At 65.2% G+C, this 55,441-nt stretch carries 57 protein-coding genes and 4 pseudogenes (1 of these 61 running past the window's edge); 33 read left to right on the top strand and 28 right to left on the bottom strand.

What is annotated here, in order from left to right; genetic code table 11:
• A protein-coding gene (gene fdh / locus Q4G50_RS01385) for a formate dehydrogenase (RefSeq protein WP_303375841.1) crosses the window boundary here: on the bottom strand, positions 1-1,805 show its 5' portion. Its footprint begins 1,513 nt before the window's first position; the window shows 1,805 of its 3,318 coding nt (coding positions 1-1,805); its start codon is at positions 1,803-1,805; its stop codon lies beyond the left edge, outside the window.
• 57 nt (positions 1,806-1,862) lie between these two features.
• Between fdh and Q4G50_RS01380 the strand changes: the two genes are divergently transcribed.
• Both Q4G50_RS01380 and Q4G50_RS01375 read left to right on the top strand, forming a co-directional pair.
• The gene (locus Q4G50_RS01380) at positions 1,863-2,282 is read left to right on the top strand and encodes a rhodanese-like domain-containing protein (protein ID WP_303375840.1); all 420 of its coding nucleotides are present in this window, start codon (positions 1,863-1,865) and stop codon (positions 2,280-2,282) included.
• 33 nt (positions 2,283-2,315) lie between these two features.
• On the top strand, positions 2,316-3,281 hold the full coding sequence (locus Q4G50_RS01375; protein WP_303375839.1) for an NAD-dependent epimerase/dehydratase family protein: 966 nt from the start codon (positions 2,316-2,318) through the stop codon (positions 3,279-3,281).
• Here Q4G50_RS01375 and Q4G50_RS01370 read toward each other — a convergent pair.
• Both Q4G50_RS01370 and Q4G50_RS01365 read right to left on the bottom strand, forming a co-directional pair.
• Complete coding sequence (locus tag Q4G50_RS01370; protein ID WP_303375838.1) at positions 3,236-5,077, bottom strand: cation-translocating P-type ATPase; 1,842 nt, start codon at positions 5,075-5,077, stop codon at positions 3,236-3,238. The two genes, Q4G50_RS01375 and Q4G50_RS01370, sit on opposite strands and share 46 nt — an antisense overlap.
• Positions 5,078-5,228: 151 nt before the next feature.
• Positions 5,229-5,447 (bottom strand): heavy-metal-associated domain-containing protein, encoded by a 219-nt coding sequence (locus Q4G50_RS01365; protein ID WP_303375837.1) that lies wholly within the window; start codon positions 5,445-5,447, stop codon positions 5,229-5,231.
• 97 nt (positions 5,448-5,544) lie between these two features.
• Here Q4G50_RS01365 and Q4G50_RS01360 point away from each other — a divergent pair, with 97 nt between their 5' ends.
• The 5 genes from Q4G50_RS01360 (at position 5,545) to Q4G50_RS01340 (ending at position 12,724) form a co-directional block, all read left to right on the top strand.
• Positions 5,545-6,111: a protein-L-isoaspartate O-methyltransferase gene (locus Q4G50_RS01360; protein WP_303375836.1), complete on the top strand. Its 567-nt coding sequence runs from the start codon at positions 5,545-5,547 to the stop codon at positions 6,109-6,111.
• A 10-nt stretch (positions 6,112-6,121) separates the two neighbouring features.
• The gene (locus Q4G50_RS01355; protein ID WP_303375835.1) at positions 6,122-6,733 is read left to right on the top strand and encodes an NAD(P)-dependent oxidoreductase; all 612 of its coding nucleotides are present in this window, start codon (positions 6,122-6,124) and stop codon (positions 6,731-6,733) included.
• A 147-nt stretch (positions 6,734-6,880) separates the two neighbouring features.
• Positions 6,881-9,568, top strand: coding sequence for a DNA methyltransferase (locus tag Q4G50_RS01350; protein WP_303375834.1), 2,688 nt, complete (start codon positions 6,881-6,883; stop codon positions 9,566-9,568).
• An 8-nt stretch (positions 9,569-9,576) separates the two neighbouring features.
• Positions 9,577-11,553 carry a DEAD/DEAH box helicase gene (locus Q4G50_RS01345; protein WP_303375833.1) on the top strand — a complete coding sequence of 659 codons (1,977 nt, stop codon included), beginning with the start codon at positions 9,577-9,579 and terminating at the stop codon, positions 11,551-11,553.
• Positions 11,546-12,724 carry a GIY-YIG nuclease family protein gene (locus tag Q4G50_RS01340; protein WP_303375832.1) on the top strand — a complete coding sequence of 393 codons (1,179 nt, stop codon included), beginning with the start codon at positions 11,546-11,548 and terminating at the stop codon, positions 12,722-12,724. The genes Q4G50_RS01345 and Q4G50_RS01340 overlap by 8 nt, the downstream gene beginning before the upstream one ends.
• A 50-nt stretch (positions 12,725-12,774) precedes the next feature.
• Here the strand turns inward: Q4G50_RS01340 and Q4G50_RS01335 are convergent, their stop codons facing one another.
• Positions 12,775-13,482, bottom strand: a complete 708-nt coding sequence (locus Q4G50_RS01335) for a PIG-L deacetylase family protein (protein ID WP_303375831.1) — start codon at positions 13,480-13,482, stop codon at positions 12,775-12,777.
• A 23-nt stretch (positions 13,483-13,505) separates the two neighbouring features.
• On the opposite strand from Q4G50_RS01335, the gene arfB reads away from it, so the two are divergent.
• From arfB to Q4G50_RS01315, 4 genes and pseudogenes are all read left to right on the top strand, one after another.
• A complete protein-coding gene (arfB, locus tag Q4G50_RS01330) occupies positions 13,506-13,955 on the top strand; it encodes an alternative ribosome rescue aminoacyl-tRNA hydrolase ArfB (RefSeq protein ID WP_303375830.1) in 450 nt (149 codons plus the stop codon).
• A gap of 67 nt (positions 13,956-14,022) precedes the next feature.
• Entirely contained in the window at positions 14,023-14,382 is a 360-nt protein-coding gene (locus tag Q4G50_RS01325; RefSeq protein ID WP_303375829.1) for a hypothetical protein, read from the top strand.
• Positions 14,383-14,445: 63 nt separating this feature from the next.
• Positions 14,446-14,691: pseudogene (locus Q4G50_RS01320) on the top strand (amphi-Trp domain-containing protein); the annotation flags it as partial.
• 15 nt (positions 14,692-14,706) lie between these two features.
• Positions 14,707-15,882, top strand: coding sequence for an RtcB family protein (locus tag Q4G50_RS01315; protein ID WP_303375828.1), 1,176 nt, complete (start codon positions 14,707-14,709; stop codon positions 15,880-15,882).
• A gap of 7 nt (positions 15,883-15,889) precedes the next feature.
• Here Q4G50_RS01315 and Q4G50_RS01310 read toward each other — a convergent pair whose 3' ends face one another.
• Positions 15,890-17,020 carry a PQQ-dependent sugar dehydrogenase gene (locus Q4G50_RS01310; protein ID WP_303375827.1) on the bottom strand — a complete coding sequence of 377 codons (1,131 nt, stop codon included), beginning with the start codon at positions 17,018-17,020 and terminating at the stop codon, positions 15,890-15,892.
• A gap of 21 nt (positions 17,021-17,041) precedes the next feature.
• On the opposite strand from Q4G50_RS01310, the gene Q4G50_RS01305 reads away from it, so the two are divergent.
• Entirely contained in the window at positions 17,042-18,385 is a 1,344-nt protein-coding gene (locus Q4G50_RS01305; protein WP_303375887.1) for a DUF4185 domain-containing protein, read from the top strand.
• A gap of 204 nt (positions 18,386-18,589) precedes the next feature.
• On the opposite strand, the gene Q4G50_RS01300 is transcribed toward Q4G50_RS01305, so the two are convergent.
• Both Q4G50_RS01300 and Q4G50_RS01295 read right to left on the bottom strand, forming a co-directional pair.
• Positions 18,590-19,078, bottom strand: coding sequence for an alpha/beta fold hydrolase (locus Q4G50_RS01300; protein ID WP_303375826.1), 489 nt, complete (start codon positions 19,076-19,078; stop codon positions 18,590-18,592).
• 28 nt (positions 19,079-19,106) lie between these two features.
• On the bottom strand, positions 19,107-21,482 hold the full coding sequence (locus Q4G50_RS01295) for an ATP-dependent DNA ligase (protein ID WP_303375825.1): 2,376 nt from the start codon (positions 21,480-21,482) through the stop codon (positions 19,107-19,109).
• Between the two features lie 31 nt (positions 21,483-21,513).
• Between Q4G50_RS01295 and Q4G50_RS01290 the strand changes: the two genes are divergently transcribed.
• Positions 21,514-22,341 carry a Ku protein gene (locus Q4G50_RS01290; RefSeq protein WP_303375824.1) on the top strand — a complete coding sequence of 276 codons (828 nt, stop codon included), beginning with the start codon at positions 21,514-21,516 and terminating at the stop codon, positions 22,339-22,341.
• Between the two features lie 15 nt (positions 22,342-22,356).
• Here Q4G50_RS01290 and Q4G50_RS01285 read toward each other — a convergent pair whose 3' ends face one another.
• Both Q4G50_RS01285 and Q4G50_RS01280 read right to left on the bottom strand, forming a co-directional pair.
• Positions 22,357-23,088, bottom strand: coding sequence for an SCO1664 family protein (locus Q4G50_RS01285; RefSeq protein WP_303375823.1), 732 nt, complete (start codon positions 23,086-23,088; stop codon positions 22,357-22,359).
• Positions 23,081-23,728, bottom strand: a complete 648-nt coding sequence (locus Q4G50_RS01280; protein ID WP_303375822.1) for a histidine phosphatase family protein — start codon at positions 23,726-23,728, stop codon at positions 23,081-23,083. The genes Q4G50_RS01285 and Q4G50_RS01280 overlap by 8 nt, the downstream gene beginning before the upstream one ends.
• A gap of 74 nt (positions 23,729-23,802) precedes the next feature.
• Between Q4G50_RS01280 and Q4G50_RS01275 the strand changes: the two genes are divergently transcribed.
• Genes Q4G50_RS01275 through Q4G50_RS01265 form a run of 3 tightly spaced genes read left to right on the top strand, consistent with a single transcriptional unit; the run spans position 23,803 to position 27,820 of the window.
• A complete protein-coding gene (locus Q4G50_RS01275; protein ID WP_303375821.1) occupies positions 23,803-25,191 on the top strand; it encodes a sigma 54-interacting transcriptional regulator in 1,389 nt (462 codons plus the stop codon).
• Between the two features lie 11 nt (positions 25,192-25,202).
• Positions 25,203-27,212: a VWA domain-containing protein gene (locus Q4G50_RS01270; RefSeq protein WP_303375820.1), complete on the top strand. Its 2,010-nt coding sequence runs from the start codon at positions 25,203-25,205 to the stop codon at positions 27,210-27,212.
• A gap of 44 nt (positions 27,213-27,256) precedes the next feature.
• On the top strand, positions 27,257-27,820 hold the full coding sequence (locus tag Q4G50_RS01265) for a hypothetical protein (protein WP_303375819.1): 564 nt from the start codon (positions 27,257-27,259) through the stop codon (positions 27,818-27,820).
• Between the two features lie 164 nt (positions 27,821-27,984).
• On the opposite strand, the gene Q4G50_RS01260 is transcribed toward Q4G50_RS01265, so the two are convergent.
• A complete protein-coding gene (locus Q4G50_RS01260) occupies positions 27,985-28,593 on the bottom strand; it encodes a hypothetical protein (protein ID WP_303375818.1) in 609 nt (202 codons plus the stop codon).
• Between the two features lie 7 nt (positions 28,594-28,600).
• Entirely contained in the window at positions 28,601-28,771 is a 171-nt protein-coding gene (locus Q4G50_RS01255) for a hypothetical protein (RefSeq protein ID WP_303375817.1), read from the bottom strand.
• A gap of 52 nt (positions 28,772-28,823) precedes the next feature.
• Between Q4G50_RS01255 and Q4G50_RS01250 the strand changes: the two genes are divergently transcribed.
• From Q4G50_RS01250 to Q4G50_RS01235, 4 genes are all read left to right on the top strand, one after another.
• Positions 28,824-29,507: a type 1 glutamine amidotransferase domain-containing protein gene (locus Q4G50_RS01250; protein WP_303375816.1), complete on the top strand. Its 684-nt coding sequence runs from the start codon at positions 28,824-28,826 to the stop codon at positions 29,505-29,507.
• Entirely contained in the window at positions 29,504-30,007 is a 504-nt protein-coding gene (locus Q4G50_RS01245; protein ID WP_303375815.1) for a DnaB-like helicase N-terminal domain-containing protein, read from the top strand. The genes Q4G50_RS01250 and Q4G50_RS01245 overlap by 4 nt, the downstream gene beginning before the upstream one ends.
• 235 nt (positions 30,008-30,242) lie before the next feature.
• Positions 30,243-30,392, top strand: a complete 150-nt coding sequence (locus Q4G50_RS01240) for a hypothetical protein (protein ID WP_303375814.1) — start codon at positions 30,243-30,245, stop codon at positions 30,390-30,392.
• A complete protein-coding gene (locus tag Q4G50_RS01235) occupies positions 30,389-30,847 on the top strand; it encodes a hypothetical protein (protein ID WP_303375813.1) in 459 nt (152 codons plus the stop codon). Before Q4G50_RS01240 ends, Q4G50_RS01235 begins: the two co-directional genes overlap by 4 nt.
• Positions 30,848-30,859: 12 nt before the next feature.
• Here Q4G50_RS01235 and Q4G50_RS01230 read toward each other — a convergent pair whose 3' ends face one another.
• Both Q4G50_RS01230 and Q4G50_RS01225 read right to left on the bottom strand, forming a co-directional pair.
• Entirely contained in the window at positions 30,860-31,273 is a 414-nt protein-coding gene (locus tag Q4G50_RS01230; protein WP_303375812.1) for a type II toxin-antitoxin system VapC family toxin, read from the bottom strand.
• The gene (locus Q4G50_RS01225; RefSeq protein ID WP_303375811.1) at positions 31,273-31,524 is read right to left on the bottom strand and encodes a type II toxin-antitoxin system Phd/YefM family antitoxin; all 252 of its coding nucleotides are present in this window, start codon (positions 31,522-31,524) and stop codon (positions 31,273-31,275) included. Before Q4G50_RS01225 ends, Q4G50_RS01230 begins: the two co-directional genes overlap by 1 nt.
• Before the next feature lie 130 nt (positions 31,525-31,654).
• Between Q4G50_RS01225 and Q4G50_RS01220 the strand changes: the two genes are divergently transcribed.
• The 3 genes from Q4G50_RS01220 (at position 31,655) to Q4G50_RS01210 (ending at position 34,085) form a co-directional block, all read left to right on the top strand.
• Positions 31,655-32,701, top strand: coding sequence for a tocopherol cyclase family protein (locus Q4G50_RS01220; RefSeq protein ID WP_303375810.1), 1,047 nt, complete (start codon positions 31,655-31,657; stop codon positions 32,699-32,701).
• A gap of 479 nt (positions 32,702-33,180) precedes the next feature.
• A complete protein-coding gene (locus Q4G50_RS01215; protein WP_303375809.1) occupies positions 33,181-33,483 on the top strand; it encodes a hypothetical protein in 303 nt (100 codons plus the stop codon).
• Between the two features lie 359 nt (positions 33,484-33,842).
• Positions 33,843-34,085, top strand: coding sequence for an Arc family DNA-binding protein (locus Q4G50_RS01210; protein WP_303375808.1), 243 nt, complete (start codon positions 33,843-33,845; stop codon positions 34,083-34,085).
• 76 nt (positions 34,086-34,161) lie between these two features.
• On the opposite strand, the gene Q4G50_RS01205 is transcribed toward Q4G50_RS01210, so the two are convergent.
• Entirely contained in the window at positions 34,162-35,433 is a 1,272-nt protein-coding gene (locus Q4G50_RS01205; protein ID WP_303375807.1) for an O-acetylhomoserine aminocarboxypropyltransferase/cysteine synthase family protein, read from the bottom strand.
• Between the two features lie 175 nt (positions 35,434-35,608).
• Here Q4G50_RS01205 and Q4G50_RS01200 point away from each other — a divergent pair, with 175 nt between their 5' ends.
• On the top strand, positions 35,609-35,869 hold the full coding sequence (locus tag Q4G50_RS01200) for a hypothetical protein (protein WP_303375806.1): 261 nt from the start codon (positions 35,609-35,611) through the stop codon (positions 35,867-35,869).
• Between the two features lies 1 nt (position 35,870).
• Here the strand turns inward: Q4G50_RS01200 and Q4G50_RS01195 are convergent, their stop codons facing one another.
• Positions 35,871-37,619, bottom strand: a complete 1,749-nt coding sequence (locus Q4G50_RS01195; protein ID WP_303375805.1) for a SulP family inorganic anion transporter — start codon at positions 37,617-37,619, stop codon at positions 35,871-35,873.
• Positions 37,620-37,695: 76 nt separating this feature from the next.
• On the opposite strand from Q4G50_RS01195, the gene Q4G50_RS01190 reads away from it, so the two are divergent.
• Complete coding sequence (locus Q4G50_RS01190; RefSeq protein WP_303375804.1) at positions 37,696-38,349, top strand: DNA methyltransferase; 654 nt, start codon at positions 37,696-37,698, stop codon at positions 38,347-38,349.
• A 47-nt stretch (positions 38,350-38,396) separates the two neighbouring features.
• On the opposite strand, the gene Q4G50_RS01185 is transcribed toward Q4G50_RS01190, so the two are convergent.
• From Q4G50_RS01185 to Q4G50_RS01165, 6 genes and pseudogenes are all read right to left on the bottom strand, one after another.
• Complete coding sequence (locus tag Q4G50_RS01185) at positions 38,397-38,630, bottom strand: putative quinol monooxygenase (protein ID WP_303375886.1); 234 nt, start codon at positions 38,628-38,630, stop codon at positions 38,397-38,399.
• An 81-nt stretch (positions 38,631-38,711) separates the two neighbouring features.
• Positions 38,712-39,200: pseudogene (locus tag Q4G50_RS01180) on the bottom strand (2'-5' RNA ligase); the annotation flags it as partial.
• A 2-nt stretch (positions 39,201-39,202) separates the two neighbouring features.
• On the bottom strand, positions 39,203-39,967 hold the full coding sequence (locus Q4G50_RS14640; RefSeq protein ID WP_368660619.1) for an ATP-binding protein: 765 nt from the start codon (positions 39,965-39,967) through the stop codon (positions 39,203-39,205).
• Between the two features lie 105 nt (positions 39,968-40,072).
• A pseudogene (locus Q4G50_RS14635) lies at positions 40,073-40,450 on the bottom strand (AAA family ATPase); the annotation flags it as partial.
• A gap of 80 nt (positions 40,451-40,530) precedes the next feature.
• On the bottom strand, positions 40,531-40,971 hold the full coding sequence (locus Q4G50_RS01170; RefSeq protein WP_303375802.1) for a YtoQ family protein: 441 nt from the start codon (positions 40,969-40,971) through the stop codon (positions 40,531-40,533).
• Positions 40,972-41,043: 72 nt separating this feature from the next.
• Positions 41,044-41,130 (bottom strand): annotated as a pseudogene (locus tag Q4G50_RS01165) (transcriptional regulator); the annotation flags it as partial.
• Positions 41,131-41,421: 291 nt separating this feature from the next.
• Here Q4G50_RS01165 and Q4G50_RS01160 point away from each other — a divergent pair.
• Together Q4G50_RS01160 and Q4G50_RS01155 are read left to right on the top strand one after the other, a co-directional pair.
• Positions 41,422-41,649 (top strand): hypothetical protein, encoded by a 228-nt coding sequence (locus Q4G50_RS01160; RefSeq protein ID WP_303375801.1) that lies wholly within the window; start codon positions 41,422-41,424, stop codon positions 41,647-41,649.
• A gap of 5 nt (positions 41,650-41,654) precedes the next feature.
• Positions 41,655-41,924: a hypothetical protein gene (locus tag Q4G50_RS01155; RefSeq protein WP_303375800.1), complete on the top strand. Its 270-nt coding sequence runs from the start codon at positions 41,655-41,657 to the stop codon at positions 41,922-41,924.
• Positions 41,925-42,376: 452 nt separating this feature from the next.
• Here the strand turns inward: Q4G50_RS01155 and Q4G50_RS01150 are convergent, their stop codons facing one another.
• The 7 genes from Q4G50_RS01150 to ychF all read right to left on the bottom strand — a co-directional run bounded on the left by Q4G50_RS01150 (position 42,377) and on the right by ychF (position 48,487).
• Entirely contained in the window at positions 42,377-42,847 is a 471-nt protein-coding gene (locus tag Q4G50_RS01150; protein ID WP_303375799.1) for a response regulator, read from the bottom strand.
• A 3-nt stretch (positions 42,848-42,850) separates the two neighbouring features.
• Entirely contained in the window at positions 42,851-44,773 is a 1,923-nt protein-coding gene (locus Q4G50_RS01145; RefSeq protein WP_303375798.1) for an ATP-binding protein, read from the bottom strand.
• The gene (locus Q4G50_RS01140) at positions 44,774-46,321 is read right to left on the bottom strand and encodes a DASS family sodium-coupled anion symporter (protein ID WP_303375797.1); all 1,548 of its coding nucleotides are present in this window, start codon (positions 46,319-46,321) and stop codon (positions 44,774-44,776) included. It abuts the gene before it with no gap.
• Positions 46,322-46,430: 109 nt separating this feature from the next.
• Complete coding sequence (locus tag Q4G50_RS01135) at positions 46,431-46,733, bottom strand: hypothetical protein (protein WP_303375796.1); 303 nt, start codon at positions 46,731-46,733, stop codon at positions 46,431-46,433.
• Between the two features lie 77 nt (positions 46,734-46,810).
• Entirely contained in the window at positions 46,811-47,068 is a 258-nt protein-coding gene (locus Q4G50_RS01130) for a type II toxin-antitoxin system RelE/ParE family toxin (protein ID WP_303375795.1), read from the bottom strand.
• Between the two features lie 9 nt (positions 47,069-47,077).
• On the bottom strand, positions 47,078-47,323 hold the full coding sequence (locus tag Q4G50_RS01125) for a type II toxin-antitoxin system Phd/YefM family antitoxin (RefSeq protein WP_303375794.1): 246 nt from the start codon (positions 47,321-47,323) through the stop codon (positions 47,078-47,080).
• A gap of 78 nt (positions 47,324-47,401) precedes the next feature.
• On the bottom strand, positions 47,402-48,487 hold the full coding sequence (ychF, locus tag Q4G50_RS01120) for a redox-regulated ATPase YchF (protein WP_303375793.1): 1,086 nt from the start codon (positions 48,485-48,487) through the stop codon (positions 47,402-47,404).
• 184 nt (positions 48,488-48,671) lie between these two features.
• Between ychF and Q4G50_RS01115 the strand changes: the two genes are divergently transcribed.
• The 6 genes from Q4G50_RS01115 (at position 48,672) to Q4G50_RS01090 (ending at position 55,254) form a co-directional block, all read left to right on the top strand.
• Positions 48,672-50,345 (top strand): sodium-dependent transporter, encoded by a 1,674-nt coding sequence (locus Q4G50_RS01115; protein WP_303375792.1) that lies wholly within the window; start codon positions 48,672-48,674, stop codon positions 50,343-50,345.
• Positions 50,342-50,509: a methionine/alanine import NSS transporter subunit MetS gene (metS, locus tag Q4G50_RS01110; RefSeq protein ID WP_303375791.1), complete on the top strand. Its 168-nt coding sequence runs from the start codon at positions 50,342-50,344 to the stop codon at positions 50,507-50,509. Before Q4G50_RS01115 ends, metS begins: the two co-directional genes overlap by 4 nt.
• A gap of 114 nt (positions 50,510-50,623) precedes the next feature.
• Positions 50,624-51,991 carry an AI-2E family transporter gene (locus tag Q4G50_RS01105; protein ID WP_303375885.1) on the top strand — a complete coding sequence of 456 codons (1,368 nt, stop codon included), beginning with the start codon at positions 50,624-50,626 and terminating at the stop codon, positions 51,989-51,991.
• A gap of 36 nt (positions 51,992-52,027) precedes the next feature.
• Positions 52,028-53,092: a DNA recombination protein RmuC gene (locus Q4G50_RS01100; RefSeq protein ID WP_303375790.1), complete on the top strand. Its 1,065-nt coding sequence runs from the start codon at positions 52,028-52,030 to the stop codon at positions 53,090-53,092.
• Positions 53,093-53,103: 11 nt separating this feature from the next.
• Positions 53,104-53,823: a DUF6542 domain-containing protein gene (locus tag Q4G50_RS01095; protein WP_303375789.1), complete on the top strand. Its 720-nt coding sequence runs from the start codon at positions 53,104-53,106 to the stop codon at positions 53,821-53,823.
• 87 nt (positions 53,824-53,910) lie between these two features.
• Complete coding sequence (locus tag Q4G50_RS01090) at positions 53,911-55,254, top strand: hypothetical protein (protein ID WP_303375788.1); 1,344 nt, start codon at positions 53,911-53,913, stop codon at positions 55,252-55,254.
• Positions 55,255-55,441 lie beyond the last annotated feature (187 nt).

Here is a 55,441-nt window from a genome sequence, read left to right as displayed (position 1 = left end):
TTGAGGTGCGAGAGGCCGAGACGCTGCAGGCGGCCGTGCGACTGGGCGACGGCCGGGTTCTGGCCGAAGACCAGGTAGCCCTCCACCTCGTCGCGGAGCATGGCCTGCAGGGTGTGGTACGTCGAATGCGCGCCGGTGAGCTTGGGGATCCAGTTGAAGCCCCAGTCATTGTCCTCCGTGGCGTGCTCGCCGAAGTAGGCCTTGAGCAGGCTGACGGCGTAGGCGTCACCCTTCTGCCAGAAACCGGCCTGGTTCGGGTTGCTCACCGTCCACAGGTAGTCGTCGAAGGACTGCTCCTCGACGGTCGGCATCGGCAGGTAGCCCGGCAGCAGGTTGAACAGCGTCGGGATGTCGGTGCAGCCCTGGATGGATGCGTGACCGCGCAGGGCCATGATTCCGCCGCCGGGGCGACCCATGTTGCCCAGCAGCAGCTGGAGGATCGCGGAGGTGCGGATGAATTGCGCGCCCAGGGTGTGCTGGGTCCACCCCAACGCGTAGGCGAAACAGGTCGTGCGCTCGCGGCCGGAGTTCTGCGTGATCGCCTCGGCGAGGTAGTGGAAGTCCTCGACGGAGATGCCGCAGGTCTCCTCCACCATCTCCGGGGTGTATCGGGAGTAGTGGCGACGCAGGATCTGGAACACGGTGTTCGGGTCCTGGAGTGTCTCGTCCTTCTTGAACCGCCACGTGTCCAGCGGCTGCCCACCGGAACCGGTCGACTGCGCCCAGGCGGCGCGCTGGTGCTCCTCCTCCTGTTGGTCACTCTCCCCCTGCGGGTTGCGGTGGGAGCCGTCGGCACGCTGGTAGGCCCAGGTGTCGTTGTCGTACTGCCCGGTCTCCGGGTCGAAACCGGAGAACAGTCCGTCGAGGTCCTCGGTGTCCTGGAAGTCCTCGTGGATGAGCGTCGAGGCGTTCGTGTAGTGCAGGACATAGTCCTTGAACCACAGATCGTTCTCGATGACATAGCTGATGAGCGCACCGAGCAGCACCACGTCACTGCCGGCACGGATGCCGATGTGACGGTCCGCCACAGCGGAGGTACGGGTGTAGCGCGGATCGACGTGGATGAGCTTGGCTCCACGCTTCTTCGCCTCCATCACCCACTGGAATCCCACCGGGTGAGCCTCAGCCATGTTTGACCCCTGGATGACGATGCAGTCCGCATTCGCCATATCCTGCAGCGGCTGGGTCGCGCCGCCGCGGCCGAACGAGGTTCCTAGACTAGGAACCGTGGCGGAGTGTCATATGCGCGCCTGGTTCTCGAGCTGAATCGCGCCGGCGGCGGTGAACAGCTTCTTGATGAGGTAGTTCTCCTCATTGTCCAGCGTCGCGCCACCAAGCCCGGCGATACCCATCGTGCGGTTGACGGGGCGCCCCTGGGGGTCGGTGTCCTGCCAGCCGTTGCGGCGGGCCTCGAGGAAGCGGTCGGCGATCATGTCCATCGCCTCATCCGGGTCGAGCTTCTGCCACTCCTTCGCCTTCGGGGCGCGGTAGAGCACCTCGGTGACGCGGGTGGAGGAGTTCACCAGCTGCTCGGAGGCGGATCCCTTCGGGCACAGTCGGCCGCGGGAGATCGGCGAATCCGGGTCGCCCTCGATCTGGATGACCTTCTCGTCCTTGACGTAGACGAGCTGGCCACAGCCGACGGCGCAGTAGGGGCAGACGCTCTTGACCACACGGTCTGCCTCTGCGACACGGGGCTGGAGCTCAGCGCTCTTCCGCGACTGCACGTTGCGGTCCCGACCGAAGGGGTCACCGTCCCGCAGCTGCCGGATGACCGGCCAATTCAGGGGGCTGATTCTGGACATGTCACCACTTTAGCAAGTGACGCACGCGACACAACGTGCTGCCATAGAATTGTCTGCATGTATCCCCCTGGGTTGCCTGTCACCGGCTCCATGTCCCTGCTTGCGCACGCCCGCGCCGGCCTCGACCGGCTCTCCCCCGCACAGGCCCTTGCCGAGCAGCGCTCCGGCGCCCTGCTTATCGACGTCCGGACGGACACCCACCGCGCCTGCGCTGCGGGCGTGCCCGGCGCCATCGCCGTGGACCTCACGGTCCTGCCCTGGCGGCTCGACCCCGGGTTCAGCCACCGCATCCCCGAAGCCACGGGCTTCGATCAGCGCATCATCCTTTTCTGCCGGCACGGCTACTCCTCCTCCCTGGCGGCCTGGAACCTGCGGCAGATGGGACTGCACCGGGCGACTGACATCGACGGCGGCTTCGAGGCCTGGGAGGCGGCTGGCCTGCCCCTGCACCACGGGGAGGTCGACGTCCGACACTGAGAACACTTTCCCCGGCACGCGTACTGTGGAGGTATGGGCACTCCACTGCATGTCACGGTCACGGGGGCCGGGGGTTTCCTCGGCACCCATGTCGTCAATCAACTACGGGCCCGGGGCGACCGGGTGACTGCGTTGGCGGACCCGACGGTCTGCGATGTGTGCGACTCCGCGCAGGTGGCGAAGGCGATCGGGCCCTGCGACGTCATCGTCCACTGCGCGGCGGTGGTCACTATCGACGACATCGTTCGCCCAGAGGTGCACGCCGTCAACGTGGGCGGGACGGCAAACATCATCGACGCCGCGCGCCGGCTGGGCGCCCGTCTGGTCTACATCTCTTCCGTCCACGCACTCACCGAGGCCCCGACCGGGGTGGTCATGCGCGAAGCGGACAGCTTCGACCCCGACACCGTGGTGGGCGGGTATGCGAAGACGAAGGCGGAGGCTGCCGCGCTGGTGCTGGCGGCCGACGATCTCAAGCGCGTCATCATCCACCCCTCCGGCCTGCTGGGGCCGGGAGATCCAGGGTCGACCAACCTCACCAACCTCGTACGCCGGCTCATGAGCGGTGAGCTCGGCGTGGTGGTCGACGGCGGTTACGACATGGTCGACGTGCGCGACGTCGCGGCGGCGATCGTCACGGCCTGCCGCACCGGGGACGGCTGCTACCTCACCACCGGTGACTACGTCACACTCCGGCAGATCGGCAGGATTGTCACGGAGTTGGTCGGCCGGCGCCGCCCGACGATCCTGCCGACGTGGATCGCCCGGGCCGGTGCCATCCCGGCGGAGTGGATCGGGAAGGTTTTCGGACGCCCTCCCCTGTTCACCCGCTACTCCCTGTACACGCTCGGTTCCGGCAACCGTTTCGACAGCACGCGGGCGCGGCGGGAACTGTTGTTCCGGCCGCGCCCGGTGCGGGAGAGCCTGACCGACATGGTCGCTGACCTGCAGGATCAGACCCGCACCCCATCCCGCGGTGCCACCCGCACCGCCGGGTGATCATCCTTGAGCGTCGGCCGCAGCAGCAGCATCGCGATGGCGATGACCAGCAGCACAGAGGCCTCATGGACAAGCATGCCGATCGCCATGGTCACCCCGCCGACCAGCACGCCGGCGAGCAGCACCGCCACGGTCACCAGGGCGATGGCGATGTTGATCCGCATGGTCCGCACAGTGCGACGGGCCAGGCCGAGGGCGTAGGGCAGGCGGGGCAGGCGGTCGGCCATGAGCGCGATGTCGGCGGTCTCGATGGCGGCCGGCGATCCGGCGGCGCCCATCGCCACGCCGATATCTGCCTGCGCGAGGGCGGGAGTGTCGTTGACGCCGTCGCCGACCATGGCGACCACCCGCCCCGCACCCTGCAGTGCACGGACGATGTCGAGTTTGTCCTCCGGCATGAGTTCCGCCCGGACCTCATCGACACCGAGCTGGGAAGCGACATTGTGTGCCACGCGCTCAGCGTCACCGGTGGCCATGACCACCCGGATCCCGCGTCGGTGCAGTTCATCGACGGCCGCCGCGGCGTCGCTGCGCACGGTGTCTGCCACGGCGACGATGCCCACGGCCGCACCGTCCACACCCACCCACATCGCGGTGCGGCCCAACTCGTTGAGTTCCAGCACCGGGGCCGGATCAGGTTGCACCTGCAGCAGGGCCGCGGTACCGACGGTGACGTCACGACCGTCGATACGCGCCCGGATGCCGTGACCGGTGACGGGCTCGGCGGCGTCGATAAGCGGGACCTCCAGGCCCCGGGACTCCGCTCCACGGATGATCGCGTCGGCGAGGGGATGCTCGGATGCGGTCTCGGCGCGGGCGGCGAGCACCAGCACCTCCTCCTCGGACCAGCCGTCGAAGGCCCGGACGTCGGTGAGCTCCGGGCGGCCGTTGGTCAAGGTGCCCGTCTTATCGACGACCACCGTGTCCACCTTCGCGGCGGTCTCCAGGTACTCGCCGCCCTTGATGAGCACGCCGTCCTTCGCGGAGCGGCCGATACCGGCGACGATGGACACCGGGATGGAGATCACCAGGGCGCCGGGGCAGCCGATGACCAGCAGCGTCAGCGCCAGTTCGATGTCGCGGGTGAGCAGCCCGGCCACCAACGCACCGACCATGACACCGGGGGTGTACCAGGCGGAGAAGCGCTCCAGGAAGGTCTGCGTGCGGGCCTTGTCGTCCTGGGCGTCCTCCACGCGGTGGATGATCTTGGCCAGGGTGGAATCGGAGCCGATCCCGACTGCCTCGACGCGCAGGACACCGGAGCGCAGCCACGTACCGGCGAAGACCTCGGACCCCTCGGCCTTTTCGGCGGGAACGGATTCACCGGTGATGGTAGCCTCGTCGACTCCGCCGCGACCGGCGACGACACGCCCGTCGACCGGCACTTGCTCCCCGTTGCGCACGAGCACCACATCACCGGGTTCCAGTTCCCAGATCTCCACGGTCTCCGGTTCCCCGTCGCGCAGCAGGGTGGCGGTCTCGGGGGCGGCCTCGACCAATTCGCTCAGCGCCCGGCGCGTGCGGTTGAGCGTCGCCTTCTCCAGGGCCTTGCCGAGAGCGAAGAGGAAGGTGACGGCCGCCGACTCCCAGTAGTTGTTGATAAACAGCGCGCCGACCGCGGCCACGACGACGAGCAGATCGATGGAGATGACGCGGATCCGCAGCGCCTGCACCGCCGAGATCGCGATGCGCCAGCCGGCGACGACGGCGGCGGCGATCATGAGCAGATCCACGCCGGTGACCAGCGCCGCGACGATGAGCAGTCCGGAGACTGCCACGATTCCCCAGGTTTTCATGGTTCCTGTCCTTTCTTGTGTTGTCACCTGTGACGTTATGGAGGCCCGCGGGGGAAGTCCTTGACGCGGATCAAAGAACGCGGAAGTGGTTGCCGGCATGGGAAAACCCCCGTTTCCGGCACCGGAAACGAGGGGTTGTACCCGCCAGCACTTACACGGCCGAGGGCTTGGCGGTGTAGCCGACGGCGGCGACGGCGTCGACCAGCTCGCGAACGGTGACCTTCTCCGGGTCATGGTCGACGAGGATGCGGCCCGAGGAGAACTTCACCTCGGCCGTATCCACCCCGTCCAGGCCGTTGAGCTTCGTCTCGATCTTGGTCACGCACGACGGGCAGGAGAACTCGTCGGAGCGCAGCGTGGTCTTCTTCATGATGGTGTCCTCTCTCTTTACTTTCTGACACCCTTGACGTTAGGGCCGCCGCGCGGGGAGTTCCTTGACGTAGATCAAAGATCGCTAAGGTCGGGGTATGGAGAGAATTCGGCATGTCATGGCGCGTGTGGACCGGGCAGGTTTTCTCCCTGAGCGCGCCCGCGGGCAGGCGGGGTTTGACGCCCCCATCGCCATCGGGCACGGGCAGACGAACTCGCAGCCGTGGACGGTGGCGTTCATGCTTGAGCTTCTCGACGTCCGACCCGGTCACCGCGTCCTCGATGTCGGTGCCGGCTCAGGGTGGTCGACGGCGCTGCTCCATGCGCTTCTCGACGGCCGCGGCCGCCTCTCCGCCGTCGAACTCGTCCCCGAACTCGTGGCCTTCGGACAGGCCAACCTCGACGCTGCCGGAGTGGACGTGCGGATCGTACAGGCCACCGACGGGGTGTTCGGGCTGCCGGATATTGCCCCCTTCGACCGCATCCTGGTGTCCGCGGAGGCCACCGAATTGCCCGCTGACCTCGTCGAGCAGCTGGCGCCCGGCGGGATCATGGTCATTCCGGTCAAGGGGGCGATGTCGCGCGTCGAGAAGCTCCCAGACGGTGAGGTGCAGGTGACCTCGCACGGCGGGTTCCGTTTCGTACCTCTCCTACGCCGTCGCTAGGGTGAGGGGCATGAACATCACCGTCATCGGAGGATCCCGGGGCACCGGGGCGCAGGTCGCCATCGCCGCCCGGCAAGCTGGACACCAGGTCAACGTCGTCTCGCGCAGCGGCAACGCCCCCGTGGGCACCCGCGCGATCACCGGTTCCGCGACCGACCCGGAGGTACTCCGCGAGGCTTTCGCGGGTGCCGACGCCGTCGTGGTCACCGTAGGCGCCTCCCGCGGCTCATCGCGCCCCCGCACGCAGATCACCCGCGCGGTCATTGATGCGATGAAGGAGGCAGGGGTGCGTCGGCTGATCGTGCAGTCCTCGCTCGGCGCCGGGGATTCCGCCTCCCAGCTGCCGGTTCCCCTGCGGCAGTTGATGACGGTGTTGCTGGCGAAGCCGCTGGCGGACCATAACGAGCAGGAAGAAGCGGTGCGGGAATCGGGCCTGGACTGGACCATCGTGCGCCCCACCGGTCTGCGGACGGCTCCGCCGACCGGTCACGTCCGGGCCCTCGAGGTGACCGACCACGGCACCCTCGGTGGGTCGATCCCGCGCATCGATCTCGCCCGCTTCATCCTCGACGTCGTGGACGATGAATCGACGATCCGGAAAGCCTACGGGGTCAGTTCCTAGACTGTACGACGCCGGCGGGCGCGGCCACACGTGGTGGACCCGCCACGAAAGATACAGGCGGCACACCTCGACCCGGCAGCTCGGAAAGTCCCCCACCGCCGATACACTCATTGCCAGTAGCGATGTTCAATCAGGTGGAGGAAGCCCATGGCGAAGCTGAGTCTCAAGGCCGTCGAGGCTCGAATCGAGCCCCTGGGCTACCGCGAGTCCTATGATCGGGAGTTCATTTTCGAGCTCCTGGACGCCTACGGCAAGCCGAAGTCCTCCCTCACCCGCCTGCGCACGGGTTCCCTTAATGTGGCTGCCGAGCCGGACGTGGAGGTCGCCCAGAAGAACGTCGTGTACTTCCGGGAGGTGCCCCAGGGGCAGGCCCTGGAGGCCGTCGAGGAGCTGCGCGCCGCCGCACATGTGGTGCGCTACACCCCGCGCTTCGTCATCGCCACCGACTTCGAGGAGCTGGTGGCGTTGGACATGAAGACACGCGAGAACCTGGTCATCCCGATCCGGGACATCGCCGCGCACTTCACGTTCTTCCTGCCGTGGGCGGGTATGGAAAAGGCCCAGTATGTCGCCGAGGCTCACGCGGATGTGCGCGCCGCCGAGCGCATGGGCAAGCTTTTCGACGAGCTGCTCACCGCCAACACCGACCTCATCACCTCCCCGGCTGGCCGCCACAGCCTCAACGTGTTCTTCACCCGCCTGCTGTTCTGCTTCTTCGCCGAGGACACCGGCGTGTTCACCGAGAACCAGTTCACCAACGCCGTCGGTTCCCACACCCTGCCCGATGGTTCGGACACCCGGGATTTCCTCACCGACCTCTTCTCCGCGCTGGACACCCCTGTTCCCCAGGACAAGCCCACACACCTGCGGGACTTCCCGTACGTCAACGGTCGGTTGTTCAGCGCGGACGCCGCCATGGTGGTGCCCGACTTCACGGCGAAGGCGCGCACGCTGCTCATCGACCTGGGCACCCTGATGTGGCAGGAGATCAACCCGGACATCTTCGGTTCCATGTTCCAGGCGATCGTTTCCCCGGGCACGCGCTCGGACCTGGGGCAGCACTACACCTCGGTGCCGAACATCTTAAAGACGATCGAGCCGCTGTTCCTCGACGAGTTGAAGGAGCGTTTCGACGCCGCCTACGACAGCATCCCCCAACTCAACCGCCTCTACGACCGTATCGCCGGGATCACGATCTTCGATCCGGCGTGTGGTTCGGGAAACTTCCTAGTCATCGCCTACAAGGAACTACGCCGCCTGGAGCACGCGATCCTCGACCGGTTGGCCAGCCTGAACAAGACCCAAGACGCCCTGTTCACCGATTCGCGCATCAACATCGAGAACTTCTTCGGCATCGAGATCGATGACTTTGCTGTGGAAGTGGCGATCCTGTCGATGTGGATCGCCAAGCACCAGATGAACGCGGAGTTCGCCGAGAAGTTCGGCATCAGCATCCCGCTCATCCCGCTGAAGGAGACCGGCAACATCGTCGCCGGCAACGCCGCCCGCCTGGACTGGAACCAGGTGTGCCCAAACAACGGCACGGATGAGATCTACCTGATCAGCAACCCGCCGTACGGCGGATCTAAGAAGCAGACTAAGGAACAGAAGGAGGATTACGAGTTCGTTTTCGGGGCACGGCCCTTCTCGAAGAACCTGGATTACATCGCTCTGTGGTTCATAAAGGGCGCGGACTACATAAGGGATACGCGTGCCGAGTTGTCGTTGGTGTCGACGAATTCGGTGGTTCAGGGCGAACACGTCGCATTGATGTTCCCCATGATCTTCGACATGGGCATCGAGATCGGTTACGCCTACACGTCATTCAAATGGGAGAACAACGCCAAGTACAACGCGGGCGTCACCGTCGTGGTGGTCTCACTTCGCATGTCGAGCGACAAACCGAAGTACATCTTCACCGATGACCTGCGGATCCGAGCATCGAATATCAACGGGTATCTGGCGGACGGCCCATTTGTGACAGTAGCAAGAAGAACTAAGCCGACAAGTAACGTGCTTCCCTCAATGGTGTTCGGCAGCATGCCGAACGACGGAGGAAATCTTCTACTTACTACCGAGGAATCGAATGACCTCATTAAGCAATATCCTCAGTGCCCAGAATTCCTAAAGCGCTTCATTGGAGCCAGTGAGCTGATTAGCGGCAGGGAGCGCTGGGCCCTATGGTTAGACGCAAAGAGCTTTTTGAAGCTATCCTCTATACCGCCGATTCTCGAACGGATAGAAAAGGTACGGGAACACAGGATCTCCAGTAAGCGACCCGCTACACAAAAGCTGGCTGCCATCCCATATTCTTTTGGGCACATTGCCTACAAACCCACGAACTCCATCATCGTGCCGAGCGTGTCCTCCGAGCGCCGGGACTACATCCCGATCGGCTATCTCGGACCCGATACGGTCATCTCGAACCTCGCCTTCGCCGTCTATGACGCCGAACCCTGGCTTTTCGCACTGCTCACCTCACGCATGCACATGGTGTGGGTGAGAGCCGTCGGCGGGAAGATGAAGACGGATTTCCGCTACTCCAACACCATTGTCTACAACAACTTCCCGGTTCCGCCCTTGAGCACACATTCCAAGGAGGAACTCACGGAGCTGGCCCTGCGGGTTCTCGATGTGCGGGAGTATCACTGCGAGTTCACGCTGGCGCAGCTGTACGACCCGGATAAGATGCCCGCGAATCTCCGGCAGGCGCATGCGGAGGTGGATGCGGCCGTCGACAAGCTGTATTCCACACGAGCGTTCGAGACTGATGAAGCCCGTCTGTCCACCCTGTTTGCTATGTATGAAGACGCCATCGCCGCGGAGAAGAAGTAAGAGGAATCATGGGCAAACACAGCAAACCCGTCAGTAATATCGTCAACGTGACCTACGCCCAGGCGGGCACCTCGGTCAACACCGACGCCATGGGCATGCGGGAGATGCAGCGCCGCGTCTTTGAGCATCGTGATTCCCCCTACCTGCTGATCAAGGCACCGCCGGCCTCGGGCAAGTCCCGCGCGCTGATGTTCGTCGGTCTGGACAAGCTCTACAACCAGGGGCGCACAAAGGTCATCGTCGCGGTACCGGAACGCTCGATCGGCGCCTCCTTCGGCGACACCGACCTGGTCACCCACGGTTTCTTCGCCAACTGGGCGGTGGAGGAGCGCAACAACCTGTGTATCCCGGGGTCGTCGGAAAGCAAGGTCGATTCCTTCGTGCGCTTCCTGCAGGGCAGTGATCCGATCCTCGTGTGCACCCACGCCACCCTGCGCTTTGCTTTCGAGAAGCTCGCCCCGGAGGATTTCGATGGCACGGTGTTGGCCATCGACGAGTTCCACCACGTCTCCGCCGACCTCGACTCCAGCCGCCTCGGCTCTCTGCTGCGCAGCGTCATGGCGGGCTCCGACGCCCACGTTGTCGCTATGACGGGCTCCTATTTCCGCGGCGACACCGTGCCGGTGCTCTCCCCCGAGGACGAGGCGAAGTTCACCCCCGTCACCTTCAACTATTACGACCAGCTCAACGGCTACCGCCACCTGCAGTCGCTCGGCATCGGCCACCACTTCTACCAGGGGCGCTACACCGACGCGATCGATGAGGTGCTGGACCTGGATAAAAAGACCATCCTCCACATCCCGAGCGTGAACTCCGGCGAATCCACCAAGGACAAACTGGAGGAGGTCGGATACATCCTCGACGTCATCGGCGAGGTCGACGGCGTTGACGAAGACACCGGGATCATCAGCGTGCGCCGACGCGACACCGGAGAGATCCTCCAGGTCGCCGACCTCGTCGACGACACCGATCAGAAGGCGCGCGCAGCCACCCTGATCTACCTCACCGAGGTGGCGGCGAAGGACCGCGACGGCATCGACATCATCATCGCCCTCGGCATGGCCAAGGAGGGCTTCGACTGGCCGTATGCCGAGCACGCCCTGACCGTCGGCTACCGCGCCTCGCTCACGGAGATCATCCAGATCATCGGACGTGTCACCCGTGACGTCGAAGGCAAGGAACACGCCCAGTTCACCAACCTCATCGCTGAGCCGGACGCCACGCAGGACGAGGTGACCGTGTCCGTCAACAACATGCTCAAGGCCATCACCGCCTCCTTGCTGATGGAGCAGGTGCTGGCGCAGAACTTCGACTTCAAGACGAAGCACGGCAATGATGACCACGCCAAACCCGGTCAAATCAAGGTCGACGGGTTCCGGGAGCCGTCCACCGACCGGGTGAGGCAGATCGTCGATTCCGATCTCAATGACCTCAAGGCGACCATCCTCCAGGATGACACCTTCGCACGTGCCGCCGCCGGCGGTGTCGACCCGGAGACCACCAACAAGATCCTCATCCCGAAGATCATCCGGGAGCGCTATCCCGATCTGACCGATGCAGAGCTGGAGGAGGTACGCCAGCGCGTGGTCGTCGACTCCGTGATCAAGACCGGCGAGGTACGGGAGGTCGGAGACAAGCGCTTCATCAAACTCGCCAATTCCTTCGTGGACATCGAGAAGCTGCACATCAATCTCATCGATGCAGTCAACCCCTTCCAACGCGCCTTCGAGGTCATGTCCAAGTCCGTGACCCCGTCGGTGCTGCGGTTGATCTCCGACTCGATCGCCGCCAGCCGCATCGACATGAGCCCTCAGGAGGCGATGGAGCTTTTCCCCACCGTTCAGAACTGGGTGAAGGTGAACGGGAAGCGCCCCGACCGCAGGAGTGAGGACCCCACGGAGCGGCTGTACGCGGAAGCGGTGCTCGTGCTGCAACGACTCAAGCGCGAACACGCACAGTCACAGGAGAAGAACACCGATGAATAAGGAGATCGACCCGCAGGTGTTGGCGGACCTCTTTGCCGCGGACACCGACGGCCTGCTGGACACCCCCATCAAGCCCCCGCCGGTGACGGCGGACAGCCGCCTGGAGAAGGGCTTCCTGGAGATCGTGGAGTTTTATCGCGCGCACGGGCGCGAACCCTCGTCGTCGACCCGCGACATCGCCGAACGGAAACTCGGCGCCCGGCTCGACGGCTTCCGGGCCACTCCGGAACGGGCCCAGCAGGTGCGCGCATTCGATGAGTTTGGCCTGCTGGATGCCCCCGAGATCGACTCCCTGGATGATCTTCTGGCCGAGGATGACCTGGATCTGCTCGACAGCGACGCGGACATCTTCGACCTGTCCGGGCTACCCGAGCAACCGGCGCAGCCGCGCTCCGCCGACGAGGTGGCCAAACGGACGAAGGCCGAGGACTTCGAGGTCTTTAGACCTCTCTTCGCCGCCAAGCACGCCGAACTGCAGGAGGGAACCTGGCAGCTCATTCCTTTCCGTGGCCTCTCCACCATCAAAGTGGGCACCTTCTTCGTGCTCGGTGGTGTCATGGCGTTTGTCGCTGAAGTCGGGGAAACCGAGTTCAAGCCCAACGGTGACCGCGAGCGCCCGAAGGAACGGCTGCGTGTCGTGTTCGAAAACGGCACCGAGTCCTCCATGTACCGGCAGTCCTTCTCCATCCGGCTCTACGAGCAGAACGGCCGCGCGGTGGTACGCACCGGATTCGACGCCTCCGAGATCGGTGACGCCGACCAGGAGACCGGCCACATCTACGTGCTGCGCTCCCTCAGCGAGGACCCGCAGATCGCGGCACTGGACGACCTGTACAAGATCGGTTTCTCCACCACCTCCGTGGACCAGCGGGTGGCCGACGCCGCTAAGGAACCGACATATCTCATGGCCCCGGTCGAGGTCATCGCCGACTACCGGGCCTACAATCTCCGACCCTCCGCGCTGGAACATCTGCTGCACCGTGTGTTCGCCGCCTCCCGACTGCAGGTCTCCCAGGTCGGACCCGGGGGGCGCACCTACAACCCCTCTGAGTGGTTCATCGCCCCGCTGCGGGTGATCAACCAGGCCGTCGACATGATCATGACGGGCGATATCGTCGAGGTCGTCTACGACCGCACCTCCCAGAGGCTGGTGCCGATTGACAATCGCTGAGGCCGGGAAGTTCGAGCGATTCATGCCTTTGGTGGAGCGGCCTCCGCTCCCTAAATCGGATCGAAGACGCGGAAGCTCACTGCACGCTCCCCATCGGGCTGCTCGAGCATCATGGGAATGAAATCCTCCGGCTTCGGGTGATCCGGCAGGGCCTCGAAGTAGACCTTGTGGCAGGCCAGGGACTCGATGCCACGCTGCTCGGCCTTCTCATCGACGAGGACGCGGTGAGTCGGATCGCCCGCGTTGGCCACCAGCAGGCGCTTGGTTTTATGGGCCGGCAGATCCAGGTCGCGGTGGACCCAGGGGTTATCGGCGTCGCGGACGGCATCGACGGTCATGAGCCCCGCCACGCGATGATCGGCCTGGTTGAAGGAGCCGTAGGCCTCGAGTTCGAAGTTGGCGGTGATGACGGTATCGGGCTGAAACTGCCGGATGTGCTGGGCAATGTCGCGGCGCAGTTCCATGGAATCCATGAGCTGGCCATCCGGGTGCTCCAGGAGGGTGAGGTCGCTGACTCCGACGGCGGCGCAGGCGGCGCGTTGTTCTTCGGCGCGCAGGGGGGCCACCTCTGCCGGTTCCAGGTGCCGGATTCCGGCTTCACCGTGGGTGAGCAGGAGGTAGCCGACCTCCACTCCGGCCTCAGTCCACATGGAGACGGCGGCGGAGAGCCCGTATTCAGCGTCGTCGGGGTGGGCGACGACGATGAGCACGCGGCGGAAATCGGACCAGTCGAGGGAGCGAAGCACGTTTGTTGTCATGTCACCACCCTATACTCTGATTTATGGACCCGCTAGTGCTAGACCCCGGCCCCGGTATCCCCGACGGACTCAGCATTCCCGCCGCCGACCTCCGCGAACAGTTCGCCCGCTCCTCCGGTCCCGGCGGGCAGGGCGTCAACACCACCGACTCGAAGGTCCAGCTATCTCTTGACCTAGCCACCACCTCCGCCCTCGACGAACGCCTGCGCCGCCGCGCGCTGCACCACCTCGCCCACCGCCTCGACGGCACCGTCCTTCAGGTTCAAGCCTCGGAACACCGTTCGCAATTGCGCAACCGGGCGCAGGCGCGGCGTCGATTAGCAACACTCCTGCGGGAGGCGCTCGCCCCTCCCCCGCCACCCCGGCGCAGGACGAAGCCGACAAAGGGGTCGATGCGGCGCCGATTAGCAGCCAAACGGCGACGCTCGGACCTGAAATCCACCCGCCGGAAGCCGGAACAGTCTGGGGAATAGCTGGCAATTGGCCAGGAAGGTTGCCCCGGGAAGGACAGGGTGTGAGCTGGTACTTTAAGCTGGGGCCATGGCTAAGAACTACGAATTGAACTATGACTGGCACCGCCTCGGCCCCACCCAGTGGACGGAGGAATCAACCGTCACCTTGCAGGTGGATGCCGATTCCTATGACCACGGCGAGAAGATGTGGGCGGCCTTGAGCGGTTGGTGGAAGGACATGCCGAAGGAGGGTGAGCTCGCCTACGCTGGCGGCTGCCGCTTCCCCGCCCCGGTACGCCTCAACGACGAGCACGCCACGGCACGGATCATCTCGCGCGGGCAGGATGCCTTCGACTCGATCGCCCACTATGCCGAGGAGTTGCGCGGCATCCTCGAGGCAGCCGATGCCGACGTGGTGATCACGTGGACGGAACTGCCCCACAGCTGACCCTTTATCCCCTGATTAAAGCGTGCGATCATGAGCCTAAGGAGCTAGGCGAAATTCACCCGCGATGAGCTGGCTGACCTGCTCGAAGGCCTGGCCGGACGCATCCGCGAGGGCCATCTCCCCCTCGGCGAAGGCGCCGGCCAGGTGGACATGGACCTGCCGCAGACGTTCAGCGTCGAGATGGAGGCCCAGGACACCGGCAAGCGCGTGCTCAAATGCGAGCTCGAGCTGGAGATCGAATGGCCCATCGAGGTCGACGGCACCCCGCCGGACCATCCGGACCCGCGCTCCGGTTTCGCCGTCAGCTGAAGTACAAAGGACACCATGCAGTCCCTCTCCGATTCCGTGAAGTCGTGGGCATCGCTTCTCGACGACACCACCGCCGACCAGGCCCGCTCCCTCGGGCAGCTGCCGTTCATCCACCCGCATATCGCGCTGATGCCCGATGCCCACGCGGGACTCGGTTCCGCGGTGGGCACCGTCATCCCCACTGTCGGAGTGGTCATCCCGGCAGCCGTCGGCGTGGATATCGGCTGCGGCATGATCGCCGCCCGCACCCGCTACACCGCCGCCGACCTGCAGGGACACGAGCTCACCCAGCTGCGCGACACCCTGGAACACGTCATCCCGCTCTCCCCCGGCAACTACAACAAACGCACCGACCGCTTCACTTTCACCGCCCCGCGGCTGCAGGAACTCACCGACCTGGCGAAGCGTGACGACGTCGACCTCTCCCACTCCCCGCACTGGAAAGTCCAGCTAGGCACCCTCGGCGGCGGCAACCACTTCATCGAACTGTGCCTCGACGAGGACGACAACGTGTGGATGTTCCTCCACTCCGGATCCCGCGGCGTGGGCAACAAGATCGCCCGCGTCCACATCCGCGCCGCCCAGGAGCAGTGCCGCCGGGAAGGGGTCATTCTCGACCACCCCGACCACGCCTACCTGCGCGAAGGCACCCCCGAGTTCGACCGCTACCTGCGCGAGCTGCGCTGGGCCCAGCACTTCGCCCTGCTCAACCGAGAGGACATGATGGACCGCTTCGCCTGGGCCCTGGCCGACTTCTTAGGCGATAGCGACGTCGGCGAGGTCGAACGCATCAACTCTCACCACAACTACACCGAACCCGCCGTCATCGACGGCGTCCACGTGTGGCTCACCCGCAAGGGTGCCATCGACGCCTCCGACGGCCGCCCCGGGCTCATCCCCGGATCCATGGGCGCGCAGTCCTACGTCGTCGAAGGCCTCGGCAACGACGAGGCCCTGCGTTCCGCCCCGCACGGCGCCGGTCGAGCACTCAGCCGCACCCAAGCGAAGAAGAGGTACACCGCCGCCGACCTGGAAAAGGCCATGGGCGACATTGTCTACCGCCCCGGCAAACAGTGGGTGGATGAGATCCCGGCCGCGTACAAACCCATCGACGTGGTCATGGAGGACGCCGCTCCGCTGGTACGCATCCGCCACACGCTGCGACAGGTGCTCAACGTCAAGGGGCTGTAGGGGCGGGTCAGGCCGGGCGCAGCTCCAACAGACGTCCCTCCGGCCCGTCCTCGAGCACCCAGATCGCGCCGTCGGGAGCCTCGGCGAGCGCCCGGATGCGGGCACCCATCTCCCACTCATCGACCACGGTGGCAGGTTCGCCGAGCTCCACGCGGACGATCTTCTGACCGGACAGTCCGCCGAGGAGGGCGGAATCGGCCCAGCCTTCGAAAAGCTCCCCTGAGTAGATGAGTAGGTTGCCCGGCGAGATCGACGGCACCCACCACGCGGCCGGGCCGTGGAAGCCGTCGCCGTCGGTGTGGTCCGGGATGGGATCGTCGTTGTAGTGGACACCCATGGACACCTCGGGCCAGCCGTAGTTGTCGCCCTCCACCAGTAGGTTAAGCTCGTCGCCACCTTGCGGGCCCATCTCGGAGACCCAGATCCGGCCCTGCGCATCCGTGTCAATGCCAAGTGCGTTGCGGTGCCCCATCGTCCACTGTTCCGTGCCCCAGGGATTGTCCGGCGCGGGCTGCCCCTCGTGGGTGAGCCGCAGGACGGAGCCGAGGTTGGTGTCGTGCTCCTGCGCAGGCGTCATCTCCATGCGGTCACCGGAGGTGACGTAGAGGTGGGTGGCGTCGATAAGCAAACGCAGGGAGAGGTGTCCGTTGCCGGCAGCCGGGGTCTGTTCCCATATCTCTTCCACCGTGCTTATCGACGCCCCCTCCATGTCCAGGTACGCACGTCCCACCACACCCTGCGCGCCGTTTATGTGCGGTCGCACCCAGCTGAGGTAGATCATCCCGTCCTCCTCGAAGGTGGGGCCGGGGATGACATCGTGCATGCCGGCCTGCCCTTCGGCATGCACCTCCGGCACTCCGGTGACCTCGGTGACCTGGCCGGTGTTCTGGTTGCGCAGCTGCAGCGCGCCGCGACGCTCGCTGATCAGGAGATGGTCGGTTCCCGGCAGAAAAGCCATGGCCCAACCGGTGTTGAAGGTGCCGTGCTCGTCGACGATGAATTCACGGGTCGCCCCGGAGTCGCTGGGGGTGGCGGGTGCGACGGTCGCCCCCTCCTGCGGTGGGGTCACCTCCTGCGGGGCGCTGGTGCATCCGGTGAGCAGGGCGGCGGCCAGGGAAAGGGCGAGAATTCGACGCATAGCCCCACCCTACGTCGTGTGATGCTTGTCATCCGCCGTCGCGCCCACCTGCTGGTATTGTGCCTACACGTGAAGAAAACGGCCACCATCCTCGCCCTGTCCCTCACCCTCAGCGTCGGCGGCGGGGTACTGAGCCCCGCATGGGCGCAGAGCTCCGGCAGCTCCACCTCCGGTAAGCCTCGCCCGCAGCCGAACGATGTGGAATTCGGCGATGACCGCGTGGAAGGCCCCCTGGTGGTCTCCGTCATCGGCGACCTCCTCGGGGTCGGGATCTCCGATGACATCGGCCTGCTCATCGGTGATCTGGGCATCATGACCCAGATCGGCGTGGGTGAGGAGTTCGCCATCATCTTCGGCGATTCCTGGCGCGGCCCCGCCTTCGGGCAGGGCGAGTGGATGAGCCCGGTGGGTGTCGTCGCGGTGAAAAACGCCGACGGCCGCATCGAGATCCTGCGTCCACTCAACAACGGCGACATTGCCCAGCAGCTCATTAACTACTCCCACACCGACGGCATCACCGTCATCCCTTCGGACGCCATCAACATCGGCGGCACCCTCTACATGCAGGGCATGTGGAACCGGGGAATCGGCAATGTCCTGCGCACCCAGATCTGGAAGTCGGAAGACAACGGCGCCACGTGGCAGTCCGTGGGCACCACCCCGGCTTCCCACATGAACGGGCTGGGCAACCTCATCACCTGGGAGCAGGGCCCCGATGGATACGTCTACGTCATGTCCTCGCAGTTCAAGCGCCAGGATAACGTCTTCCTCTCCCGCTTCCTGCCAGCCCAGATCGGCGACCGTAACACCTGGGAGCACTACGACACCCGCACGGGCACCTGGTCGACGAATTTCGCCCGCACCCCGATCCTGGCGCAGAACGTCTCCGCCGGTGAGATGACCCTGCGCTACATCGACGGCCACTGGGTGCTGGCGATGTTCAACGCCGCCACCTACTCGGTGGAGGTGCGCATCACGAAGAACATCACCGATAACTGGAATGCGGTTAAACCAGCCACCGTCATCAAGGGCGGCAACTGGCGGGATGCGCAGGACGCCGACAACTTTGCCCAGGTCTACGGCGCGTACATCGTGCCGGGCTCGACGATCGGCAACATGGATCTGGTGGTCTCCCAGTGGAACACGTCGAACAACCGCCGCTACATGTCGACCCAGTTCAACGTCACGGGGCTGGACAAGTTCTACGGCATTGGTGCCCCGGCTCCGCAGGGTCGCATGGCCCCGCAGACCGTGCCGCAGGTTGGCGACGAGTCCGTCATCAACACCACCGAGGTCCCGCTCACCGCGCAGACCCCGGAGCAGGACTTCGCGGGCACCGAGCTCACGGTCGGGCCGCTGCCGTAGGTCCGCACCGCATACCGCTTATCGACGTCCCCTTCACCCACCAGGTGACAGCGGTGCGGCCCTCGTCGCGGGTACGAGGTGTCCATGGCGCAGATCCACCACCGCACTGCGCCGGCCCCGTGGTTCAGCTGCCTGCTGCATGCCCCGAGTGTGGCCCTGGAACTGCGATTTCGGCACGGGGCGCCCGCGTGAGCACGACCTTTTTCACGGCAAGCTCCCCACGACGTCACGCCCGGTGAACTGGTGGCCCCCGTCGGGCCACAGTCTCGCACGTGATTCGGGGAAACGGGCGGCCAACAGCTCCAGGTGCGCGGGCGGCACGACGTCGTCGTCGGCGCAGTGGTGCAGCTCCAGCTGCAGGTTGGCGGGGAGCCTGGCGGTGTCGGCAAGGGCATAGTCAGCGACGTCCCAACCCCGAGGTCCCCACTCCGGGGCGGCGAGGAGAACCAGTCGGTGGACCGGCAGGCGCCCCTGCGTGGCCATCTTCAGCGCCACCGACCCGCCGAGGGAATGGCCGACGACGAGTGGGGTGCCGGGGCTCAGTGCGTCGGTGATCTGCGCGGACCACCGGGTATAGGACAAGTCCGCGGCGTCGAGCACCGGCGTGTGGACCTGGTATTGGGCACGGAGTGCGTCGACGATCGGCTGGTCATCATCCCACCCGCCGCCGCCGTGCAGAAAGAGCACCGTCATGCCTCCAGCCTAGGCCGGGGCAGAACACCTACACCTCCCAGCGCACCTCGACCGCGTCCTTGTCCTCGCGCCATCCGCGCCACACAGCCTGCCGCACGCGCCCCTCCCGGGTGCGGCCAGCCAGCGACACCTCGCCGACCAGCTTGGGGGTCACCCACCAGGCATCCGACTGGTCAGTCTCCGGTACATCGTCCACGGGTGGGGTCTTGCGTTCAATCCGGCGCAGGAGCGTCTCGATGTCCTTCAGTTGCGCCGCCGTGAACCCGGTGCCCACGCGACCGGCGTAGCGCAGCTCGCCTTCCTCCGGCACCGCCAGCAGCAGGGATCCGATTCCACCGGCCCGACCCCCCTTGCCGTGCCGCGCTCCGATGACCACCACTTCCTGGTGCAGCTGGGTCTTGAGCTTCAGCCATGCCTTACCCCGTTTGCCGGGCAGGTAGGTGGAGTCCGCACGTTTGGCCACCACACCCTCGAGGGCCAGCTCGCGGCTCACCTTCTCCGCCTGCGCGAGGCTGCCCGTGTGAGCGGGAGGGACGGTGACATGCTCCCCCTCGGCGAGGACCTGGCGCAGTAACTCCCGGCGCTGCCGGTACGGAGTCCGCAGCTGCGGACTCGCCTCCGCCGATCCCGGGGCGCCTCGCTGCAGGATGTCGAAGACCATGTAGCGCAGCGTCACGTCCTCGGCGTCCCCTTTGGCGGCTGCCTGCAGGAGCCCGAAATCAGGTCGGCCACGGTCATCGAGCGCCACCAGCTCCCCGTCGAGGATCCCGCCGCCCGGCAGCAGCTCCACCAGTTCCGCAGCCTGCGGGAACAGGTCGGTGTAGTCGTGGCCGTTGCGGCTGGCCAACACCACCTGCCCCTGAGCTACGCCGGCGATGATGCGGTAGCCGTCCCACTTCATCTCGTAGTCCCATGTCTCCCCGTCCTGCACGCCGAGGCGCACGTCTGCCGGGGTGCCCGGGGTGGCCAGCATGGGCGACGGTAGATCGGCGACGGTGAAAGAGGTGGGGATAAGGGGGCGTCGAGAAGCATCTGTGGGCTGATCCTTCATGAATTTCAGCAGCCAGTGCTTCTCCTCCCCCATGCCCGGCGCGTGGACGAGCGCGAAGCGGCGGGCCACGCCACCGAGGCCACCCTCAGGCTGGCCGTGAAGCACGGCGATGACCTCCTTGCCCTCGCGCCATTTCTCGATCTCGCAGATACCGGAATCCCAGATGGTGACCTCGCCAGCGCCGTACTCACCCTTCGCGATGGTCCCCTCGAAAGCGGCGTACTCAAGCGGATGGTCCTCGGTTTGCACGGCGAGGCGGTTGAGTTCGGGGTCGAGCGGCGGGCCTTTCGGTACCGCCCAGGAGACGAGCACGCCGTCGTGCTCGAGGCGAAAATCCCAGTGCAGGCGGCGGGCATGGTGTTCCTGGATGACGAAGATCGGCTGTTCATTGCTTATCTGCGACCGCCCCGCAGGCACCGGCTCCGCCGTCTTCGAGGGATCACGCATGGACCGATAGGTCTCCAGGCGGTCGGGGGCCTGTGCGCGCAGCGGCTCGAGCGGATCGAGGCCCGCGGCCACGCGTTCTAAGACCTCCTCATACTCGAGCTGCCGCAGATGCGGATCCTCCAGTTCCTCCCAGGTCCGCGGCGCGGCGACGGTCGGGCGAGAGCGACCACGCAGCGAGTAGGGACTCACAGTGGTCTTGGAGGAGTTGTTCTGCGACCAGTCGATAAAGACTTTCCCGGTCCGCGCGGACTTCTTCATCGTGGAGACGACTTCCTTCGGGTGGTCGGCCTCCAGTGCCCGCGCAAGTTCGCGGGCGACCTGGGAGATGGTCTTAGAGTTGTGGCTCCCGTCGAGCGCGGCGTAAAGGTGGATGCCCTTCGAGCCGGAGGTCACGGGGTAGGCGGGCATGCCCATGTCGTCGAGGATCTCGCGGCACCACCGCGCTACCTCCGCGCACTCGGGCAGGCCGACACCGGGGCCCGGGTCGAGGTCGAGGACCAGACGGTCGGGGTTGCGGGGCTGGCCGTTGAGACCGAAACGCCACTGGGGGGTGTGCAGTTCCAATGCCGCGACCTGCGCGAACCAGGCGAGAACGGCCTCGTCCTCGGCCAACGGGTAGTAGTTGGTCGTGGTTCTATGGGCGATCTTCCCCGTGGGGATCCAGTCGGGGGCGGAGTCCTCGAGGTTCTTGGTGAAGAAGGGCTCCCCGGCTGACACACCATCGACCCAGCGCTTCCGGGTGACCGGGCGGCGGGACATCTGCGGGAGGATGACCTCGGCCACGGCCAGGTAGTAGTGCATGACATCGGCTTTGGTTGTGCCCGTCTCCGGGTAGAGCACCTTGTCCAGGTTGCTCACCGAAAGCATGCGCCCGGCGACCTGGAACTGCTTTCTGCTGCCCGCCATGACTCCTCCTGACGTGTATAAGCTTCATGTTATGCGCGCAGTATGGACCGGAGCCATCACGTTCGGACTCGTCAACGTCCCCGTCAAGGCCTACGGGGCGGTGGAGGACCATGACATCTCCTTCCACCAAGTCCACGACAAGGACGGTGGCCGGATCCGCTATGAGCGCCGCTGCGAGGTCTGTGGCGAAAAGGTCGAGTACAAGAACATCGACAAGGCCTATGAGGAGGACGGCGACACCGTCATCATGACGGACGAGGACTTCGATCTGCTCCCTGAGGCGGAGAACAACGAAATCGAGGTCGTCCAGTTCGTCCCCTCCGAGCAGGTGGACCCGATCATGCTCGAGCGCAGCTACTACCTGGAGCCGGAGGGCAAGACCCCGAAGTCCTACCTGCTGCTGCGGCAGACGCTCGAGGCGACGGACCGCACCGCGATCGTCACATTCGCCCTGCGCCAGAAGACCCGCCTGGGCGCCCTGCGGGTGCGCGGCAAGGTGCTCGTCCTGCAGGGTCTTTTGTGGGCCGATGAGGTCCGCGAGGTCGATTTCAAGGGCACGAAATCACGGGCGAAGATCTCCGACAAGGAACTGGAGCTTTCCGCCGCGCTCGTCGAGCAGTACGCCTCCGACTTCACACCGGAGAAGTTCGAGGACGAGTACCAGGTCGAGCTGCGCAAGCTTATCGACGCCAAACTCAAAGCCGGCGACACCCTCGACACGGAGGCCACCTTCGGTGAACAACCGGAGGACGATGACTCCGACGATGCTGACGTGGTCGACCTCATGGAGGCGCTGAAGACATCGTTGGACAAAAAGCGTGGCGGGAAGAAGTCTGCCAAGAAGTCGAAGAGCGCCTGATCCCGACCTGTCGTCCTACACCAGTGGCCAGGGATACTGGCGGTGGGTGCGCGGGTGGGGCAGGGTGGGCAGACGCACGATCCGGGAGGCCCGGCGCTGCAGGGCCTCGACCTCCGCGGGGTGAAGGAGGGCGGCGACGTCGTCGGGAATCTTATGGATGAGCGGTTCGACGGCGGCGCACAGGTCCGCCGGAATCTCCTCGCCGGCGAAATCCCAGATGACCGTCCGCAGTTTCGGCTGTGGGTGGAAGCACAGTCCGTGGTCGATCCCCCACACCTGCTCCTCAGAGTCGAGCAGGACGTGTCCGGCCTTGCGGTCAGTATTGTTGGTGAGCAGATCGAAGACGGCCAGGCGCTGCAGCTGCCCGTGCAGGTCGACCCTGGTCTCCAGCAGATCGAAGTAGTGGGAACCGTCGTGGTCGATGAACCACTGCAGGGATCCGACCCCGAAGCGGACATCCTCCCGGATCACCGTCGGCGGGACGATATGCCACCCCAGGTACTCGCTGAGCAGGAAGGCGGCCCGTTCCCGCACGTGCAACCCGGGCGGGAAATCCATCAGCGGCACCTCACCGACCACCGGTTTGTACACTCCCCAGCCGTAGTCGTCCCCACTCGCCAGGTCGAGGACGAACCCGATGTTGCTCGATTCCACCAGTTGCGCAACCACACCCGTGTCACCCTCACGGAGCAGTTCGAGTTCCCTGGTGAAAGGTGGCACCGGCGGCGCGGAGGCCGGTTCAGTCACGGCCACCCACCTCCCCGGTGAGGATGACCGGCCCGGAGGTGGTGTTGGTCATCAGCATCGATGTCGTCCCATCGGCTGCAAACTTCGCCACCGAGACAGAGGCCGGATCGATGGTGACGGCCTGGAAGGTGTCCAACCCGGCCCCGTTGACCACCGTGACCGCCGCCTTGATCGGATCGGCGTGGCCCACGCACACCACCGTCTCACCTTTGTGCCGGGCGGCGATGCGTCGCAAAGCACCGGCCATCCGGTCGCGCATATCGAGGAAGCTCTCCCCACCCGGGAAGCGGAACTGCGACGGGGTCTTCTGCACCGTCGTCCATTCCGGCAGCCGGGCCAGGTCACTGAGTCGGGCCCCGGTCCAGTCCCCGAAATCACACTCGTTGAGGTCCTCGCAGATGACCGGGGTCAACCCGAAGTTCTCGGCGGTGGGGGCGGCGGTTTCCCGGGCGCGTTCCATGGGCGAGGAGTAGAGCGCGGTGACCGGCACGTCCGACAGCCGGGCGGCCACCTGCCGGGCCTGTAAGATCCCCGCCTCCGACAGGTGCAGGCCCGGGGCACGTCCGGGCAGCACCTGGCCGGTGGTCGGCGTGACGCCGTGGCGCACCAGGATGATGTGGGCCGGGAGGTTCGTGTCCATCGACCGGAGCCTACCCACCCCGCCGGAAACAGGCATCCTCGACCCGGGATGCGATCCCGCACTAGCCTGGCACTGTGAGCCCAGCACCCACCTTGTCCACGATCGGCGAGCTCCGGGCCGCCGGTCTGCCCTACCGTCCGCTGCGCGAGGAGATCCGCGAGAACCTCCTGGCCCGACTGTCTGCGGGCGATGATCCCTGGCCTGGCCTGCACGGCCTTGAGAACACCGTGATCCCGCAGGTCGAGCGGGCTCTGCTGGCCGGCCACGACATCGTGTTGCTCGGTGAGCGGGGCCAGGGCAAGACCCGCCTGCTACGCGCCCTGACCGGCCTGCTCGACGAGTGGACCCCGGCGGTGGCCGATTCCGAGCTGCGGGAGCACCCGTTGGCCCCCATCACCGACGCGACGCGCCGCCGCATCGCCCAGGAGGGTGACCTACTGCCCATCGTGTGGTTGCACCGCGACGACCGCTATTCCGAGAAACTGGCCACGCCTGACACGTCGGTGGCCGATCTCATCGGTGACGTCGATCCGATGCGGGTGGCGGAGGGGCGTCGTCTCGGTGACCCGGAGACCATCCATTACGGGCTGATCCCGCGGTCCAACCGCGGCATCGTGGCCATCAACGAGCTGCCCGATCTCGCCGAGCGCATCCAGGTCGCCATGCTCAACGTCATGGAGGAACGCGACGTGCAGATCCGCGGTTACCAGCTGCGCCTGCCGTTGGACGTGGTGGTCGTCGCCTCGGCCAACCCGGAGGACTACACCAACCGCGGGCGGATCATCACCCCGCTCAAGGACCGTTTCGGCGCGGAGATCCGCACCCACTACCCCCTGGCGCTGGACGATGAGATCGCGGTGATCACCCAGGAGGCCCACCTCGTCGGGCAGGTGCCCCCGGTCCTGCTGGAGATCCTCGCCCGATACACCCGCGCCCTGCGGGAATCCCCGGCCGTCAATCAGCGGGCCGGGGTATCAGCCCGCTTCGCCATCGCCGGTGCTGAGACCGTCGCGGCCGCCGCCCGCCACCGCGCCGCCCTCCGGGGAGAGGAGCAGGCGGTGGCCCGTCTGGTCGACCTGGAGGCCGCCGTCGATGTCCTCGGCGGAAAGGTCGAGTTCGAGTCCGGGGAGGAGGGCCGCGGATGGGAGGTGCTCGACTACCTGTTGCGTACCTCCACCGCGGAGGCGCTGCGGGCCCGGTTACGCGGCTTGGACTTCTCACCGCTGATCGAGGCACTCGACGGTACGACGACGGTATCCACCGGCGAGCAGGTCACCGCCGCCGAGTTCCTCGCCGGGCTGCCCGAACTGGACGGATCCGACCTCTACGACCGGATAGCCGATGCCCTGGGCGCCACGGACGAGGGGACCCGCGCCAGCGCCATCGAGCTGGCTTTCGAGGCGCTCTACCTGGCCCGCAAGATCGCCAAGGATTCCGGCGAGGGCGAGACCATCTACGGCTGAAGGAGGCCGACATGTCCCCTGATCCCTCGACCTCCGGCCGCCGCCGCTTCCGGTACGGCCGCTATGCGGGCGGGCCGGACCCGCTGGCGCCCCCGGTGGATCTCGGCGAGGCACTCGACGCCATCGCAGACGATGTCATGGTCGGTTACTCCCCCGAGCAGGCGCTGCGCGAGTACCTGCGGCGTGGGGAAGGTGGCCGGCAAGGCTACGATGACCTCGCGCAGCAGGTGGCGCACAAGCGCCGCGACCTGCTGCGTCGCCACAACCTGGGGGCGACGCTGCGCGACGTCGATAAGCTGCTTGCAGACGCCGTCCTCGCGGAACGCAAGCAGCTGGCCCGCGATGTCACCATGGACGACGACGATCGCGCCTTCCGCGAACTGCAGCTGGCGAACCTGCCGACCTCCACCGCGGCGGCCGTCACCGAGCTGTCCGGATACGACTGGCAGTCGACGCAGGCGCGGGAGACGTTCGAGCAGATCCGCGACCTGCTCGGCCGGGAGGTGCTTGACCAGCGTTTCGCCGGGATGAAGCAGGCCCTGGAAGGGGCCACCGACCAGGACCGGGCCGCCGTCAACGAGATGCTCACCGACCTCAACACCCTGCTGGAAAAACACCGCCGCGGGGAGGACACCCCGGATGACTTCGCGGACTTCATGGCCCGCCACGGCCACCACTTCCCGGAGAATCCCACCACCACCGACGAGCTCATCGACGCCCTCGCACGTCGCTCTGCCGCCGCGCAGCGCATGCTCAACTCCCTGACTGATGAACAGCGCCGCGAACTCATGGACCTGTCCGCCCAGGCCTTCGGTTCGCCCGAGTTGATGGAGCAGCTGGGGATGCTCGACGACCACCTCCGCGCCGTGCGTCCCGACCTCGACTGGACCGGGTCGGAGGAGTTCAGCGGCGACGACGGCCTGGGACTCGGGGACGGCACGGGTGCCCTGCAGGACATCGCCGAACTCGATTCCCTCGCCGAACAACTCAGCCAGGGTTACCACGGCGCGCAGTCGACGGATATTGACCTGGCGGCACTGGCCCGGCAGCTCGGAACAGATGCATCGGTGTCCGCGGAGGTCCTCGCGGAGATTGACCGCGCCCTGCGCCGCAGCGGGCTGCTGCGTGCGGGGGCCGACGGCTCGCTGCGCCTGTCCCCGCAGGCCATGCGGCGGCTCGGGAAGGCGCTGCTGCGCGATGCCGCCACCCATCTGTCACCGCGCTCGGGGGCGCGCGATGCCCGGCTTTCCGGCGCCGCAGGGGAGCCGACGGGTGCGTCCCGACCCTACGAGTTCGGCGACACCCAGGCCTGGGACGTCACCCGGACGGTGACCAATGCGCTGCAGCGCACGGCCGCCGAGGGCACCACCGGGCCGGGGGTGCGCATCGAAATGTCCGACGTGGAGGTCATGGACACCGAGGCCCGTACCCGCTCGGCGGTCGCCCTGCTGGTGGACACGTCCTTCTCCATGGCCGCCGAGGGACGCTGGGTGCCCATGAAACGCACCGCCCTGGCGCTCCACCACCTCGTGTCCACCCGATTCCGGGGCGATGAACTCGCCTTGATCACCTTCGGCCGTCTCGCTGCCCGCATGAACATCGATGAGCTCACCGCCCTGCCCCCTGTGCATGAGCAGGGCACCAACCTCCATCACGGGCTCCTGCTGGCCGAACAGTTCTTCGCCCGCCACCCTGGCCTGGACCCGACCCTGCTCATCGTCACCGACGGTGAACCCACCGCCCACCTCGAACCTCACGGTGAGGCGTGGTTCTCCTGGCCCACGGACCCGCAGACCCTGCGTCTGACCGTCACCCAACTCGACCGGATCACCCGGCGCGGGGCACGCACCACCTTCTTCCGGCTGGGCTCCGATCCGGGGTTGAGGTCCTTCCTCGGCCAGTTGGCCGACCGGGTGGGTGGTCGCGTCATCGCGCCCGACCTCGACGACCTGGGGGCGGCGGTAGTTGGTGAGTATCTGCGGTCCCGGCGCCCGGGCAGTGGACGGTCCACCCCGTGGTAATCCGCCCGGCGTGATCTTGGCCCGGACACTATGATGGCCGTCACATGCCTTCGACTCCGGAGTACACCATGTTCCCTGGCACCAGCGCTGTCCCCCGTCCTCTCGTCGCCCTCGCCGTAGCCCTGCCGTTGAGCTTCGGCCTGGTGGCGTGCGGGTCGGACACGACCACCGTCGAAGCCGACCCCATCAGCGTGGAGATCCCCGCCGACTGGGTCGATGTCTCCGGCACCGACCGGGCCGGCTCCTGGGAGTACGCCTACACAGACTCGGAGGAGGATCCGACGGTCTACGTACGGATTTCCGGTGACACCGGGCTGGCGGTCGCCGCCGACACGTCGATGAGCTCGCTGACGGGCAAGGGAATGTTCGGCGCGTACGGCGAAGGTTTCTCCATGGAAAACAACGAGAACTGGGACATCGACCGCGCCGACCGGGCCAATCACGGTGAATTCGTGGCGGAGGATGGGGACGGCAACCCCGTGGAAGGCCACTGGTGGTTGGCGAGCACACGGTCGGTGGGCCACACCTCCGGCGTGGAACTAATCGGCAGGGACCTGGACGATGAACTGGTCCAGCAGATAGCGGATTCCATCGAATACCGACCCTGACCCGGGGCGACCCGCGAAATATCGCGGAGATTGGGAGCGGTTTGGCCATCGCCATCCAGGTCACCGTCGACGGCCAGTCAGAACGAGTGCGGTAGCCACCGTCTGCGCGGCCCATCAGGACACACCGCGATCTCCTATTGGAGGCACTCCACGGAGAAGGTCAATCAGCGGAACTCAAACTGCAGCTGCACGTCGTCGTCGATGGCGTGAATGATCCCGGTGTAGAAGGCCCGTGCCTGGTCTCTCAGCAGATCCCGGTGCCGGTTGATGTGCTCGGTTTTCTGCTGGCCGTTGAGGATGTCGGTGATGATGTCGGCGGTGTCGATCTCCGGGGACACGAAGCTGAGTACCTGACCGTCTTCTAGCACGGTGTCGAACGTCGGGTCGCTGTAGCCGATGAAGCTGAATTCCGGGATGGAGACGCGGAAGCTGCTATCCCCGGTCTCGGTGATCCGGACGTCCCGGCCCTCGATCCCCAGCTTCGCGGTGTAGGTGTACTGGAGGAAATTGGTCCGGGCGGTGCCGGGGACATTCCATCCGAGGGCCGTGGTCCGGGTCTCGGTCTTATGCAGGCCTTGGGTGGCGGTGCTCAAAAGGACGATCTGCTCCTCGCGTTCCACCGCCGTGATGATTTCCGATGTGGTGGATTCGGTGGTGACCTCGACGGGATCGTCGATAAGTGAGGACGCGCTGCCCCACGCGTAGGCGAGCATGCCTACCGCGGCGAAAAGAAGAACCGCGATCACACTGAGAATCCATCGTCCTGCGCGCATGGAAAGACTATATATCGCGGCCCCGCAGAGTCACCCGCACCGCCCCCACGACCGCGGCGACCATGAGGATGAGCCCGATGCCGCCCAACCCCGGGGAGTCATCGAGCTCACCGAGATAGAGCAGAACAGCACCGAGGAGTACGGCTGCGAGCGCCAGGAGATGGGGCAGGATCTTCATGCGCTTGACGATACTCCTCGCATGCCCCCACCGACGTGTGGACAATGGACCCATGACAAAGATCCTGCACGTGGTCACCAACGCCGCCCACTTCGACGACCCCTCCGAGGCCACCGGGCTGTGGCTGTCAGAACTCACCCACGCCTGGGAAATCTTCGCCGAGCGGGGTTTCGAGCAGCAGATCATCAGCCCCGCTGGCGGCTATGTCCCCCTCGACGACCGTTCCCTGTCGTTTCCCGCCAAGGAGTCCACCGCCGAGGCGTGGCTGAATGATCCGGAGAAGATGGCCCTGCTCGGCAACACCACCGCCGCCTCCGAGGTCGATGCCGCCGGTTACGACGCCATCTGGTTCGCGGGCGGTCACGGCGCGATGTACGACTTCCCCGACAACCCCGACCTGCAGCGCCTCGCCCGCGACATCCTCGAGGCCGGCGGCATCGTCTCCGCCGTGTGTCACGGCTACTGCGGTCTGCTCAATGTCCGTCTGTCCGACGGTTCCCTGCTTTTCGACGCCCGCGAGATCACCGGATTCACATGGGCGGAGGAGAAGCTGGCGCGCGTGGATAAGCTGGTCCCCTACAACGTGGAGGAGGAGGCGAAGCAGCGCGGCGCCCGTTACCGAAAAGCGACGCTGCCGTTCGTGTCCCACGCAGTGCGCGACGGCAACCTCATCACCGGCCAGAATCCGGCCTCGGCGAAGGCCACCGCGGAGCTGGTGGCGGACGCCCTCGCATGATCGACGAGGAGGAGATCGTCGACTCCCCGCAGCTCGACCCGGAGGCGCTGCTGTTGTGCGGGTTGATGTGGGCGGGCCGGGAGCACCCGGCGAGTGACGAGGTGTGCCAGATCCTGCAGCCCGGTGATTTCCACGACCCGCACTACGGTCACCTCTTCGGCCTCATTGCTTCTCGACGCCACGCCAGCAAACCCGTCGACCCCGCCAGCCTCAGCTCCGCCCTGTCCGAGATGGGTGAGAAGGCACCGTTGCCCCGCCACACCGCCAAGCGCCTGCTCCTCGAGCTGACCACGTTGAGCGTCGTCCCCGAGCTGGTCACCGACTACGCGGACCAGGTGCTCGGCATCTCCTACCGCCGCCAGTACCTGGCCATGGGAGCCGCGCTGGTCCACGCCGGTGAAACCCGGCCGGAGTCGGAACTGTTCCCCACCATGGTCGAGCACGGCCGGATGCAGCGGGCAGCGTGGGAGCGGCGGCAGGCCTTAAGGGAGCGGGAGTAGCTGTTCAACGTCATCTTCCTGGCCGTATCGGTCCTGTTGAGCGTGGCCGGGTTCTACCTCTTTCACAGTGCCTGCCGGCAGTGGGCCTTCCTGCGGGACCTCACCCAGCGCGGCGAACTCGTTCGCGGGATAGTGGTGTCCTCAAGGATCCAGACGTGAGGGAACTCCCGGGGAAGAGACGTCCGCACCCTCATCGAAGTCATCGAGTTCCGCACGCTCACCGGGCAGCAGGTCCGTGGCCAACCCCCTTCGATTCGTGGCTCCGCAGGAAGGGACGGAACCTTCGCATCGCCCCGCCCTCATCTCCGCGGTGGCCGGCATCGTCTTCGTTGGAATCGGTGCGGCACTGCTGGTGGCCGGTTCTTCGCTACCGTCGATACCATGACGCGTTTCCTCCTCGCCTCCGCAGTGCTCGCGCTGGCCACCGCCTCCCTGGTCGCCTGCATCGATGACCCCGAGCCCTCCACCCCGGCCACCACGGAACAGACGGTGACAGAAACTCCCGCCGAGTCCGCAGCTGCGGACTCCCAGGAGTACCCCGAGATCCTTGAAGCAAAGGTCACGCCGGCCGGGGATGAGTTCCGGGTGGTCGTCACCGTCTCTTCCCCCTATGACACCCCGGAGCGCTACGCCGACGGTTGGCGCGTGCTTACCCCGGACGGGGACGTGCTGGCCGAGCACGTCCTGCACCACGACCACCAGAATCAGCAGCCTTTCACCCGCTCCCGCGGTCCCTTCGCCATCCCCGAGGACGTGGACGAGGTGGTGATCGAGGGACGCGACCAGCTCAACGGTTACGGCGGTGGAACCGTGACCGTGCCGGTGCCTCGACAGGACTGAAGTTCCGGGTCATTAATCCGCCTCCCAGGGGTTGATGACGTGCCGGGACATGGGCTTGAAGTCTCTGATATTTCTGGTGACGATCCCCATGTTGTGCACCAGGGCGGTGGAAGCTACCAAGCAATCACGACCAGGGCGAGGATCTGGGGCCTGCAATGATGCCGCGGTGAGGGCTGTTTCGGTATCCACGGCCAATAGTCGGCCTTCAAAAAGATCGAGCACTTCGCGTTGCGGCCATTGCCTCAATCGCTGACCCTGAACCTCATCCCTGCGCGCGCAGCGGCGAATCCCGAGTTCAATCTCCATGACTGTGATGACCCTCAGATAAAGGTCATCAGGTCGCCTCCGAAGAATCCACCCCCGGACTACCTGTGATCCATGTGGTTTTCGCAACTCACTGATGACATTCGTATCAAGGAGATACATCAGAGATCGGGCACCTTCATGTCGAGATCGACAGCAGGAAACTCGACATCAATATCGTCTTCCATCTGCAGCCTGCGGAGGAAGTCCTCCGATCTAGTGCCTTCCGAGTCGCTGAGACGGCGATAGTCAGCGATGGATAAGAGCACAAACGCAGGTTCCCCTCGGTCTGTCACGATAACTGGGCCCCGGGCAGCCGCTCGCTTCGCTGCGCTGACGTCCCGGTTGAAATCCCTTGAAGAAACGATGGCCATCTTCACCTCCTCGGTAGGTACATACCTACATCTTCACGCGCCGCGCCTTAAACAACAATGGGCGAGCAGGAGAATCCCTCCAGCCCAACTTGTGCCCCGCACCACTAAGGTGGGGCCAGGAGGTACCACTATGACCCCGATCACTCGTTACCGTGCCACCGGCGCCGACCTTGCGTTCGGCCAACCCACCCGCGCCCACCGGGGTGTCGCCATGGAGGGTTACTTCTGGCGGCTCACCGATCCCGACACCGGCCGCGTCCTCATCGCTCTGTGCGGCGCGAACCAGGGCCCCGCGGGCCCGTGGGCCACGATCGGCCTAGCCGGATCCAACGGGTTCGTGCGTACCGACGCCCGCCCCGGTTCCTGGACCGACCCTCACCGACTCGGTGTGCGCGGCGGTCCCACCAACTCCCCCGCTTTCAGCGGCGATGAGGAACACCTGCGGGTCAATCTGGGCCCCGACGCTCGCCTCGACCTGAGCTTCCACGACCTCACCCCCTGGCCCCACCAGGCTTTCGGCGGTTCCAGCGTCTTCCAGATGATCCCCGGCCTCAACCAGTACTGGCATCCCTGGCTGCTCGGTGGACGGGCCAGCGGCACCGCCACCCTCGGCGAAGAGACCTGGGAGTTCACCGACGCCCAGGTCTACGGCGAGAAGAACTGGGGCCGCGAGGGTTTCCCCGAGTCCTGGTGGTGGGGTCAGGCACAGGGCTTCGCCGAGCCGGAGGCCTGCGTGGCGTTTGCCGGTGGGCTGGTTACCGCCGGCCCGATGAAAGTGGAGGTGACGGGACTTGTGGTCAAGCTCCCCGATTCCCGCGTGTTCCGCCTGGGCAATCCGGTGATCAGCCCGGTGACCACCCGCACCACCGACGACACCTGGGAGCTGACGGGCCGCGGTTACGGCTGGAAGGTCGAGATCAGCGCCTCCGCCCCGCTTGCCGACGCCCACGTCCTCCCCGTCCCGCTCCCCAGCGAGCACCGCAACGTTCCCGGCGATCTCGAGCACCTCACCGGTGATCTGGAGATCGAGGTCTCCCGATTCGGTCGCCACGTGTGGTCGGGGCAGACCTCGTTGGCGGCGCTGGAGCACGGCGGACTGGAGCGGGCCGCCGCTGAACTGCGGCGGCGGGGACTGGATCCGACGCAGCCGGATGCCCCGCCGGTGGAAGGACGTTAAGGATCCTGGTTCGGGCAGTCACTACATCTGAGTGTTGGCTACCTCCGCACTATGGCTGGTTGCGCACAGTATCTACCTATCAGAGGTCCTCTCCTCGGTGCAGCTCGTCGCCGTCGGGGAGATCTACCCGTTCTGCTTGGTTTTCACTACCTCGACGTACTGCCGCGGTTCTCATCCCGGCACCGTATGCCGACCACTGTCAAGCCTCGACCCGATTCATGTGGACAACTCAATATCCTCCTCCCCTGCACGGGAAGTTATCCACAGGCACCTCCGGGCGCCAGCGAGGCCGTCTCCTAACCGTGCCATTGTGGGTCCATGGGAATTCGCTACTACGCCTATCCGGTTGCTCCTGAGTCGACCTCCGCCGCCATCGCCGAGCGCCGTCAATTCATCGGAAGGGACCCTTTGCTGAGGCACTCGGCCTGATCCCCGTCGACGACAACACCTTCGTTTTCGGCGGGCCCCTTCGCCCTGACATGCTCTGCCTCGACAAATGCTGGCGCGATCTGCAGAGACTCACCCACTCGGACAACGAAGCGCCCCGACCCGCCCACCTCCTCGTCGCCGGGGACGTGACCCACACCGGTATGGGCGGGATCGCCCACGTCGCCGCCCTCAGCCTGCAGCAGGTGGACACTGTCGCCGATGACCTCGAATGCCTCAGCCACGAACTGCGGGACATCGACGACGACTACGTCAGCCACTGGCTTACAGAAGCGGTGAATTTCACATCCCAGGTCCGAGCGCTGGGGTGGGGGCTCGTGTCCACGATCGGCTAGTGGAAGGGGCTCGTGAACTTGGAGGGTTTGTAGTCGCTTGTTATACAATGAAGACCACGATGAGCTTCTTGACCCCGATCTTCTCGACGGAGCGTTTCCTTTCGAGATTGATCACCAAGCAGCCCATTTGTTCAAGCACCCTTATCTGGGCATCGACGACATTGTCGATGTCTGGCACCACGATCCGATCTTCTACCCCGCGAAGCCTCCGGCACACTGGCTAATGGTGGCCAACGTGGGCGGCTCCATTCTGGTCGTCCCGATAGCTCCCGCACACTCCGGCGACTACACCCGTTGCCGACCCATTGGCTGCTACCCGGCCAGTGCCTGGCTCGCGAGTCTTTACAGGAGGGACAGTAATGGCTGACCAGGATTCCCCACCCCCGATGTCCGCCGACCAGGAGTATGAGTTCTATTCCCGCCCCGAGAACCAGATTCCTCAGGGCCCCGGTCGACGGCGCTCTCGTCTGAGCTCTCCGATTCCGGTCCGATTCTCGCCAGAAACTCTGGATGAGGTCAAGCGCCGCGCAGCAGCGGACGATCGCTCGGTGTCCTCGTGGATCCGGCAGGCAGTCCAACAGAAACTCGACGAACCTGCCTGATATTCCCACGGGTGATCGAAGGCACCGCCCCGGTCCCAAATCAGGTGCCGGGGCGGTGCGGCGTCGATAAGCGACCTCAAGCCTGGGATTTCTCCAGGGCCTGCTCGATGTCGGCGATGATGTCGTCGACGTTTTCCAGGCCGACGGAGATGCGCACCAGGCCCGGGGTGATGCCGACGGAGGCCAGTTGCTCATCCGGCACCTGGCGGTGGGTGGTGGACGCCGGGTGGAGCACACAGGAGCGGGCGTCGGCGACGTGGACCTGGCGGGAGACCAGCTTAAGGGCGTCCATGAACCTCACGCCGGCCTCGCGGCCGCCCTTGATGTCGATGCACAGCACGCCGGAGTTGCCGGAGAGGTACTTCTTCGCCAGCTCACGGTACGGGGAGGAGTTGAGGCCGGGGTAGCGGACGTCGACGAGCACGTCGTCGCGGCTGGCCAGGTACTCGGCGACCTGCTGCGCGTTCTCACAGTGGCGCTGCATGCGCACGTCCAGGCTCTCGAGCGAGAGATTGAGCATGAACGCGGAGTGCGCGGCCGGGTAGGCGCCGAAGTCGCGCTGCAGCTGCATGCGCGCCTTGATGATGAACGGCGCGACGGCGTAGTCCTTGGTGTACACGACACCGTGGTAGGACTCGTCCGGCTCGGTGAAGCCGGGGAACTTGCCGTTGGTGTAGTCGAAGGTGCCGGCGTCGACGATCATGCCGCCGACCTGCACGGCGTGGCCGTCGAGATACTTGGAGGTGGAGTGGATGACCACATCGGCACCGTGCTCGATGGGGCGGCACAGCATCGGGGTGGCGAAGGTGGAGTCGATGATGAGGGGCACGCCCTGGTTGTGGGCGATGCGCGCGAACTTCTCGATGTCCAGCACGCTCATCGCCGGGTTGCCGATGGTCTCACCGAACAGCGCCTTGGTGTTCGGCTTGAACGCGGCCGCGATCTCCTCCTCGGAGGCGTTCTGGTCCACGTAGATGACCTCAATGCCGAAACGCTTGAGGGTGGTGTGGAAGAGGTTGAGGGTGCCGCCGTAGATCTCCGAGGAGGCCACGAAGGAGTCACCCGCGGAGCAGACGTTCATGATCGACAGCGCGGTCGCGGCCTGGCCGGAGGAGGTCGCCATCGCCGCGGCACCGCCCTCGAGCTCCGCGATCTTCGACTCGACGGCCATGACGGTCGGGTTGGCGAAACGCGAGTAGATCAGCGCGTGGGTGGGCTCATCGAAGACCGCGGCGATGTCCTCGGAGGAGTCGAAGGTGTAGGTCGTGGACTGCACGATCGGCACCTGGCGGGGGTCCTTGTTGCCCGGGACGTAACCGGCGTGGATGAGCTTGGTCTGGTTGTGCATGGGGCGTGCACCTTTCGGGGGGTGAGGGAATACCTGAATGTAAATGTACCCCGGCAGTCCGCGCCCGGTTTCCTCGATGCTTATCCGTTCTTTGATCCACGTCAAGGAGTTCACCGGGGCCACCTCCTACGCTTAGTGATGTCAGACAGATATCAAGAGAATAGGGAGAAGCATCATGAACCCCGCACTCGCCCAGGCGGTTCGGCTGGCCACGGTTGTCGAGAAGGTCCACGGAGCCCAGCACCCGGAACTCACCCGCGTCCGCGAACTCACCCAGGCCATCGCCGACACGACCGACGACGCCCGCATCGCCGAGTACTACTCGGAACTGCACGCCGTCACCGACAACTACACCGCCCCGGAAGACGCCTGCGAGGGTTTCGAGAGCCACTACCGGGCACTGGAGGAATCGGAGCGGATCTGGCAGGGGCGCTGAGCTAAGGCTCCACCACCTCCTGCGGCACCCCGTCCGGCCAGCGGCCGTGGCGGGCCTGGTAGCGGTTAGCGTAGGCGCGCACGGCGGTGGGCAGGGTCTCGAAGATGTACTCCTCGCCGACGCGATCGATGAAGCCGGTGGGTTCGAGGCGTCGATAAAGATCCTGTTTCACGCGCGCCATGGCGAATGTGATGCCGCGGCGTTGGAGTTGTTCGCGCAGCTCGTCGAGGGCGTCGACGGCGGTGAGGTCGATCTCGGTGTTGGCCTCGGCGTTGAGCAGGAACCACTGGACCGGTTGCTCGGATTCCGCAACGGCCTGCAGGGAGTGCTGGACGAAGTCATCGGAGTTGGCGAAGAAGATGGGGGCGTCGTAACGGAAGACCAGCAGTCCGTCGACGGGCCGGGCATCGTCATAGTCGTCGAGGCTGTGCATGCCGGGTACTCCCGGCACGTAGCCGAGCACGTCGGCGTAGGGGCGGGTGATGCGGCGCAGCAGATCGAGGATGGACAGGACGATGGCGAAACCGATGCCGGCGAGCACGCCAAAGATCACCACGGCAGCCGCGGTGGCCAGGGTGATCACCACCTCACTCTTGCGGAAGCGGGCGATGCGGATGATCTCGGGGACGTCGATGAGCCTGGTGGCTGCGTAGATGACCAGGGCCCCGAGGGCCGCGTCAGGGAAGGACTCGAGGACCGGGCCGGCGAACATGAGGACCATGACCACCAGTGCGATGACCACCAGGGCGTGGACCTGGGTGCGCGCGCCGGCGGCGTCGCCGAGCACAGTGCGCGAGCCGGAGGAGGAGACGGGGAAGCCCTGGAAGAATCCGGTGGCCACATTGGCGGTGCCCAGCGCCAGGAGTTCCTGGTTGGAGTCGATGACCTCGCCGTTTCCGGAGGCGAAGGCGCGGGCGGTGAGGATGTTGTCGGAGAAGCCGACGATGGCGATACCCACCGCATACGGCAGAATCACCCACACGTCGACGACCGTGAAGTCGGGGACTCGGAACGCGGGCAGCCCCTGCGGCACCTCGCCGATGACGGCCAGCCCGTAGCTGCGCAGATTGAAGATCGAGACGACTGCCGCCGACACGAGCAGCACCAGCAGGGAGCCGGGCAGTTTCGGGGCGATCCACGCGGCCAGGTAGAGCAGGAGGAGCACCGCTCCGGCGAGCAGAGCCGTCGGCACGTGTACATGCTCGAGCTGTCGGAAAAAGTCCACCACCTCCTGCCACGTGCTCTCCCCCTCGACATGCAGTTTGGTCACCTTGCCCAGCTGGCTGACGATCATGAGCACCGCGATACCGATGAGGTAACCGATGAGCACCGGGCGCGACAGCAGCGTGGTGACGAATCCGAGCCGGGCCACGAACGCCACGAGGCAGACCGCACCGACCGCGATCGCGAGCAGCGCCGCGACCTCCGCGTAGTACTCGGGGCCACCCGCCGCAGACAGCAGCGCACCGACACCCGCGGCCGTCATGAGGGCCGTCGTCGACTCCGGGCCGATCGACAGCTTCCGCGAGGTACCCAGGAAGAAATAGACAAACATCGGGGCCAGCACCGCCCACAACCCGACCACCGCGGGCAGCCCGGCGATGACGGCGTAGGCCATGACCTGCGGCACCAGGTACGCCGCCACGGTGACGCCCGCGATGACATCCCCGCCGAGCCACGAGCGCTCATAGCGTTTCAGCGCGCCCATACCGGGCAGGAAACGCTCCCACATCGGCCTGTCACTGGTCATAACCACCACGCTACTCCGGAGCAACGCTTAAAGAAATACTTATCGACGCCCCCGTGGCCCGACTACACTCCCATCCATGCCTTCCCTGGTGACGCGGCTTGAGGCCACCCACGACCAGTTCATTGCCACCCGCCCGCCCGGCGCGGACGAAGACGTACATATGCTCCCCGCGATCGTCGACCATGTCATTTCTTCATTCAGCTCCGCCGGCGACGTCGTCCTCGACCCTTTCGCCGGCTTCGGCACCACGCTGTCGCGCGCCGTGGAATTGGGCCGTTGCGCCGTGGGCGTCGAGCTGCTCTCTGAACGCGTCGCGCACATTCGCCGGCAGGTGCCAGCGGCGTCCATCGCGGAGGGCGATGCCCGCTCACTCTCCCTGCTTATCGACGCCCCCGCCCACCTCATCCTCTCCTCCCCTCCCTATATGACCGCCACCCACCACGATGCGGACCCCCTCACCGCCTACGAGTACGGCGGCGGCGATTATGCCCGTTACCTGTGCGAACTGGGGTCCGTGGCGAGGCAGTGCACGGAGTTGTTGGTGCCCGGCGGACACCTCGTGTGGAACGTCGCCGACATCCTCCACGAAGGCCACCACACTCCGCTTATCGACGACTGCGCCCGCGTGCTGACCGCCCATCTGACACAGGTCGGTGTGGTGGACATCGAATGGGACCGCTTGCCGCACGACCTGACGCGAGACGCGTTGCTGGTGTTCCGGCGGGGTTGAGCGGTAAATCGTACCGCGAAGCTCCATATCCGGTACCTCTCCACGGCCTACAAGGTATACTTTGCCGATTGCTCGACCGTGTAGCGGCGCTCGATCCCTCTGGTCGCCTGACCCCATTCGCTCTCCGCGACTCGCCGCTGATGCGCGCCGAAGGCCGCCCCATCGGCGAAGCGCTCGTGCACCGTCCACACCGGTTGCCCGGGCACTGGCCAGACCTCGAAGTCGAGGCACCCCGGCTCCGCCCGCGTCAGTTCTACATGGCGGGGTAGGTGGTGTTCCACTGTCTTCACCTCAGCTTGCGACGCACAGACGAGCTCGCCACGCAGGCTCACCTCGCGGCTGTCGAATCCCTCCCCTGCCAGGATTCTCAGCTCTCGGAGCCGCGGCTGCCACAACGCGGCCCGCGCGGCAGTCAACTCCGCCAGATGCGGTGAGACCAGCTCATCCAGCGCCCGGATGTAATCGGGGACGATCTCCCTCGGCAGCCGCAGTCCCATCGTCAAGTGCGGGATCCACCGCGGCCCCCGCCCGTCCGGGTTCCGCGCGCTGATGCGGCGGGCCGCGATCTCCAACTCGTCGGAGGTCTCCAACAGCCAGGCGACGGTCTGCTTGCGCTTCGTACCGAAGATAACGGTGCCCACCCGCTGGAATCTCGCGGGGATCAGCGGAGGAAGCAGCTCACTGGCCAAGGCGACCGGTTCCGTCGGCATGTGCCGGGCGAATGTGATCGTAATGTGCGGGGTCTGCTGTTGAGGTGGGAACCCCCGCTCCGCGAGCCGGACGAAAATGTCCCGCACCTGTTGCTCCTCGTGGTCGCTCAGGTGGAGGAGGATGTTGTCGGGGGATGTCACAGTTACGCTCCCAGCAGTGCGAGAGGTACCACGGCGACACCATCGGGGCGTCGATAAGCATGGGTCCCCGTCGTCACCACCACGAGATCGACGACACGATCCGGAATTTGCTTCCGGAGCCACAACAGATGGCGGACGTCCGCATCAGTGACAGACGGCGCCAGCTTGACCTCGATTCCTAGAATCTGCCCTTCGGCGCCCTGAACAATCAGGTCAATTTCACGTTCGCCGCTCCCCAACCGGAGATGGCCCACGATCGCCTCAGCAGCTTGCGCAGCCACACGAACCCCGAGAGTCACCAACGACTCGAAAAGAGGGCCGAGCATATGCGAACCGGCAGGGTTCAGCAAAGACTTCGCCGTAAGATTGAGCAGCCGGGCAGCGAGAGCGGGATCAGCGAGGTGATGTTTCGGTGCCTGCTGCAGTCTGCGAATCTCGTTATTCGCCGGAATCCAACCAGGAAGCGGATCGAGAAGCCACAACCGCGACAAGTGATCCCGGTAGGTGATCGTTGTGCTCTTGGCTGGCTGAAAGCCATCTCCTCCCGTAGTTGCATCGAGAATTCTGGAGTAGGAGGCATTGGAAGAAGTAGCCGCCGCATAGGCCGACAACCAGCGACGTAGTGTTTCGGGTCGGCGCACTTCAAACCCGGCATCTGGGAGATCCCGATCGATGACACGCGCCAGATAGGCATCGAGTTGAGCACGGAGCGCACGCCCCTCCGCCTTCATGATTCCCGGGAAGCCTCCCTTAATGATGGTGTTCACATAGTCAGTCAAGGCAAAAGTCGCTATCCCGGTTATGTCCCGCTTCCCCTCCAGGAGATCGGCGAGAGACACCGTTGGGACCGTCTCGCCCCGCTCGTGAAGACCCATAGGTCGCATACGCAATGACAGAATTCTGGCAGCCCCACTATGGGTACCGGCAGCGTCGACCGGTGTGGCCGAGCCTGTAAGTATGAACCTCCCAGGCGGCGCCCCGCCGTCGACTTGTCGTCGCACCGAGTCCCATACCTGGGGAACTCGCTGCCACTCATCGAGGAGCAACGTCCCGGGAGGGACAGTCGACATCTTAAAGTCCGCTGTGGCGAGATCTCGCTGCGCAGGGTCATCGAGCGCCCATATGGTCGACGCTCGGCGAGCGGCTGTCTCGGTCTTACCAACCCCCTTGGGGCCATCTATGGCCAATGCAGACACCGACGGGAGAAGCTCGTTGAGCTCGCGATCAAGTGTTCTCGGTAGGTAGGACATGCCTTGAGAATAGCCACCGAAATGTTTCTACGCTACGGTTTTTAGGGTTTCAACGCTACCGTTTTTAGGGCCCAGGGCACCTAAGCCTTGAGCACGTAACGCAGGATCTCCACGACCTGGTCGGTGGTCTGGCACCAGGCCTGCGCTGCGGCGTCGACTTCCTTGAGGGGGTGGACGATGTCGGCGTCGTGAAGCGTGACGTACGGCTTGCTCAGCGCGGCGCAATAACCGGCGTCGAAGGCGGCATTCCACTGCTTGTACTCGCTGCCAAAACGCACGACGACCATGTCGGCGTCCTCGATGAGGGTGCGGGTGCGGATGGAGTTGACCTTGGAGGACTGGTGGTCGCGCCAGAACTTGCTCTCCGTCTCCCCCAGGTGGTCGCCGGCAGCGTCGCTGGCCGGGTGGTCAGTGACCGGAGCGGTGAACACGACGTCCAGGCCCGCGGCCTCGGCGCCGCGCTGGATCTCCTCACGCCAGTCGGTGTGGATCTCGCCGGACAGGTAAACGTTGAAAGCCATCTCATGCTCCTAATAACTGATTGGGATCTACACCGCTGCACCATACCGAAAAGGGACGCATCCCTGACGTCAGAACTGCGGATCCATGGAGAAGTACCGCCCCAAGCGAAGCGCGGTGTCGGCGGTGATGCAACATTTACCGTGCACGATCTCGTTGATCCACGGGGCGGCTGAGTGCGGTTGTGCTTGTGTGCAGCCTCAGCGATAGCCACTCTCCGGACCGGTTGCATTTAAACGGCGGCCAGCCCCGAGCAATGTCGGCTTGGATCAGACCGGGGCCCATCAACTTCCACTCCGGAACACAGAGGGCCCGAGCCAACCAATCCAAACACACGTCGATTTTGAACCCCGTCGCATCCTAGATTCACTAGACAAGGCATCGAATTCAGTGAAACAACGTGGATCTGCAGCCGATCGACAAGCGCTTGCCCGGCAAGGTAACTTGGAGTTGTGGACGATCCAATCATCGCGAAGTCAGCACTCAAACACGAGCTGACCGAGGACGAGATCCTGCACGCATACCGGAACCCGATACGCGCGTGGGACCTCGGTGAAGGCTTCACGATGATCATTGGACCGAACCAGGCCGCCCTCATTCTCGAAGTCGGCTACATACAGGGCACCACCGCTGTCGTCATCGTCCACGCGATGCGGGCCCGCAAGAAATTCCTGAGGTGATGACCATGCCACGGACAGTTGAAGAGATCCTCGCCCACGCGGACGAACTTGCCACCCGCTTCGAAAACTATGAGCCAAGCGAACGTGAGCAGCTCAATGTTGAGGCACTTCAGTCTCTTTTGGCCGCTGTCGCCGAGCAGTCGAGCGCCGAGCGCCATCTCCTCGAAGCCATCAGGACCGCCCGCAAATCCGGTATGTCCTGGGCTTCAATTGGAACATTTGTCGGTACTTCCGGAGAGGCCGCCCGCCAGCGATATGGCAAGCGCGTCGCCTGAGATACCACGCTCTCAACGGAAAGCTAGAAAATTCGCTCAGCCGAGTCCCGGCCCCTTACCTACCCGTTGAACTTGAACTCCACCGCGTTCCGGAGTTGATGGACCTCCATTCGGCGCTTCTGGACGAATAGGCTGCTGCCATCAACAATGAACATATCGCCGATTTGAGGGCTTCAGATCTCTCCGGCGGGCCATCAACTGAGCATCGTTGCGGCAGATGCCACTGCTCCCGAGAACCCCGATGTCTCCGTTCTTCGTCGATGACGTCAAGAACGCCTGCACCCGCTCACGACCGCGGGCTGAGCAGGTCCGAACCGTCCTGCTCGTGTTGATCCGTACTCCCCCCCTGGTCATGGTCGGACAAGTGCACTGTTTTGCGCCGTGCACCAGAGTGGCACTTAGGTCACTTCTCGGCATGTGGCCTCTGGGGTTGCGATCGCTTTCTCGGCGTCTTAGCGGATCAGCTCCATCGCGCGGGCCTGGTCCAGCGCCGCCAAGTGCGGCAACGGGTCGATGCCCATATCGGCGACGTAGGAGGTGAGCAGATCTCGGACCGTCGCCTCCAAGTCGGCGCGATCCCAGGGCTTGGCGATGTAGTGGTCGAGATCCGCCTCGTTGACCGCGACGATGGTGTCCTCCAGCTGCGCCTGCCCAGTCACCAGAACCTTGCGGGTGGCGGCGGTGCGGTCGTCGTCCATCATGGCGACGAGGAACTCAACTCCGGTGGTGCCGGGCATGCGGTGATCGCACAGGGCGAGGGCGAGGACGTCCCCGTCGGCGCTGATCTCGTCGATGACCTCCCAGGCGTCGTCGACGTCGGAAGCCGGTTCGAGACGCACCGTGGGAGCGAAGACCTGCAGGTCCCGCTCCACGGCCGTGCGGACCTCCGGTTCGTCTTCGAGGATGAGGATGGTCAGTTTCATGATTCAGCTCTCCTGTAGTGACAGCGGCCCGGCGATTGGCAGGCCGACGATGACGCGGGTTCCCGCGGTGGACGTCTCGATGTTGATGGTCCCGTTGTGCTTGCTCACGATGGTGCGGCAGACCCCCAGGCCGATTCCCATGCCGAAGCGGACCTGGCCTTGCTTCGTGGTGAAGCGGGGTTCGAAGAGCCGGTCCAGAAGTTCCCCCGGGATCCCGGGTCCGTCGTCGATGACCTCGACCTGCACCCAGTCCGGCCTCGGCCGACTGGTGCGGACGGTGATGGTGGAGCCCTTGCCGGATTCGGCGAACGCTTCGGCGGAGTTGGTGATGAGGTTGGTCCACACCTGCGCCAACTGGCCCGGGGTACAGGTGATCGGGGGAAGTTCGGCGTAGTCGCGGCGGACGGTGACGCCCCGGAGCTTGTAGGAGGTCAGGCGGATGGTGTCGTCGATGCCCTGGTGAATGTCGACATCCGTGACGGGGTCACCGTCGGGGCGGGCGTAGGAACGCAGACTCGCCACGAGATCGGTGATGCGGGTGGCCGCATTTTCGACGTTGCGCAGGGCGGTGCCGATGGAGGCGGCGTGCTCCACCATCTCGAAGTCCAGATTCCGGGACTTGTGCACCTGGCGGACGAAATCCAGGTCGTGGACTCCGGCCAGCACCAAACGCGACGCCAATTCACGGTCCCCGGTGATCTCGGCGATCTCCCTGCGGATCTCGCGGGCCCGCTTCGTGCTGACCGCGGGGGACGAGCTGGCCGCCTCGATCGCGGAGAGCGCCCCGTCCGACCAGCGCTTGGACTTGCCGGTCTTCAGCAGGGCCGCGATGTCGTCGGCGAGGTGTTCGGCGGTGCGCTTGATCGCGGCCATCGGGTTGTTGAGTTCGTGGGCGACGCCTGCGGCCAGCTCACCGAGAGAGGCGAAGCGCGCCTGGCTCATCAACTCCTTGCGGGCTCCCTCGAGGTTCTTCAATGCCAGGGCGAGGGCGGCACGTTCCTGTTCTAACAGCGATCGAGTTTCGTGCCGTTTCACCTGGATGTCCTCGGCGCGTCGAAGCCGCCTGTCGTAGGTGCGGACGAACAGCGCGGTGATCAGCCGGTTGAGCCGCGGTTCCACGGAAAGGAGGTAGTTGAGCTGCTCATAGGAGAGCTGGACTGCGACGACCTCCGTAGTGGTGCGCGCGGTGAAGAAGCCGACCCGGGCATTGGCCAGGGCAAGCAGTCCGATCACCTTGCCGGTGGAGGCGTGGTGCATGGTGATGTCGCCGGCGTCGGTGAAGCGCCTGAGCAGTACCTTGCCGCTCAGGGCGAAAATCATCTCCTCGACGACGTGCCCTTCCTTGGTGAGGTACACCCCCGGTGGGAACACGAGGCGGGGCTGATATCCGAGATGGTGGTCGGCGGCGTCGATAAGCACTTTGATGATCTCGATGTCGCTCATTGTGCTGTCAAGGACGAATTGCTCGGGGAGCTCGTCGTGGAAGCCCACGGTGGGGTCCGCGTCGCTCCGGTGGTGCCAATAGCGGCGCAGCTGTTGGAGGAGCGTTTGGATGAACGTGTCCTCCTTGATCTCCGGGGTGTAGGCGAGCATGTCCAGCCGCCCCAGGTCGGTGAGCAGGTCCAGCCCGCTGATCGACGGCGCGGTGGACAACACCAAGATGCGCGTGTGCCTGAACTTCGGATCGGCGACGAAGGAGACGAGGGGATGGTCGGCCGGGAGGCCGTCATCGTGAAGCGTGACCGTGATCAGACCCAGATTGTCGTCGTCACCGATCTGCTCGAGCATGGACGGCAGATCGGGCCCGTTCACCACCCGGAACTGCTCCCCCAACGTCCGGCTGACGAGCGAATAGAGGTACTGGGTGACCTCGGAGCGGCCGACGATGGCGATCGTCGAGTGCGGCAATCGGTAGCGCAGGGGCATCTAACCCACCAGCCCCAGGGCCGTCCACAGCGGCGGGGCGGCGAAGACAAGCAGAGCGGTCGCCACACCGCCGACGACCATACCGATGAAGGCCATTTGGCCGATTTTGATTTCGCCGGTGGCATAGGCGATGGCGTTCGGGGGCGTGGAGATCGGCATCGACATGCCGACCGAACAGGCGATGGCGACGACAACCGCCACCAGGAGAGGGTTGACGTTGTCCAGGGAGACCGCCAGCGACACCGCCAGGGGAACCAGCAGGTTGGCCGCGGCGGAGTGCGAGATGACGTTGGCCATGCCGAAGCCGATGAGGCCCAGCGTGGCCAAGATCGCGAGGCCGCCCAAAGACGTCCAGTCCACCGAACCGACGAGCCACGCATCCAACCCGGTGGCGCCCACACCGGTGCCAAGCGCGATGCCTCCGGAGACCAACCACAGCACCGGCCAATCCAGGGCCTGGACGTCCTTGCCCTTCATGACCTGCAAGGCGAGGAGCGCCACCACTGGGAAGAAGCCGACGATGTTGGAGGAGACGCCGTGCAGCGGCTCCGAGACCCACAGGAGGATGGTCAAGCCCGCGATGGCGTAGAACACCTTCGCGTCGAGGGCGGTGTTCCAGCGGGATTCCATGTCGATCTCGATGCGGGCGTCTTTCGGAATGAATGTCAGGCACAGCAGAACCCACGCGATGGCCAGCACGACGAGCATGTACGGCACGGCCAGCGCCATCCACTGGGTAAAGGAGATGGAAATGCCGTGCTCCTGCAGCACACCGATGGCGATCGCATTCGGCGGTGTGCCCACCGGGGTGCCGATGCCTCCGACGTTCGCCGCCAGGGGAATCGCCAGCGCGACGCCGGCCCGTGCCTTGCCCGCGGGAAGCGATTTGAGAATGGGGATGACCACCGCGAACATCGTCGCAGTGGTGGCGGTATTCGACATGAACATGCTGAGCAGGGCGGTGATCAGCATCAGGCCCAGCACCGTCATCCGTGCGCTGCTGGGGAAGGGCTTGAGCATGACGGATGCGAGGTTGCGGTCCATTCCGTACTTTTCCGCACCGTGCGCGATCATGAATCCGCCCAGGAACAGGATGATCACAGGGTTGGCCAGGGCCGCGAAATAGTCGGCAGCGGGAAGAACAGTGTCCTCCAGTGCGGCGTCCCCTCCAGTCGGATCGACAATCGCCCCCGCCGAGACCAGCAACACCTCCAGGAGGATGACCAGCACCGCCGTCGCCGTCAGCGGAATGGGCTCGAGCACCCAGAACACGATCGCCAACAGGAAAATCGCGAGCATGCGCTCGCCCGGCTCCGCGAGCCCGGGGACATCCATGATGAACGGCACGAGGAACAGGACGAGGCCGAGGACGAACCCCACGATCTGCTTGGGGCTCAGCGTCTTCGTCGCTTGCTGCAGGACCGGCGGCTTGGGCGCGTTCGCCGACCGCCGCTTTCTCGCCTGGCGCGGAGTGGTGGCGGTTGTGGCAGTGGTACCGGCGGTGGCGGAAGAGGGGTTCCCTGCGGAATCGGCGGCGTCAACACTCATGCCTTCAATGATAGGTCGTGCCATTGAACTCGCACTGTTCACCCGATGGAGCGGGTCGACAGCGATGGCGCTCGCTTCCGCTCACGTGCCGTCAACCTTGCTTTAAATGTCAGCGACCAAGGTGGCCTGTAACCTCCAGCCATGCGAAGGCCCGCAGCGCGGGGAGATGAGTGAGCCGTCCGTCAAGTGTCTCCGCGCCCCATCCGTCCTCGTCATGGCCAGCGACCCGCTCCTGCACAGCCTTCTGCCACTTCTCGAACAGCCGGACGCCGTCGTTGTCCAGCTCGGACAGGACAAGGGCAGGCCAAAGAAGATCTGGAAGGTCGTCCTTGATCCAGTTCTCGATCTCCAACACGCTCGACGCAACGAACAGTGACTTGTAAACCCGCCCCTTTTTCACATGTCCAGCCATGGGCCCAGTGCGCTAGTTCGATCTGGGCAAACTCACGCCAACTAACTCCCCTCCACCATGAGACGGCGGACGCCACCTCATCGATACACTTCTCGGCGATGTCCGACCCGGAGCACGAGGACCAGCTGCTCGTCATCCTGGACGTCGTATACGACACGGTAGTCACCGACGCGGATGCGGAACTCTCCCCTACCTCCCTTGAGCTGAATGCAGCCCGGCGGACGCGGGTCACTGGCGAGGCCATCGATGGCCTCAAGCAGTTGCCGAGCCGTCGATCTGTCGAGCTTTCGAATCGTCTTCGCTGCCGAAGGGACGTAGCTGATTGTGTACGGCATCGAACAGGTTCAGAGGCCAAGCTCGCGCATGAGCTCCTCGTGGGAGACTCGCCCCTCTTCGTTGCGAGCCTCGGCGGCACCACGGACATCAGCTTGGTCCTCCAATGCCTGCAGCGCACGATCAAAGAACTCGGGGGACACGACCACGGCACGGCGACCGGCTCCGCGCGAAGTGATCTCGACGGGCTCTCGCTGCGCCGCGGCGATGTAATCGCTCTGCCGGTTACGGAACTGGGACAGAGTCACGGAAATCATGGACCTATGGTACAACTTGTACAAGTTGCGCACAGGCAGACAGTGGACGCGACGTCCAGACGTAGAATCGGAACGCGACTACACGTTGAACTTGAACTCCACCACGTCGCCGTCGACCATGACGTAGTCCTTGCCCTCCTGGCGGACCTTGCCCTGGGCCTTGGCCTCGGCCATGGAGCCGGCGGCGTCGAGGTCGGCGAAGGAGACGATCTCGGCCTTGATGAAACCGCGCTCGAAGTCAGTGTGGATGACGCCGGCTGCCTGCGGGGCGGTGTCACCCTTGCGGATCGTCCAGGCGCGGGACTCCTTCGGGCCAGCGGTGAGGTAGGTCTGCAGTCCGAGGGTCTCGAAGCCGGCGCGGGCCAGGGAGTGCAGGCCCGGCTCGTCCTGGCCGACTCCCTCGAGAAGCTCGGCGGCCTCGTCCTCGTCGAGCTCGAGCAGCTCGGTCTCAGTCTGGGCGTCGAGGAAGACGCAGTCCGCCGGGGCAACCAGGGCAGCGAGCTCGGCCTTCTTCGCGTCGTCGGTGAGCACATCCTCATCGGAGTTGAAGACATAGAGGAAGGGCTTGGCGGTCATCAGGTGCAGCTCGCGGATGAGCGCGAGGTCGAGCTCGCCGTTCTTGGCGGCGGAAAACAGTGTGCGGTCGTCCTCCAGCACAGCCTGGGCCTTTTTGACCTCCGCGACGGTGTCGGCCAGCGACTTATCCTTCTTGGCGTCTTTCTCCAGGCGCGGCAGGGCCTTCTCCACCGTCTGCAGGTCGGCGAGGATGAGCTCGGTATTGATCACCGAGATGTCGGAGGACGGGTCCACCTCACCATCGACGTGGATGACGTTCTCGTCGGAGAACGCGCGGACGACCTGGCAGATGGCGTCGGCCTCACGGATGTTGGCGAGGAAGGCGTTACCCATGCCCTCACCCTCGGAGGCACCCTTGACGATGCCGGCGATGTCGACGAAGGACACCGTCGCCGGGAGGATGCGCTCAGAGCCGAAGATCTCGGCGAGGCGGCCCAGGCGGGCGTCGGGAAGCTCGACGAGGCCGACGTTGGGCTCGATGGTGGCGAACGGGTAGTTCGCGGCCAGCACATCGTTGCGGGTCAGGGCGTTGAAGAGGGTGGACTTGCCGACGTTGGGCAGACCGACGATTCCAAGAGTAAGGCTCACGGGCGTTGATCCTAGCAGCCTGCGTGTTTTCCCAGATACTCAGCGCGGACCCCAGGTTGTGCCATGTCACCTTCAGCAATATATGATCAGGCCACTTCTCAGATATACCCGTCACACCCTGGACGTTTTACCGCCCTAACCACCGGCGTTCACCTACACAATCACAACCTAGACAGGTACACACATGTCTTCGACCACCTCGCAGCCCGCGTCGTCGGGCAAGGCGCAGGGTGAGCGGCGCGAGATCTTCTCCTCCCGCTGGGCATTCCTGCTGGCCGCCATTGGCTCCGCCGTCGGCCTCGGTAACATCTGGCGTTTCCCCTATGTCGCGTATGACAACGGTGGCGGCGCCTTCCTTATCCCCTACCTCATCGCCCTGCTGACGGCGGGTATTCCGCTACTGTTCCTGGACTACGCGCTGGGTCACCGTTACCGCGGTTCCGCGCCGCTGACGTTCCGTCGCATCAAGTCCTGGGCCGAGCCGGTCGGCTGGATCCAGGTCGGCGTCTCCTTCTTCATCACCATCTACTACGCCGCCATCATCGGCTGGGCCGCGCTGTACGCCATCAAGTCCTTCAACAAGGCGTGGGGCGATGACCCGAACGAGTACTTCTTCGGCGAGTTCCTGCAGTTCGACGATGCCGCGACCTTCTCCACCGACTTCGTTCCGCAGATCGCGCTGGCCCTGGCTGCTGTGTGGATCGCGGCGATCGTCGTGCTGGCGATCGGCGTGGACAAGGGCATCGGCAAGGTGTCCAAGTTCTTCATCCCGCTGCTGACCGTGCTGTTCATCATCGTCGTCGTCCAGGCGCTCATGCTGCCGGGTGCCGCCACCGGCCTCAACGCCCTGTTCACCCCGGACTGGGGTGCGCTGGCCAACGGCACCGTGTGGATCGCCGCCTACGGTCAGATCTTCTTCTCCCTGTCCGTGAGCTTCGGCATCATGCTCACCTACTCCTCCTACCTGCGCCCGCGCACCAACCTCACGGGCACCGGTCTGACCACCGCCTTCGCGAACTCCTCCTTCGAGGTCCTCGCAGGCGTCGGCGTCTTCGCGGCCCTGGGCTTCATGGCTGTGCAGCAGGCGGTGGCCGTGGATGAGGTCGCCACTTCCGGCATCGGCCTGGCGTTCGTCGCCTTCCCGGCGATCATCAATGAGATGGCCTTCGGCCCGATCTTCGGCTTCCTCTTCTTCGCCTCGCTGACCATCGCTGGCTTCACCTCTCTGTTCTCCCTGCTGGAGGTCGTGGTCTCCGCGGTCAAGGACAAGCTGAACCTGCCGCGTAAGGTCGTCGCCATCGGCATCGGTACCTTCATGGCGCTGCTGTCCCTGGGTCTGTTCTCCACCACGTCCGGCCTCATGGCCCTGGACATCATGGACAAGTTCACCAACAACATCGGCATCGTGGCCATCGCGCTGATCGCCGTGGTCATCCTCGACTGGATCCTGCGCCGCATCGACGAGTTCTCGCTCCACATCAACGCCGTGTCCTCCTTCAAGGTGGGCACCCTGTGGCGCATCTTCGTGGTCAACGTCACCACCCTGGTCCTCGGTTTCACCCTCGCCCAGGAACTCATTTCCCTGGTGCAGGAGCCCTACGGCGGCTACTCCACCTCCCAGGTAGCCATTTACGGTTGGGCGGTGCTGGCGCTGATTGTCATCAACGCCCTCGTGTTCTCCCTGGTCCCGTGGCGCGGCACCCTGCGTCTCGACGGCCCGCCCGGCTCCGACTTCGGTGTCGATCCGGAAGTCCGCCGGGAACTGCACACCCCCCGCAAGTACGGCGAAACCGCGGGTAACGCGGGCGTCGACAAGCACACCGTCAACCCCGTCAACAAGGAAGGAACCACCCGATGAGCGGTATAGCAATCATGATGATGGTCTTGTTCATGGTGGTCATCTGGGGCGGTTTCATCGCCAGCGCCCTGCACCTGCGCAGCAACCCCGATGACACCTCCGGCGCGCTGGGCAATGCGGATTACGCCCGCGACGAGCAGCTCGCCGCACAGGAGATCCCCTAACACCACCCGGTGAGGTGTTGAGGCAATATAGAGGCTGTGACTGACCAGCCCCACCTCCCCTCCGAACCGGACTCCGGCTCCTCCGACTCGACCGGATCCACCGCCGTCACGGCACTGGATCTGGACGAGCAGGAGGAGCTTCGTGCTCCCGGGGACCAGATCGACCGCTCCGTCGTCATGTCGGAGTGGATCAAGTCCTTCGCCATGTGGGCGCTGCGGATGCTCATCATCGCGGTATTCCTCTACGTGGCGTGGTTTCTTCTCAAGCAGGTGGGGGCGGGTGTGCTGCCGATGGCGTTCGCCATCATCGTGTGCACCGTCCTGGCGCCGCCGACGACGTGGATGCGCCGCCGGGGATTCCCGCCAGCTTTGGCGGCGCTTATCTCCATGCTGGGGTTCTTCGGATTCTTCGGCACCTTGCTGTGGTTCATTGCCCCGGATATCGCGCGTCAATCGCAGATCCTTTACCTGCAGTCCCTCGAGGGGGTGCAGCGCCTGCAGTTGTGGGCGCAGGGCCCGCCGCTCAACGTCGACGGGGAGGACCTCTCCCAGCTGTTCAACGACGCCGCCAGTTGGGTGCAGGACCAGGCCGGTGCCATCGCCGGCGGCATCGTCTCCGGCGTCGGCACCGCCACGTCGATGATGTTCACCCTGTTCGTGGTCATCGTCCTGACGTTCTTCTTCCTCAAGGACGGCCACCGCTTCCTCCCCTGGGCCCGCTCGGTGTCCGGGCGCCGCATCGGCTGGCACGTGACCGAAAGCATGACCCGCGGCTGGACCACCCTTGGTGGTTTCATCCGCGCACAGGCGATCGTCTCGCTTGTCGACGCCATCTTCATCGGCCTCGGCCTGGTCATCGTCGGTGTCCCCATGGCGTTGGCGCTGGCTGTGATCACCTTCATCGCCGGTTTCATCCCGCTGATCGGCGCGGTGGTCGCCGGTGCGCTGGCGGTGCTGGTGGCGCTGGTGTCGCTGGGCGTGACGCAGGCACTGATCGTGCTGGCCATCGTCATCGCGGTGCAGCAGCTGGAAGGCAACATTCTCTCCCCGTGGTTGCAGTCGAAGGCGATGAACCTGCACCCGGTCATCGTGCTTATCTCCGTCACCATCGGTGGTGGCCTGTTCGGGCTGGTCGGCTCCTTCCTGGCGGTGCCCTTCGTGGCGATGATCGCCGTCGGCTTCCGCTACCTCACCGACATGATGGCCCTGCGCTCCGGTGAGAAACTCTCCGCCGACATCGAGTGGGTGACCCCCGAGGGCGAGCTCAACGGCCGCCTGACGGAGGAGGAGGGGCGCCTGCTGCGCCAGCAGTGGCGTGAATCGATCGTCTACGTCGATGAGCCGCGCAAGCCTGAGAATGTGGAGGATCTCACCTCTAGTCCCGAGCCGCCGACCACCTCCACCGCCGGCGGTGACCTGGGCCGTCTGCGCCTGAGCAGTAAGCGCATCGAAAGGCTGTTCGGACTTTTTGGTCGGCGCTGAGCCAGTCATGTCGGGGGCGTGTGCCACAGTGGGCGCATGAGTTCCGCTCTGCCTGTCCTCCTTGTCGGCGTCGTGCTCGGCCTTGTCCTGGGCTGGCTTGCCCATGCTTATCGACGTCCCCGTCAATCACCCCCACCAGCAGACCCCGGGCTCACCCGCCTCGAGCAGGCCGTAGGTGAGATCGGCGGTCAGCTCCGGGAACTGGAGCAGGGCCGCGCCGCCACCTACGCTTCCCTGGCCAGCCAGGTGCAGGCGATGACTCGCACCTCGACCCGGTTGAGCGACCGCACCGATCAGCTAGTCACCGCCCTGCGCTCCCCGCAGGTCCGCGGCCGCTGGGGAGAGATCCAGCTGGAGCGAGTCGTGGAGCTCGGCGGCATGGTGCGCCACTGCGATTTTGATTCGCAAGTCACCGCGCGCCTGGACGGCCGCCTAGTCCGCCCCGATCTCGTCGTCCACCTGGCGGGTGGGCGCCGCCTCATCGTCGACGCGAAGGTGCCCTTCTCCTCCTATCTCGACGCCCTCGACAGCCAGGACCCGGAGGAACACGCCGCCTACCTGCGCCGTCACGCCCACCTACTGCGCACGCACGTCACGCAGCTCTCCGCCAAGGAGTACATCGACGCCTTCGACCCGACACCGGAGTTCGTCGTCCTCTTCGTCCCGGCCGATCCCTTCCTGGACGCTGCGCTGGGGGTGGATCCGGAGATCCTCGAATACGCCTTTTCCCGCAACATCGTCATCGCCACCCCCACCACCCTTTTCGCGCTGCTACGTACGGTGGCGCTGGGCTGGCGACAGGAAGACATCTCCGACAAGGCCCGCGACATCCAACGCTTAGGCCGCGAGCTCTACACCCGCCTGAACACCATGGGCGAGCACTACCAGCGGGTAGGCCGCCATCTGGAGAAAACTATCGAGGCCTACAACGCCACCCTCGGCTCCCTGGATTCCCGGGTCATGGTCACCGCCCGCCGACTGGCAGACATGGGTGTTCCGGCCCGCACCGACCGCCCACCCCTGGAATTACACCCCATCACGGACCGCCCCCGACACCCCACACCCGCTGTCGACGACAATTCCCGGGAGGACACCGGCTAGACTTAGCTTCCGTGTCCACCCCCAGCCACCGGAGCCGCAGCCGCTCACGCACCCGCGCCAGCGGTCTACCCACCTGGTCGGGAATATCGATCCTTCTCGCGGCTCTCATCACCGGACTGCTGCTCAGCCTCAACGCGCAGGCTATCGGCGGCCCCTTCCTGGTGTGCTTCGCGGTGGCCGCCATCGTGGTCACCCTGTTCACGGATGTGCGGGGGCTGTTTCTCACGGTGGCATCCATCCCCGTGCTCTTCGGCTTCATGACAGTCCTCACCGCCTGGACAGTCACCCGCTCCCAGGCCGCGGAGGGCACCGCACCGTTTTCCACCACCACCATCGTCACCGCGCTGTTTCCCCTGGCTCAGTTCTTCCCCGTGCTGGCCGCAGTGTCATTGGGTGCACTCGCCATCGCCTTGTTCCGCGTGTGGCTTTCCGGCCGCTCCCGCCGCGCCGCAGAAACCGCGGCCATCAACCACCGTCGGCGCGCCGCCGAAGCCGACCGCCGCAACCGGGACACCGCCACCCGGGCCCGCCGCCGCACCAACCAAGTCACCGTCGAGGAACTTCTGGCCCGCAACCGCTCCCGCCAGACCGAGCGCGGCGCCCGCCCCCGGGCCGAGGCACCCCGCCCCGAGGTACGACCGCGACCGCAACCGCAACCGCGGCGCGGTGAACCACCGCGGCGTCGAGAAGCACCCCGCCGCAGGCGTTTCGACGACGACCTCTACAGCTAACCCATGCCGCACCAAACATGAGTTTTCACTGCTGATGGAGTTAAATTAAAGGGGTAACCTTTAACTCTTTCAGGAGTATTTTTTCTCATGTTTAAAAGGGCATTAGCCATTTCCATGGCCTTCATCGGCCTGATCGTCGGTGCCGGATTCGCGTCCGGACAGGAGGCTCTGCAGTACTTCGTCGCCTTCGGCACCATGGGCATCTGGGGCGCGGTCTTAGCCTCCGTGCTCATGACCATCACCGGCATTGCAGTTCTCCAGCTCGGTAGCTACTACCAAGCCACCGAACACACCGCAGTGCTGGGACGTATTTCCAGCAAGGTGACGTCCTGGATCCTCGACATCGCGACCATCATCACGCTGTTCTGCATCGGTTTCGTCATGTTCGCCGGCGGTGGATCCAACCTCAACCAACAGTTCGGGCTGCCCGTGTGGATCGGCGCGTCAATCATGCTCGTGTTGGTCCTGCTCACCGGCATGCTCGACGTGAACAAGGTCTCCACCGTCATCGGCGTGATCACCCCGTTCGTCATCGTCTTCATCGTCTGCGCCACCGTCTGGACCCTCATCACCGCCAACCCGGACTGGTCCACCCTCAACATCCAGTCCGCCTCCGTGGCCACCTCCCTGCCCAACTGGTGGCTCGCCGCCCTCAACTACGTCGGCCTGTCCATCATGACGGCCGTGTCCATGGCTATCGTCATCGGCGGCGCGAACCTGGACACCCGCGCCGCGGGCCTCGGCGGCCTCATCGGCGGCTTCTTCTTCCTCCTCATGCTCATGCTGCTGGTGCTCTCCCTGTTCGTCTCCGTGTCCGTGGTCGGCCACGAGGACTTGCCGGTGCTGGCCTTGATCAATGACATCCACCCCATGTTCGGCGTAGTCATGACCTTCGTGGTCTTCGGCATGATCTTCAACACCGCCATCGGCATGTTCTACGCCCTGGGCAAGCGCCTGACCCGTGGTAATCCCGCCCGCTTCCGCCCCGTGTTCATCTTCGCCTGCCTCATCGGCTTCGCCCTCAGCTTCGTCGGCTTCCGCGACCTGGTCTCCTACGTCTACCCGGTGCTGGGATACATGGGCATCCTCATGCTGTTCGTCATCTCCCTGGCATGGCTGCGCGGCCGCGACAAGGTCAACACCGAAGGTAAGCGTCGCCTGCGCGCCCGCAAGCTGCTCTCACGCAAGCTCGACCCGCGGAAGCGTTTCACCCGCAAGAACCAGCGCGAACTGGCCCGCCTGGTCAAGGAATCCAACGTTCCGGACAAGGACTTCATCGAAGCCCTGGAGGAGGACATGACCGCCGAACTCATCGCCGACGAGGACATCGACTACAACCCGCAAGATCCGCCGGTCAACCTCGTCTACGTCGAGCACACCAAGCCGGTTGGGCCGGTTGGGCCGGAGGGTGCGGGGCCTGCGGCGAAGTAGCCCCACCACCCCGTCCCCTCGGGGCTCGCGATCGTGCAGTAGGGATCAGTGCGATCCCGAGCGTACGAGGGCCTAAGCGGAGCGATCGCGAGGGGATGACCCCGAGCCCCCCGCCCCCCGCCCCCCCCCCCCCGGGCCAGTAGGGCACCAACACCCCCCCCCGCCCCCCCCCCCCCCGCGGGCGGAA

This window comes from Corynebacterium sp. (assembly GCF_030538285.1).
Taxonomy (GTDB): domain Bacteria; phylum Actinomycetota; class Actinomycetes; order Mycobacteriales; family Mycobacteriaceae; genus Corynebacterium.
The sequence above is the reverse complement of the archived record's forward strand: the minus strand, read 5'-3'. Positions and strand labels throughout refer to the sequence as shown.

Bases quoted from the DNA above. Each gene is read 5' to 3' on its own strand.
- Q4G50_RS01380 (WP_303375840.1), top strand. From the start codon at position 1,863: ATGTATCCCCCTGGGTTGCCTGTCACCGGCTCCATGTCCCTGCTTGCG.
- Q4G50_RS01375 (WP_303375839.1), top strand. From the start codon at position 2,316: ATGGGCACTCCACTGCATGTCACGGTCACGGGGGCCGGGGGTTTCCTC.
- Q4G50_RS01370 (WP_303375838.1), bottom strand. From the start codon at position 5,077: ATGAAAACCTGGGGAATCGTGGCAGTCTCCGGACTGCTCATCGTCGCG.
- Q4G50_RS01365 (WP_303375837.1), bottom strand. From the start codon at position 5,447: ATGAAGAAGACCACGCTGCGCTCCGACGAGTTCTCCTGCCCGTCGTGC.
- Q4G50_RS01360 (WP_303375836.1), top strand. From the start codon at position 5,545: ATGGAGAGAATTCGGCATGTCATGGCGCGTGTGGACCGGGCAGGTTTT.
- Q4G50_RS01355 (WP_303375835.1), top strand. From the start codon at position 6,122: ATGAACATCACCGTCATCGGAGGATCCCGGGGCACCGGGGCGCAGGTC.
- Q4G50_RS01350 (WP_303375834.1), top strand. From the start codon at position 6,881: ATGGCGAAGCTGAGTCTCAAGGCCGTCGAGGCTCGAATCGAGCCCCTG.
- Q4G50_RS01345 (WP_303375833.1), top strand. From the start codon at position 9,577: ATGGGCAAACACAGCAAACCCGTCAGTAATATCGTCAACGTGACCTAC.
- Q4G50_RS01340 (WP_303375832.1), top strand. From the start codon at position 11,546: ATGAATAAGGAGATCGACCCGCAGGTGTTGGCGGACCTCTTTGCCGCG.
- Q4G50_RS01335 (WP_303375831.1), bottom strand. From the start codon at position 13,482: ATGACAACAAACGTGCTTCGCTCCCTCGACTGGTCCGATTTCCGCCGC.
- arfB (WP_303375830.1), top strand. From the start codon at position 13,506: ATGGACCCGCTAGTGCTAGACCCCGGCCCCGGTATCCCCGACGGACTC.
- Q4G50_RS01325 (WP_303375829.1), top strand. From the start codon at position 14,023: ATGGCTAAGAACTACGAATTGAACTATGACTGGCACCGCCTCGGCCCC.
- Q4G50_RS01315 (WP_303375828.1), top strand. From the start codon at position 14,707: ATGCAGTCCCTCTCCGATTCCGTGAAGTCGTGGGCATCGCTTCTCGAC.
- Q4G50_RS01310 (WP_303375827.1), bottom strand. From the start codon at position 17,020: ATGCGTCGAATTCTCGCCCTTTCCCTGGCCGCCGCCCTGCTCACCGGA.
- Q4G50_RS01305 (WP_303375887.1), top strand. From the start codon at position 17,042: ATGCTTGTCATCCGCCGTCGCGCCCACCTGCTGGTATTGTGCCTACAC.
- Q4G50_RS01300 (WP_303375826.1), bottom strand. From the start codon at position 19,078: ATGACGGTGCTCTTTCTGCACGGCGGCGGCGGGTGGGATGATGACCAG.
- Q4G50_RS01295 (WP_303375825.1), bottom strand. From the start codon at position 21,482: ATGGCGGGCAGCAGAAAGCAGTTCCAGGTCGCCGGGCGCATGCTTTCG.
- Q4G50_RS01290 (WP_303375824.1), top strand. From the start codon at position 21,514: ATGCGCGCAGTATGGACCGGAGCCATCACGTTCGGACTCGTCAACGTC.
- Q4G50_RS01280 (WP_303375822.1), bottom strand. From the start codon at position 23,728: ATGGACACGAACCTCCCGGCCCACATCATCCTGGTGCGCCACGGCGTC.
- Q4G50_RS01270 (WP_303375820.1), top strand. From the start codon at position 25,203: ATGTCCCCTGATCCCTCGACCTCCGGCCGCCGCCGCTTCCGGTACGGC.
- Q4G50_RS01265 (WP_303375819.1), top strand. From the start codon at position 27,257: ATGCCTTCGACTCCGGAGTACACCATGTTCCCTGGCACCAGCGCTGTC.
- Q4G50_RS01260 (WP_303375818.1), bottom strand. From the start codon at position 28,593: ATGCGCGCAGGACGATGGATTCTCAGTGTGATCGCGGTTCTTCTTTTC.
- Q4G50_RS01255 (WP_303375817.1), bottom strand. From the start codon at position 28,771: ATGAAGATCCTGCCCCATCTCCTGGCGCTCGCAGCCGTACTCCTCGGT.
- Q4G50_RS01250 (WP_303375816.1), top strand. From the start codon at position 28,824: ATGACAAAGATCCTGCACGTGGTCACCAACGCCGCCCACTTCGACGAC.
- Q4G50_RS01245 (WP_303375815.1), top strand. From the start codon at position 29,504: ATGATCGACGAGGAGGAGATCGTCGACTCCCCGCAGCTCGACCCGGAG.
- Q4G50_RS01235 (WP_303375813.1), top strand. From the start codon at position 30,389: ATGACGCGTTTCCTCCTCGCCTCCGCAGTGCTCGCGCTGGCCACCGCC.
- Q4G50_RS01230 (WP_303375812.1), bottom strand. From the start codon at position 31,273: ATGTATCTCCTTGATACGAATGTCATCAGTGAGTTGCGAAAACCACAT.
- Q4G50_RS01225 (WP_303375811.1), bottom strand. From the start codon at position 31,524: ATGGCCATCGTTTCTTCAAGGGATTTCAACCGGGACGTCAGCGCAGCG.
- Q4G50_RS01220 (WP_303375810.1), top strand. From the start codon at position 31,655: ATGACCCCGATCACTCGTTACCGTGCCACCGGCGCCGACCTTGCGTTC.
- Q4G50_RS01215 (WP_303375809.1), top strand. From the start codon at position 33,181: ATGCTCTGCCTCGACAAATGCTGGCGCGATCTGCAGAGACTCACCCAC.
- Q4G50_RS01210 (WP_303375808.1), top strand. From the start codon at position 33,843: ATGGCTGACCAGGATTCCCCACCCCCGATGTCCGCCGACCAGGAGTAT.
- Q4G50_RS01205 (WP_303375807.1), bottom strand. From the start codon at position 35,433: ATGCACAACCAGACCAAGCTCATCCACGCCGGTTACGTCCCGGGCAAC.
- Q4G50_RS01200 (WP_303375806.1), top strand. From the start codon at position 35,609: ATGAACCCCGCACTCGCCCAGGCGGTTCGGCTGGCCACGGTTGTCGAG.
- Q4G50_RS01195 (WP_303375805.1), bottom strand. From the start codon at position 37,619: ATGACCAGTGACAGGCCGATGTGGGAGCGTTTCCTGCCCGGTATGGGC.
- Q4G50_RS01190 (WP_303375804.1), top strand. From the start codon at position 37,696: ATGCCTTCCCTGGTGACGCGGCTTGAGGCCACCCACGACCAGTTCATT.
- Q4G50_RS01170 (WP_303375802.1), bottom strand. From the start codon at position 40,971: ATGGCTTTCAACGTTTACCTGTCCGGCGAGATCCACACCGACTGGCGT.
- Q4G50_RS01155 (WP_303375800.1), top strand. From the start codon at position 41,655: ATGCCACGGACAGTTGAAGAGATCCTCGCCCACGCGGACGAACTTGCC.
- Q4G50_RS01150 (WP_303375799.1), bottom strand. From the start codon at position 42,847: ATGAAACTGACCATCCTCATCCTCGAAGACGAACCGGAGGTCCGCACG.
- Q4G50_RS01145 (WP_303375798.1), bottom strand. From the start codon at position 44,773: ATGCCCCTGCGCTACCGATTGCCGCACTCGACGATCGCCATCGTCGGC.
- Q4G50_RS01140 (WP_303375797.1), bottom strand. From the start codon at position 46,321: ATGAGTGTTGACGCCGCCGATTCCGCAGGGAACCCCTCTTCCGCCACC.
- Q4G50_RS01135 (WP_303375796.1), bottom strand. From the start codon at position 46,733: ATGGCTGGACATGTGAAAAAGGGGCGGGTTTACAAGTCACTGTTCGTT.
- Q4G50_RS01130 (WP_303375795.1), bottom strand. From the start codon at position 47,068: ATGCCGTACACAATCAGCTACGTCCCTTCGGCAGCGAAGACGATTCGA.
- Q4G50_RS01125 (WP_303375794.1), bottom strand. From the start codon at position 47,323: ATGATTTCCGTGACTCTGTCCCAGTTCCGTAACCGGCAGAGCGATTAC.
- Q4G50_RS01115 (WP_303375792.1), top strand. From the start codon at position 48,672: ATGTCTTCGACCACCTCGCAGCCCGCGTCGTCGGGCAAGGCGCAGGGT.
- metS (WP_303375791.1), top strand. From the start codon at position 50,342: ATGAGCGGTATAGCAATCATGATGATGGTCTTGTTCATGGTGGTCATC.
- Q4G50_RS01100 (WP_303375790.1), top strand. From the start codon at position 52,028: ATGAGTTCCGCTCTGCCTGTCCTCCTTGTCGGCGTCGTGCTCGGCCTT.
- Q4G50_RS01090 (WP_303375788.1), top strand. From the start codon at position 53,911: ATGTTTAAAAGGGCATTAGCCATTTCCATGGCCTTCATCGGCCTGATC.